We start from the raw sequence: 55,953 nt of genomic DNA, 5'->3' as shown, positions 1-55,953 counted from the left end.
CGGCGACGACGGCAAGGCGCTCGTCGTCTGTCACACGGTCGGGATTCTGGCGTTCACCAGAAACGCTGACGGCGAGTTCCTCGCCGACGGCCGCTCGGTCACCGGCTTCCCGAACGCCTGGGAGGAAGGCATCGTCGACGAGAACGACCTACTCCCCGACGGCCGGAAGCTCCCGTACTGGGTCGAAGACGAAGTGAAGGCTGTCGGCGCTGACTGGGACGCCGAACTCGACGCCGACACCAGCGTCACGGTCGACGGCGACCTCATCACGGCTCGTGGCCCGCCGTCGTCGGCTGCGGCCGCCCGGACGCTCCTCGACGAACTCGGTATCGAGACGTCCGCGTAACGGGGTCCGGAACGTCAGCTACTGACACACGTCAAAGAATCCGAATTTCTCCGAACAAAGGACATCTCGCCCGGTCGAGTTATCCCGTCCGGTCGTCGTCCCCGAGAATACGTTGTCATACGGTATCGCACGATATAGTCAAATAACGACTGTGTACTAGCTAACCTTCTTGAAGGCCCCGTGCAACGTAGACATACGTATGACTAACAACTCCACGCGCAGGCGGTTCCTCAAGACAGCAGGCGTTGCAGGTGTCGCGGCACTCGCCGGTTGTGGCGGCGACGGTGGCGACGGCGGGTCGACCGAAGGCGATGGCGAGATGACTGACGGCGACGGTGGGACGACTGAGGGCGACGACATGACCGAAGGCGACGGCGGTGACACGGAGACACGCCTCTCGTGGCACGCCGGTGGGACCGGTGGGACCTACTTCCCGCTCTCGAACGAGTTCAAGACGGTCGTCGAGGACAACACGGACTTCACGCTGAACGTCCAGTCGACCGGTGCAAGCGTCGAAAACGTCGGCAGCCTCGCCAACGGCGACGCCGACTTCGCGCTCATCCAGAACGACATCGCCTCGTTCGCGAAGAACGGCACCGGCATCGATGCGTTCCAGGACAACGCCATCGAGAACCTCCGCGGCGTTGCGACCCTGTACCCCGAAACGATCACAGTCGTCACCCTCGCGGACACGGGCATCACGCAGCTCTCCGACCTCGAAGGCACGACCATCAACACCGGCGACCTCGGGAGCGGGACCCAGGTCAACGCGCTCCAGATTCTGGAGTCGGTCGGCATCTCAGACTTCACCGAGCAGAACGCCTCGTTCTCCCAGGCCGCTGACCAGCTCCGGAACGGCGACATCGACGCCGCGTTCGTCGTCGGCGGCTGGCCGGTCGGTGCTATCGAGGACCTTGCGAACACGAACGACCTCGTCATCGTCCCTATCTCTGGCGACAACCGCGACGCAGCGAAAGAGGACGCGTCCTGGTTCGCCGACGACACCATCCCCGGCGGCACCTACACCGGTGTCGACGAGGACGTCGAAACAATCGCTGTGCAGGCGATGATCGCGACGAACGCCGAACAGCCCGAATCGACGGTTGAATCCGTCACCGCGGCTATCTTCGACAACGTCGACGACCTCTCGATCAAGACGGACTTCATCAGCAAGGACTCCGCACAGGACGGGATGTCCATCGAACTCCACCCCGGTGCGGCGACCTACTTCGACGCGTAACGCCGACTGACGCCATCCGTATCGTTCACTATCCGTCTTCTATTACCCAGCAACCGGAATGAGACGACGATACGTCGCCACCGCGGTGCTCGTTTCCCTCCTCCTCATCGGGACTGTAGCGGCGCTACCCGGCGGCCGTGCACTGGTCGTTGCGGACGCCGAGACCGGCGAACAGTATCTTACGGTCCCAGTCGAGGACGGAACGACTGTCGCGCTGGAATACATGCATAGCGTCGAAAAAACGCGTGTCTACGACGAGTACACGGTCCGTGGCGACCATCTCGAAATGACCCGCATGGAGTTCGAATCGTTCGGCTGGGGGCTCCCGAGCGGGGCCAACGTCACCCGCGAAGACGGGGTGTACGTCTTCGACCCACCGGGCAACTACACGCGTGTGACAGTCTCTCCCGGTGATGTTGCAGGGCATAAACTTCACGTCGGAGCCGAAACCTACGATTTGGTAGCCCGCACCAACGGCCGCTCGGTCCATCTCTACGTGACTCAGCGTTCGGCGTTCGGTGCTGCGAAAGACCAGCTCAACACATGACTGACGACACACGACCTGACGACGGCGGGGAGGCCGTATCGGACGAGGAAGTCGACGAAGTACTGCAGGAGATTGAGCGAAAACGCTCCCTCAGGGGCTGGGCGCTCGTCCTCGTCGCGCTCATCGGTATCTCCTTTTCGGTGTTTCAGATGTGGCTCGCGGCGAAAGGGTTCGTCCTCTCGCTCTCGCTTCCGGGTGTTGTCAGCGACCCGGACCAAGCCACCGAGGTCGTGTTCGCGTCGCTGCAACTGCTCCAGATAAACGCCGTCCACGTCTCCTTCGGCCTGATCCTGACGTTCCTCCTCTATCCCGGCAGCACCGGCGACGGTCCGCTCTCCCGGCGCTGTATCGCGCTCGGGTCGCTGGTCGACGAGAAACTCGGCGCGGAGCATCCGGTATCTCGCGTCGTTCACGCTATCGGCGACGCGCTCGCCTGGGCGTTTCTGGACGCCGAAATGGACCGCGTGACGCCCTCTGATTTCGTCTTCATCGCGCTGTCGGTGCTGTCGGCCGCGTACTTCGTTACTGACTTCGACGAGATTCAGCGGATGCGTGCGCTGGGACTTGAACGCGGCCGACCGATTCAGGAAGTGTTCACCTTTCTAGAGCCGATGGCGGGGCTTCTCGGGCCGCTCGCCGATACCTCCTACGCGTTCGTGCTCGGCGCGGTCGGCGTCCTGCTCGTCCTCGAAGCGACCCGCCGGGCCATCAGCCTCTGGCTGATGGTCATCGTCGCGGCGTTCATAGTCTACGCCCGCTTTGGCGTCCTCATTCCACAGGACGCCGCCTACGTCGGCGTGCTCTCCATCCCGGAACTGTCCTGGCCGTCTATCATCCAGAACCTCTGGTACAACACGGAAAACGGGGTGTTCGGGATTCCGGTCACCGTCTCCGTGCAGTTCATCTACATCTTCATCCTCTTTGGCGCGTTCCTCGAGATGTCCGGCGCGGGGAAGTGGTTCATCGACCTCGCGTACGGCGCAACGGGGACACGAAAGGGCGGCCCGGCGAAGGCATCCATTCTCGCCAGCGGATTTATGGGAACCATCTCCGGGTCTTCGATTGCGAACACGGTGACGACCGGTGCGTTCACGATTCCGCTGATGAAGCGGTCGGGCTACTCGCCGGAGTTCTCCGGCGGCGTGGAGGCCTCTGCCTCCTCGGGCGGCCAGATTCTCCCTCCGGTGATGGGGGCCGCCGCGTTCCTCATCGTCCAGTACACGGCGACGCCGTTCGCCGACGTCATCGTCGTCGCGACGATTCCCGCCATCGTCTTCTTCTTCGGGGTCTGGGTGATGGTCCACTTCGAGGCGGTCAAGGAGGACATCGGTGGCCTCGACTCTTCGGAACTGGTGAACATCCGTAGCCACCTCCGGAGCGGATGGTTCTACCTCGTCCCGCTCGTTCTTTTGCTGTACTACCTCATCATCGAGCGGCTGTCTGTCGCCCGCTCGGCGTGGTTTACGCTCATCGCAATCGGAGCCCTCATCGCACTTGTAGCGGCCTACAGCGACGAGACGCGGGCCCGGCTCGGCATTACACTTGCGTCCCTCTTCGGGCTGACGACGCTCACGCAGTACTTCACTGGACAAGGCATTTTCGGATACCTGTTCAATCGGTTCGTACAGGCCACTACGGCATTCCCGCCGCTGTTCAACCGCATCGATGGCCTCGTCGCGGCAGACCTGGCAGCGGAAGGGGCGCTTGCACTGCCCGGCCCACAACCGCTTGGTGCCGCGTTTTCCGCGGCGCTCGGCAATGTCGGCACGTTGATCATCCTCGCCGGCGTCCTGACGCTGATTACCCGGCCCAGACTCGACTCGCCGCTGCTGTCGTTCGACAATGCCGTCGACGACGCCGCCGAAACGACGTCCGATGCTATCGGCCGTCCAGAGTTGGCTTCGAACGGACTGTACAAGCTCGGTGTTTTCCTCGGGAAATCTATGGAAAGCGGGGCCAGAACCGCCGTTCCAGTCGTTATCGCCGTCGCCGCTGCCGGCATCATCCCGGGTGTCATCAGCGTCTCCGGCCTCGGCCCGAACCTCGTCTCGCTCATCACGGCCGTCGCGGGCGGGTCGCTCGTCTTGCTGCTAGTCGTCACCGCGTTCTCGTCGATTATCCTCGGGATGGGGATGCCGACGACGGTGACCTACATCATCCTCGTCTCTCTGCTCGCGCCGGCGCTGACCGAGTTCGGCGTTCCGCTGCTCGCGGCGCATCTGTTTATCCTCTACTTCGGCGTCATCGCCGACATCACGCCGCCGGTCGCGGTGGCCGCCTACGCTGCCTCGGGCGTCGCGAAGTCCGATGCCTTCGAGACCGGTATCGAGGCGTTCTCGCTGTCGCTCAACAAGGCCATCGTCCCGTTCGCGTTCATCGTCACGCCGGGCATCATCCTGTTGCGGCGCAACCCTGACGCTGCCACCCTCGACATCGGGGACAAATACCGGGTCGTCGGGACCGCGGACCTCCTCGATGTCGGCTACGCGATCCCCGAGATTCTCATCCCCGTGATCGGCGTCTTCCTCGGCGTCGTCGCACTGGCCGCGACAGTCATCGGGTTCGCGTACGCGCCGGTCTCCCGTGGCGAGCGGGCAGCGTTCGCGTTCAGTTCGCTCCTGTTGATGGCTCCTGCGCTCGCTGTGTCCGGGGTGTACGACCTCCTCGGACTCGTCGGCATCGTCGGCGGCGAGATGACGGTCCTGCTCGACGTTGTACTCCGCGGCGTCGGCCTCGCCCTGTTCCTCTTCCTCATGGCGAAGAACCGCCAGCGCGGCGGTGACCCTGCGGTACGGTCCGGCACGGCTGAGCCGGCGTGAGTGAGAACCGTTTAACCCATCGGGGGTCAACGGGCACGATATGCCAATCGAACAGCGCGGCGACGCCTCCGTCGTCACGCACGCGCTGGCGCGAGATGAACTGACACGGATACGAAACGTCGAGACCGAACAGGTCGCGTTCCGGAAGGGACTGGTCCGTCTCGGCCGCATCTGTGGCTACGAGATCATCGACGGTCGGATGGAGACCGAGTACACGGAGGTCCAGACGCCGCTGACTACGATGATGGGCGAACGCGTCAAGGGACTCGATGACGTGGTCATCGTCAACGTCCTTCGTGCGGCGACGCCGTTCGTCGAGGGACTGCTCAAGGCGTTCCCCCGCGCCAGGCAGGGCGTCATTTCTGCCAGCCGCGACGAGGAAGCCGGGATGAACGACGACGGCGAGTTCCCCATCTCGGTCGACTACGTCAAACTGCCCGAAATCACCGAGGATGACACCGTCATCATCGCGGACCCGATGCTTGCGACCGGGTCGACGATGACGACGGTGCTCGACTACATCACCTCAGAGAAGACCGAACCGGAGAACCTGCTCGTTCTGGCTGCGGTTTCCGCGCCGGAGGGTATCGTCCGCGTCTCGGAGTCCCAGTCGGACGCAGACATCATCAGCGTCGCTATCGACGACGAACTCGACGAGGACGGGTTCATCGTTCCGGGACTCGGCGACGCCGGTGACCGGGCTTTCCGGACGACGTAAGCGGTCGCGGCCCGCTCGACCTATCGGTTGAGGGACGAAACGTTTTTATCTGTGGCCCGAATCAGCCGATGATGTCGCGATTTTCCGTCTGTACCCAGCTGCTGTACCCCCTTCCTTCACATGGAAACCGACAGACGGCAGCGTAATTTTGGTCCAGTTGAAACGAGAGTGACGGCCGTGAACCGCCCCGCGGTGACCGGGCGTGGCTCCTGTCGGACGGTACTGGACCGGGAGGCTTTCGTACTGACGGCACGGCAACCCCGTATGGTTCGACGACGATACCGCGTTGCGGACACTGCCCAGCAGCTCGTCGGGGGGTTCCTGCTCGCGGGGCCGTTCGTCGTGACTGAGGAGGTGTGGGTGCTGGCCGAGAATATGTCCTGGTATCACGCGGTAGTCGTCGTCGGTATCGTGTTCGCTATCGGCTACGGGGCGCTGTACAAGGCCGACGCCGGCCGAGACATCGACACCGAGGCGGAGGTGGCCGGTATTCCAGTCCGGTTCGTCTCGCTGATGATTGTAGCGTTCGGTTCGGTCGCCATCCTCGCGACAGCTTTGACCGCCCCGGACACGTTTCTCGTCGACGGCGGGATTCTGGCGGACCCGACGCCGATGGCCGTCACTCTGACGACCCTGAAGGCGATCATCGTCGGTGCGATTTTCAGCGTCGTCGGGGCTGCGACGGCGGACAGCGTGTTCTGACCGCGACCCGCACACTTAATTGGGTGCCACTCTCCTTGATGTGCATATGGAGTATACGCTGGCTATCGACAACGCACCGGAGACCGTTCCGGGTGGCACAGGGGTACTGCTCCTGCATCCGAGTACCGGCGAGACGGACCGACTCGACACGGATTTCCTCGCAACCGACACGGATTCGATGCTCGTCATCTCGACCCGGACCACCGCCCGAGAGGTCAAGCAGAAACTGGAGTACTACGAGGTTGACGAGTCGAAGGCGACCATCCTCGACACGCTGTCGGTCGAACGCGGCTATACCCGTCGCCGCTCCGAGGGGGTTCGGTACGTTTCTGCCCCGGACGACCTGTCCGGCATCGTCTCGGAGACCGAGACGTTCTTGCAGGAACACGACGGGAAACTCCGCGTAACGTTCGACTCCCTGACGGAACTCATCTACTACGCCGACGAGGACGGCGCGCTCTCGGCCGTCGAAGACATCCTCGACCTGCTTGCGGAGTACGACGCCGTCGGGATGTTCCACCTTGCCGACGAGGTCCACGACGAGGAGACGGTCGCGGCGTTCCGGGAACTCTTCGACGGTGTCATCGAACTGTCCGAGGACGGAACCATCACCAGTTCCTTCGAGGAGTAACCGGACACGCGCTCCTGAATCCGCCGCTCCTCCGATGAAATTGTGGCAGCCGGCCGACACTACTTCGCCCATCGAACACCCCGATGGCGTCCCTCCCTCTCGAATGAAACGGTGTTTTCACCCGGCAGCGACGCCAACACCCCGTATGTCAACTCTTACCAGACCAACAACAATTAAGAGGGTATGACCCACATACAGGGTTGTATGCCGGAATGCCAGAACTGCGGTAATTTTGTAACGGCTGACTACGCGCGTGTGTTCACGCCGAACGGGGTCGAAAAGCCCAGGGTCTGTCCGCAGTGCGAGGACAAGATTCGCGACGGGGCAGACGTCCGTGAGGCCCGGTCCACACGTCGCGGATAGAACCGATCAGGAACTGCCGCCCTGTGACCTGACGGTTGCGGGGACGTTTTCCTCGCCGGCTGCACTCGCTACCAACCGTTGTTTTGCCGGGACTCCTGTTTCAGGCTCTAGACTACTGCGTCTGTCAGGCGCGCCCGTGCCTCCTCGAACACCGCGTCAGCACGGTCTGGGTCGCGGGCCTCGGCGGTGATCCGAACGAGCGGCTGGGTCCCGCTGGCCCGCAGGAGGAACCACGCGTCGCCGAGGTCGACCCGGACCCCGTCGAGCGTCGTCACGTCGTCGTAGGCGTCAGTCACCGTCTCTCGAACGCGGTCCATCACAGTCTCCTTCTGGTCGGTTTCGACGCTATCCCGGCGAATGGGGTACTCCGGCACATCGGCGGCGCGGTCGCCCAGCGGGCGCTCGCTGTCCAGCGTTGCGGCGGTACAGGCCGCCAGCGGCCCGTCCGGACACAGCGTTCGCTCGGGCCAGATCCACGCGCCGCTCGGCTCGCCGCCGAAAGCGACCCCGTCCTCGCTCGCGGCCTCGGCGACATACACGTCCCCGACCGGGGTGTACTCGACGGCCACGTCGATATCGCTGAGGTGGTCCTCGACGGCGAGGCTTGTATCAACCGGGACGGCGACCCGCTCGCCCGGTGACGCCGCAGTACGGGCGAACACGGCCAGCAACACGTCGCCCGAGAGGAAGGTCCCGTCGGCCGAAACCGCCCGCATCCGGTCGGCGTCGCCGTCGTGTGCGATCCCGAGGTCGGCGTCTGATTCGGCCACTAGCGTCGCCAGTGACTCGCAGTTCTCGGCTTTCGGCTCCGAGGGCCGACCCGGGAACGCGCCGTCGGGCTGACCGTTGAGCGTCTCGACGGAGCAGCCCAGCGCCGAAAGCGCGTCGACGCTGACTCGACCCGCGCCGTTGCCCAGATCGACGACGACGTGGCTGTCGAGGTCCAGTTCGCCGATTTCCGCGACCAGCGCCTCGACGTGGCGCTGGCTGGCATCCCGGGACTCGATGTCGCCGCTCTCGTCCCACGCCGCTGGCTGGAACGCATCCTCGTCCAGTCGCTGTTCAATCGTCTCCCGCAGGTCCGCGTCGAAGGCTTGCCCGCTGGGCTGCCAGAGCTTGATACCGTTGTCCTGGGGCGGGTTGTGGCTCGCCGTCACTGCAACCCCGGCGTCGGCGTCCTGCCATGCCACCGCCCGTCCGATAGTCGGCGTCGCCGCACCGCCGAGGTCGACCACGTCGACGCCGCTCTCTCGGAGCCCGGCCACCAGCGCCGCCTGCAGGTACTCGCCGCTCGCTCGCGGGTCCCGGCCCACGACCACCCGCTCGCAGTCGATGCCAAGCGCCCGCCCCACCGAAAGCGCCACCTCGGCCGTGACTGTCTCGCCGACGGGACCCCGAATCCCGCTCGTTCCGAACTGTGTCATTACTGCTCTCTGGGGCGGGCCGCCCCTAAAATCCATCCGGCATCGGACAGGTACTTCGGGACGGTAGTGCCGATGCCGTTCCGCTACTGTGTCGGCGCCCACTCGCAGGCCGTCCCGGTCGTCAGCCCCGCTTCGTCGATGTGAGCCGAGAGGCAGCCGTAGTTGCAGAACTGCGTTGTCGGCTTCCCGTCGGGTGTCTCGCTGATGTAGACGGGGTCGTGGGCCTCGACGGAACAGCCGCAGTACGTGCAGTCGGCCATACTGACGCTTGCGGCCGGGAGAACAAACGTTTTGTCCGCGTCTGTCGACCCACCGCACATGAAACAGGGCGGCTCTGACGCGGCGAAACAGGCAGCGGGGGAATCGGCGGCCGAGGCAGTCGAGGACGGCATGGCCGTCGGCCTTGGCACGGGGTCGACAGCGGCCCACGCTATCCGCGCTATCGGGCGAGCGGTCGACGCAGGACTCGATGTCGTCGGCGTCCCGACGTCATTTCAGTCCCGTCAGCTGGCCCGGGACTGTGGCATCCCGCTGGCGGACCTCGACGACGTGTCGGTCGACCTCGCTATCGACGGGGCCGACGAGGTGGCCGGCGGCAACCTCGTCAAAGGTGGCGGAGCAGCCCACGCCCGGGAGAAGATCGTCGACGCGAGCGCTGACCGCTTCCTCGTCGTCGCCGACCCGACCAAAGAGGCCGAGTCGCTCTCGGTGCCGGTGCCGGTCGAGGTACTTCCGATGGCCCGCTCGACGGTCGCCGAAGCAGTCGATGATCTAGGTGGCGACCCGACACTTCGCCGTGCAGAGCGCAAGGACGGCCCCGTCGTCACCGACAACGGGAACCTCGTGCTCGACTGTGACTTCGGCCCCATCGACGACCCCGCCGCGCTCGCCAGCGACCTCGCCGCACTCCCCGGCGTCGTCGAGCACGGGCTGTTCGTCGACATGGCCGACGAAATCCACGTCGGCACTACTGACGGCGTCACCGTCCGAGCGCTATCGGAATAGCTGTCGCTGATCGGCGTGCGTCAAAAAATGCGCTGCTTGAAACGACCTTACAGGTCGCGCGGCTGGACCGTCTTCCGGTCGTTCTCGTCGGCTCGGCGGGCTGCGTCCTGGAGCAGCTCTTCGACTTCCTCGTCGAGTGCGTCGTAGAAGTCGGACGCTACGTTCATGTCGTTGAGCTCTTCCTTAACGGCGGCTTTGACGATTAGGTCTGCCATACAGACGAGGTATCGACGGGGGTTACTTATATACTTTCTCCAATTAGTTCGCTCTCGACCCTATTACCGGCAGTTTGAGGCATTATACGACACATAACCCCTTATAAATCCGCAATCGTGTCCTCTGTAACCCATCAGAATCCGTGCTTTCGGCTGTGCTAGACGGCTATTGTTGCGTTACTCCGGCCGAGCGTCGCTCACGCGCGCTCGCACAGGTCGGCCCTGAAACGGGCGATACGTTCGCCTCGGACCGACGGATAGGAGTGGCCGTATCACTGAATGGGTCCTATGCGCGACATACTCGATTCGGTTGCGGCGGGTGACCTCTCCCCGGTAGAGGCCGAGGCGGCGCTTGCGGGCTACGCGACCAGCGGGGCCGGTCGGTTCGACGCCGCTCGGGAGGACCGTGCCGGTGTTCCCGAGGCTGTCCTTGCAGATGGGAAGACGCCGGCGGAAGTAGCGGAGCTTGCGGTGACAGCTATCGAAACGACGGGGCGGGCTATCGTGACGCGGCTCGACACGGCAACTGCGACGACCGTTCGGGAACGGTTGGACGAAACCGCCCCAGATGCGACAGTTCGCTGGGACGACCGCTCGAACTGGCTGGTGGCGACGACGCCCGCCTTTGAGCGCCCGTCGCTGGACGCGTCAGTCGGCATCGTCACGGCCGGGACCTCCGACGCCGTTCCGGCCGGTGAGGCCGCGCTCATCGCCGAGGAGATGGGCGCGACCGTGGCCCGTATCGACGACGTCGGCGTCGCGAGCCTCGCCCGGACGATAGACGCGGTCGATAGGTTCCGGGACCATGACGTGCTCATCGTCGCGGCGGGTCGCGAAGGCGCGCTCCCGACGGTCATCGCCGGGCTCGTGGACGTGCCGGTCATCGGATTGCCCGTCTCGACCGGCTACGGCCACGGCGGTGAGGGCGAGGCGGCCCTCTCGGGGTTGCTCCAGTCCTGCACTGCCCTCTCCGTCGTGAACATCGACGCCGGCTTCACCGCCGGGACGCAGGCCGGCCTAATCGCCAGACAGCTCGACGATGCACGGACGTAGATATCTACGCCAACTGCAGACATACCCAAGTATTTGGGTAAAGAGCTATGGGAACAACGCGCGTACGCGTATACGTCGGCGGTGGTGTCGCCGACGAACACGATGCCTGAATGTGATCATTGCGGCGCGCACGTCTCAGACCAGTTCGCCCGAGTGTTCGCGGATGAACGCGGACACATCCGGGCGTGTCCCAACTGCTCGGCAAACGCTGGCATTGCCGAGGTATCGAGAGAGCGCGCCCAAAAAGTGTGAGGCCCACTGGGCCACCAGCATCGTGCGATGACTACCGCGCGGAGCCCTTACCACGTGTACGTCCTCCGTTGTAGCGACAACACGTTTTACACCGGTTACACGACCGATGTGGAACGCCGCGTCCGCGAACACGACGCCGGCGACGGCGCGAAGTACACGCGCGGCCGAACCCCGGTTGAGCTGATTCACGTCGAACCGTTTGACTCACAGTCCGCGGCGATGAGCCGTGAGTACGAGATTAAGCAGTACTCTAGAGCGGAGAAGGAACGGCTCGTCGAATCCAGCGACGCCGAAGCTGACTTCGATATCTGAACCGCTATCGATACAACTGAAGAATTAGCAGCGCTACCGCCTCAGATGCCGAGGCTCACCTCTTCCCGTCGGTAGCCGTGAAGTGACAGTTTTGCGATGGGGCGTGATTTTTTGTCGAGGGGCTGAGAACCGCGAGATATGGACAACGACGCGGATGTCGACGCAGGTGCGATCGCCTTCGGGACGGACGGCTGGCGGGCGACGCTGGACGTGTTCACGAAGCCGCGGGTCCGGATGGTGGGACAGGCCGTCGCCACCACCCTGCAGGAACGCGGGGCGACCGGGACCGTCGCCATCGGATACGACGCCCGCGAGACCTCGCCCGGGTTCGCTGACGAACTCGCACACGTCCTGCGCGCGAACGGCTTCGACGTGCTCTTGCCGGACCGGGACACGCCGACGCCGATTGTCGCCTGGACGGTGAAAGACCGCGACCTCGCAGGGGCGCTCCAGATTACGGCCAGCCACAATCCCCCGGAGTACAACGGCGTGAAGTTCATTCCCGGCGACGGGTCGCCGGCGCTGCCGGACTGGACGGCCGCCTTCGAGGAGAACCTCGCCGTGCTCGACCCGCTGCCCGAGGACGAGTGGGGCGAGCGAACGGAGGAGGACCTGATCGGGCCGTACCACGAGCACGCGCTGTCGTTCGTCGACGCCGACCTCGACGGCCTCCCGGTCGCCTACGACGCGCTGTACGGGAGCGGCCGCGGCGTCACCGACGCCCTCCTCGCCGACGCCGGCGCTGACGTGACCCGACTCAACTGCGAACAGGACCCCGACTTTGGCGGCGGGTCGCCCGAACCGTCGGCGGAGAACGCCGAGGGACTGGTGGCGGAAGTCAGCGACGGCGACGCTGCGCTGGGAATCATCAACGACGGCGACGCCGACCGCATCGGCGTCGTCACGCCCGAGCGGGGCTATCTGGACCCCAACCTGTTTTTCGCCGCGATGTACGACTTCCTGCTCGAAGACGGGACAGGCGACGTGGTTCGGACGGTCTCGACGTCCAGCATCGTCGACCGCGTCGCCGAGGCCCACGGTCAGTCCGTCCACGAGGTCGCCGTCGGCTTCAAGTGGGTCGCCGAGGCGATGGCCGAGCACGACGCGCTGTTCGGCGGCGAGGAGTCCGGCGGCTTCGGCCTGCCGGACCACCTGCGGAACAAGGACGGCGTGCTGGTGGCGCTGGTCGCCGCCGCAGCCGAACGCGAGGAACCGCTTGACGCTCGTGTCGACCGATTGCTGGACGAACACGGCGAAATCCACCAGGACCGTATCAGCGTCGACTGTCCGGACGACCGCAAGGAGTCCGTCCTCGCCGACCTCGAAGTCGCGCTGCCCGAGACGCTGGCGGGAGTCGCTGTTGACGGCATCAACACCGTCGACGGGTTCAAAATCCGGCTCGAAGACGGGACGTGGGTGCTGGTCCGCCCGTCCGGAACGGAGCCGAAGCTCCGCGTCTACGCCGAGGCGTCGAGTGCGGAGCGCGTCGAGGACCTGTTAGAGGCGGGCCGGGACCTGGTCGAACCGCTGGTCTGACCTCACTTGCTTGCGCTGACGACGTACGTGCCGGCCACGCGGTCGCCGAGGCGCTGGGCGTCGTCGCTGACGAACATGACGGCCGCCTCAACGAGGAGCCAGCCGCCCATGAGAACGAGCGCGAAGAGGAACCCGAATCCGCCGAAAATGCCGCCCAAAAGGAGCATGATCGGGAACGGAGCCAGCAGCACGGCCGTTCGGACCAGTCGGTCACGCTGGGTCGGCGGCGCGCCGTTTTCGTCGACGACCGCGACGTTCTGGGACCGCTTCCCGACCGTCTCATTGGACTCGGCGTAGTAGCCGAAGTAATAGACGAGCACCGCACCGATGGCGAGCCACAGGGCGAAGTTGATAACGATGCCCAGCAGTCCCGCAGCCAGCACCGAGCCGCCGCCCATCGCGCCCGGACTCTCGGGCGAGGCGGCGGCCATCGCCCCGACAGAGAGGACCGTATTGAGAACGAACGTTACGAGCCACAGTCCGAACGCGACAGCGCTCAGAATGGCGAAGTCGATGAGGTACGCGACGACGCGGTCGTCCCGCGCTTCGACCGCGTTTTCAGGGACAGTTGCTGACATCGTTTTAAAATCATTCTCGAAACCATATGAAAAATGTTACGACGCTGTGCCAACGGTTGTGATCTCGCGCCGAACGATTGCCGCGCCTACGCACGCTCGCCCCGGAAACGGTCGGGTTCGCCCAGCGGCTCGATGGTGAACCCCAGCGCCTCGTAGAACGGCCGAACGTCAGCGTCGAACTCGGCGGTGACACAATCTCGCCGGTCGAGCGCGGCCTCGACGAGCGCCGTCCCGATACCCTGCCCACGACGACGCCGACGGACAGCGACGGCCTCGATGTGAGTGTCGTCGAGTACGAGTGCGCCGAGAACGCGCTCAGCCGCCGGGTCATCGTCGGACACTGCGACGAGCGTACCGTCGTCTTCAGCACCCGCCCGAACGGTTTCCACGGCTATCGAGAGGACCGCTCCGTCGAGGACGTTCATCACCGCCGGCACTTCGTCGGCGGTCGCTGTGCGGACGTGCATATCTGTTAGAGGCCGCTGCTTGGCGGTTCAGCCGCCTTTGATGAGCCTGACGACCCGAACGTGGTCGTGCTCGACGGGCTGATCCGTCGGAACGTGCTCGCCGTCGACGAGGACCGACACCTCGTGGGGGCTCAGGTCGACCGGCGAAAGCAGGTCGGCGTAGGTCGCATCCGCGTCCACCTCCAGTTCGTGGGTGTCCTCGCCGGCGATCTCGACGGTGACGTACATACACCGACTACTCCGCCGACGCACCTGAGACTGTCGACTCTCGCGGGGTTTAAGACCGGCCCACGCTTCCCATCGTCCATGAGTGAGGCCGAGTCCGAGTCGCGGGCGGGACGCGAGGAGGTCTGGATCGAGAAGTACCGCCCGCAGACGCTCGACGACGTGATGGGCCACGAGAACATCGTCGGGCGACTCAAAAGCTACGTCTCGCGCAACGACCTGAGCCACATGCTGTTTTCCGGCCCCGCGGGGACGGGGAAGACGACGTGTGCGACGGCTATCGCCCGTGAACTGTACGGCGAGGACTGGCGCGAGCACTTCCTCGAACTGAACGCCTCCGACGAGCGCGGTATCGACGTGGTCCGGGACCGAATCAAGAACTTCGCCCGAACGAGCTTCGGCGGCGTCGAGTACCGCATCATCTTCCTCGACGAGGCCGACGCGCTGACCAGCGACGCCCAGTCGGCGCTGCGCCGGACGATGGAGCAGTTCTCGAACAACGTCCGCTTTATCCTCTCGTGTAACTACTCCAGCCAGATCATCGATCCGATCCAGTCCCGTTGTGCCGTCTTCCGCTTCTCGCCGCTGGCCGACGACGCCGTCGCCGAGGAAATCCGAAACATCGCCGCCGAAGAGGACATCGAACTGACCGAGGACGGACTGGACGCGCTCGTCTACGCCGCCGACGGGGATATGCGGAAAGCCATCAACGGCCTGCAGGCCGCGTCGGTCAGCGGCGACACGGTCGACGAGTCGGCGGTGTACGCGATCACCTCGACGGCCCGCCCGGAAGAGATCCGGACGATGGTCCAGTCGGCGCTGGACGGCGACTTCACCGCCTCGCGGGCGACCCTCGATAGACTGCTGACCGAGGAAGGCATCGCTGGCGGTGACATCATCGACCAACTCCACCGCTCAATCTGGGAGTTCGATATCGACGACGAAGCGGCAGTCCGAGTGCTCGAACGCATCGGCGAAACCGACTACCGGATCACCCGCGGTGCGAACGAGCGCGTGCAACTCGAAGCGATGCTGGCCTCGCTCGCCCAGGGCGAGTAAGGCCGTACTACCGCTACGATCCGGTTTTTCACACCTGATAACTGGCGGGTGAGCTTTATGATGAAAGGAAAGTAAGAGTATCAACAACTGAAATGCAACGTTTACGACCATCTACGGAGGGGACGGGTGAGGACCGCGGTCAGGTCGGGATCGGGACGCTCATCGTGTTTATCGCGATGGTGCTGGTCGCGGCAATCGCGGCGGGCGTGCTTATCAATACTGCGGGGTTCCTGCAGAGTTCCGCCCAGGCGACGGGCCAGCAATCCAGTGATTCGACGACCAACCGCATTCAGGTTGTGGGGATTACCGGGGACCACTTCACCGACAACAGCGAGATCGGCGTGGTTGACATCGTCGTCAGGCGGGCACCGGGGGCAGGCAACGTCGACCTTGACAAGACGACCGTCCAGTGGATCGGTCCGAGCGGGTCGTACTACCAGCTCGCGGCTGGCGGCGCAGACGGCAACCCCGATGGGCGGTTCGCTATCTCTACCGTGCAGGACAATGACGGCTCCCAGCCGGTGCTGAACGACGTTGAAGACCGGTTCAGAATCACGCTCGACCTGGGGACCGATAATTCCGTTGGCGCTGAGCCATTCGGTGAGGAACTGCCCGAAGGAGAGACTGCGACGCTCCGCATTACCTCGCCAGCCGGCGGGATGACGACCGAGGAAGTCGTCGCGCCGAAGACGCTCTCCGGGGAATCCTCTGTCACGCTCTGACGGCCAGGGATACCGCCGGCCCCTTCGGAACAGTTTTAGGCGAACGTGGGCCAACTGAACACCAATGAGCGACCTCGACGAGGCCTACCAACTCGACTACTTCGAAGAGGAAGGCTTCCACCGCCAGGAGTGTGCCTCCTGTGGCGACATGTTCTGGTCCCGTGTCGAGCGCGAGACCTGCGGCGAGCCGCCGTGTGCGGAGTACGACTTCATCGACAACCCCGGGTTCGACGAGTCCCACTCGCTGACGGAGATGCGCGAGGCGTTCCTCTCTTTCTTCGAGGACCGTGACCACGAGCGCATCGACCCGTACCCGGTGGCGGCCAACCGCTGGCGCGACGACGTGTTGTTGACCCAGGCGTCGATTTACGACTTCCAGCCGCTGGTCACCTCGGGGACGACGCCGCCGCCGGCGAACCCGCTGTGCATCAGCCAGCCCTGCATCCGGATGCAGGACATCGACAACGTCGGGAAGACGGGCCGGCACACGATGGCCTTCGAGATGATGGCCCACCACGCGTTCAACGCGCGCGAGGACATCGAAGACCCCGAGCAGTACGCCTACGAGGGCGAGGTGTACTGGAAAGACGAGACGGTCCGGTACTGCGACGAACTGTTCGAGGAGATGGGGGCGAACCTCGACGAGATCGTCTACATCGAGGACCCGTGGGTCGGCGGCGGCAACGCCGGCCCGGCCATCGAGGTCATCTACCGCGGGGCCGAACTCGCCACGCTCGTCTTCATGTCCATGGAGCAGGACCCAGAGGGCGAGTACGAGATGAAAGACGGCAACCGGTACTCGCCGATGGACACCTACATCGTCGACACCGGCTACGGGCTCGAACGCTGGACCTGGATGAGCCAGGGGACACCGACGGTGTACGAGGCCGTCTATCCCGACATGATCGCCTTCCTCAAGGACAACGCCGGCATCGAACTCACCGACGAGGAGGAGCGCATCGTCCACGAGGCCGCGAAGCTCGCGGGCCGGATGGACATCGACGAGGCCGAAGACATCGAGGCCGAACGCGACACCATCGCCGCCGAGGTCGGCGTCGAGGTCGCGGAGATGCGGGACCTGATGGCACCGCTCGAGGACATCTACGCCATCGCCGACCACTGCCGAACGCTCGCGTACATGCTCGGCGACGGCATCGTCCCCTCGAACGTCGGCACGGGCTATCTGGCACGGATGGTGCTGCGCCGGACGAAGCGACTGGTCGACGGCGTCGGCGTCGACGCGCCGCTGGACGAACTCGTCGACATGCAGGCCGAGCGGCTGGGCTACGAGAACCGCGACACCATCCGCGACATCGTCCGCACCGAGGTCGAGAAGTACCGCGAGACGCTGGACCGCGGTGGCCGGCGCGTCCGCCAGCTGGCCGACGAGTACGCCGAAAAGGGCGAGCCGATCCCGACCGAGGAACTGGTCGAACTGTACGACTCCCACGGGATTCAGCCGGACATGGTCGAGGAAATCGCCGCCGAGAAAGGCGTCGCGGTCGACGTGCCCGACGACTTCTACGCGGTCGTCGCCCAGCGACACGGCGGCGACGACACCGCCACCGAGGAGTCACGGACGCCCTACGAGGACCGGCTCGAAGAACTGCCTGAGACCGACCGGCTCTACTACGAGGACCAGCAGCGGACCGAGTTCGAGGCCGTCGTCCTTGAGGTGTTCGACCGCGACGACGACAACTACGACGTGGTGCTCGACCAGACCATGTTCTACCCCGAAGGCGGCGGCCAGCCGCCGGACGAGGGGACGCTGTCGACCGACGACGTCTCCGCCGAGGTGACCGACGTCCAGCAGTACGGCGACGTCATCGTCCACACCTGCGACGACGACCCCGGCAAGGGCGAGTTCGTCCGCGGACAGGTCAATGCGAGCCGCCGCCAGCGCCTGATGCAACACCACACCGCGACCCACATCGTCATCCACAGCGCCCGGCAGGTACTCGGCGAGCACGTCAGACAGGCCGGTGCCCAGAAGGGCACTGACTCCGCCCGCATCGACATCCGCCACTACGAGTCGGTGAGCCGCGAGGAGGTCAAGGAGATCGAACGCCTCGCCAACGACATCATACAGGACAACATCGCCGTCTCTCAGGAGTGGCCCGACCGCAACGAGGCCGAGGAGCGCCACGGCTTCGACCTCTACCAGGGCGGCATCCCGGCCGGCGAGCAGATCCGGCTCATCACCGTCGGCGACGACGTGCAGGCCTGCGGTGGCACCCACGTCGCCCGAACCGGTGACATCGGGGCTGTCAAGCTCCTGAACACCGAGCGAATTCAGGACGGCGTCATCCGCCTGACCTTCGCCGCGGGCAACGCGGCCATCGAGGCCACCCAGCGCACCGAAGACGCGCTCACCGAAGCCGCGGATATCCTTGACGTTGCGCCCGATGCCGTCCCGGAGACTGCCGAGCGGTTCTTCGACGAGTGGAAGGCCCGTGGCAAAGAAATCGAACAGCTCAAAGAGCAACTCGCTGAGGCCCGCGCGAGCGGCGGTGGCGACAATGAAGAAGTCGAGGTCGGCGATGCGACCGCCGTTGTCGGGCGCATCGACGCCGACATGGACGAACTCCGCGCGCAGGCGAACGCTATCGTCGAGCAAGGCAACATCGCGGTGCTCGGGTCGGGCCTCGACGGCGCGCAGTTCGTCGTCTCCGTGCCCGACGGCGTCGATGTCGACGCCGGTGAGGTTGTCGGCGAACTCGCCGGTCGCGTCGGCGGCGGCGGCGGCGGCCCACCGGACTTCGCACAGGGCGGCGGCCCAGACGCGGACGCGCTGGACGAGGCGCTTGAGGACGCACCTGAGATACTGCGAACTGTGGCGAACGTCTGAGACGGGCTGCTGCATCATTTCCGCATCGACCACCTGCGGACGGCGACTATCACGGGAACCAGGGACGGCGTCCGCCTGAACCGTCCCCGTTCTTTCTCGCCGCTGGTTCCGTTCTACGCTCGGTTACCTCGGACAGTTGTCCGATTAAGACTCGATATTCTGCCCGAACGGTCCGAATACGCTCAAGAGATACAATTACATTTAGTTGTATTAGGTGTATCTGGATGAGTTTCCAAAAGTATTTTTAGCAACTGCCCATCTATAGCAGATATGAGCGGAGAACGTGACATCGCACACATTCGGACTCACACCGAGTACGTTCGGTCACAACGGACGTGTCGGCGCTGTGGGACCAGTGTCCCCGCTGCTAGCGGCCGTACTACCGATGAACTGTGTGAAAACTGCAGTGCCACCCGTGCTACCTGACCCATGAGTACGACCACGACGCCCCCGTCGGACACTGACCTCGACGAAGCGCCGGAGTTCGAACTGGACTGCCTGTACGACGACCCCGAGAACCCCTCGGAGCTGACGATTTTCCCCTCGGACCTCCAGCAATCCGTGACCGAGTGGGTCACTGCGGATCGGTCAGCGGCCGTCTCTCTCGACGAACTGCGCTGAGCGGTACGTGCTGCCCGCTATTCGCCCTGACACAGCCGTCTGGCGTCCCGCATCGCCTCGTTGGTCTCGCAGACGAGCGTCAGGTGATCGCCGCTTGCAAGGCGGAAATCGCTGTCGGGGACTCTGTCTGTTCCGTTACGGCTTACCATTGCGACCAGACAGCCGTTCGGAAGCTTCTCCGCGGTTTCCTCTATGGTCCGGTCGACCAGTGAGTCGTTGCTGAGTTCGACTTCCAGTACGTCCCCTGTTCGGCCGGAGTCCGACAGCCAGTGGGCCAGCGCTGGTCGCTCGACCGCGTCGTCGATTGCGTCGGCGACGGCGAAGCCGGCGGATATCGTCTCGACGTCAAGGTCCTCGAAGGCCTCGACGTTGTCCGGCTGGTTCGCTCTGGCGACCACGGTGTCGACGTCGAACCGGGTCGTCGCCAGCTGTGCCACGAGCAAATTCACGTCGTCGTCTGCGGTCGCAGCGACGACAACGGACGCCCGGTTCGCCCCTGCTTCTTCGAGGACGTGCGCGTTCGTCGCGTCCCCGTGGACGACGCGATGGCCGTCGGCCCGCGTCCGCTCGACCGTGTCCTCGTCGCTGTCGATGAGGACGACCTCCTCGCCGCGTGATTCGTATCGTACTGCCAGTTCCCGGCCGACGCGACCGCCACCGACGATGAGTGTTTGCATGGGAAGGATGTCGAGCGCTTGCGCGAAGTGACGGGCCAGCCCGCCTTGAAACATGACGGTCGCGAAGATGACGAGAAAGACAGTCCCGACGAGGACCGTCGCAGCATCCGGGTTCTCGGGACGCAGTTCGATGGCGAACAGCGTGGCGACGCTGGCCGGGACGATACCGCGCGGCCCCATCGCGCCGACGAACATCCGCTCTCGAACTGTCAGTCGGCCACCCAGCGTCGAGAGGAACACGCCGAGCGGGCGGACGAGCGTGACGACGACGATGACGACGACGAGTCCGCCGATCCCGAGTGCACGCAGGTCACCGAGCGATAGCTGGGCGGCCAACACGATGAAGACGAACGAGAGGACAAACAGCGTGATACCGCCCTTGAACTCGGCGATCTCCTCTTCGTGGGGGAGGTCGGCGTTCCCCAGTACGATACCGGCAACGGCGGCGGCCGCGATGCCGGCCTCCGAGAGCCATATGCTTCCCAGCGCGTACGCCAGCAGCGCTGCGGTCAGGACCACCGCCCGGGCGTTTTGCATGGCGTTGTCCGCCGAAAGGTGCCACCGCTGGAGCAGGAGTGCGATACCGCCGCCGACGGCGATACCGACGATGTGTCCCACGACCAGCCGGGCGACGAACGCCTCGACGACGACTACCGGCGAGGACTGGCTCGCGATGACGAACTCGAACGTCGCCACCGCGAGGATGGCTGCGGTCACGTCGTTGATGATGCCCTCTGTCTCCAGGGCGGCGGCGACCCGGTCCCTGACCGGGACCACTTGCATGATCGGCGTGATGACCGTCGGCCCGGTGGCGATCAGCAGGCTCCCGACGAGGACGGCGACTGGCCACGTCGTCCCGAACACGACCTTGACGGCGACGGCGGTTCCGACGAGCGAGACGAACGCGCCGATTGTCACCAGTCCAAGCGCCTCCCTGGACGCTTCACGGACTCGCTCGACGGTAAGGTGGAACGCCCCCTCGAAGACGATGATACCGACGCTGAGGCCGACGATAGCCTGCAGCCCGGCCTGTCCGAATATCGCGGGGTCGACGAGGTCGAGGGCCTGCGGGCCGACGAAGACGCCGGCGACCAGCAGGAACGCGACGCTCGGGATCTGGAGCCAGTCGGCGACCAGTTGCGCGGCGACACCCAGACTCACGACCAACACGACAGCGCCGATAAGTGATGCTGCTCCTGACACGGGACTGGCGGCCCTTCGACAGCCAGCGCTAAAGACCTACTCACCGAAAGAGACACACCACCGGCGAAGGAACCGACAGCCAATGCCGACCGCACGCAACCGCGACGTGTCCCTCTACTACGAAGCCGACGGCGACGGCCCCACCGTCGTGTTCATCAACGACGTGGGGTACGGGGCGTGGCTCTGGGGCTGGCACTACGACGCCGTCGCCGGTCCCTACGAGACGGTGGTGTGGGACCTCCGCGGAACCGGCCGGTCGGACGCGCCGGGGGGACCGTACGACGTGGGAACGCTGGCTGCTGACCTCGAAGCCGTGCTGGCCGACCACGGCGTCGGGAGCGCCCACCTCGTCGGGGCCGGCCTCGGCGGCATGGTCGCGCTCGAATACGCCCACCAGTACAACCGCGCCCGTTCGCTGACGCTGTACTGTACGGTGGGATCTGGCGATGCGGTGGATCGGGCGGAACTGGAGGCGCTCGCGCTGGACGCCCCATCGTCGCTTGCAGGAGCGTTTTCGCCGGCATTCCGCGAACACGACCCGGACCTCATGGAGCGGATCGCAGGCTGGCGCGCTGACGAGGACGCTACTGGCGCGGCCCGCGACGCGCAGGCCAACGCAATGACGGCTTTCGACCCGCCGCCGCTGTACGAGATTACCCAGCCCGCCGAGGTGTACTACGGGCTGGACGACCCCGTCGTGTCGCCGGACGCCGCGCAGTCGCTGGCGGCCGACCTGCCCCGCGGGACCGGCGAGGCCGTCGAGGGTCGCCACTGCTGTTTCGTCGAACACGCGCCGGCGGTGACCGACCGATTGCTGGCGCTACTGGACGAGCAGACAGAGTAACTATTGGACCGGGTGGCCGGACGCAATCCACAAATACGCGGCCTGATAGGTGATACGTATGACCGACCGGACGGCGGCCGTCACGCGGACCACGGCCGAGACGGACATCGAGGTCACGCTCGACGTCGACGGCGACGGCGACAGCACCATCGATACCGGCATCGGCTTCTTCGACCACATGCTCGACTCCTTTTCCACCCACGGGCTGTTCGACCTGACCGTGCAGTGCGACGGCGATCTAGACATCGACGACCATCACACCGTCGAGGACGTCGCCATCACGCTCGGCGAGGCGTTCACCGAGGCGCTGGACGACAAGCGCGGCATCCGCCGGTTCGCCGACCGCAAGGTCCCGCTGGACGAGGCCGTCGCGAGCGTCGTCGTCGACATCTCCGGCCGGCCGTACTTCGCGTTCGACGGTGACTTTTCGCAGGGTTCGGTCGGCGGGATGACCAGCCACATGGCGAAGCATTTCTGTCGCTCGCTGTCGATGAACGCCGGGCTGACGCTGCACTGCGGCGTCGAGGGCGAGAACGCCCACCACGAAATCGAGGCGCTGTTCAAGGGGCTGGCACGAGCACTCGACGACGCGACCCGCATCGACGAGCGCCGCTCCGACGTGGCGAGCACGAAAGGCGAGCTGTAGTCGACGGCGGTGCGAAGCCGTCGCCGTTTCGGCTGCTGGCGGCACCGATTAGTGGCCCCACGTCCACCACTCCGTATGTTCGACGAGATTATGCAGAAATTCGAGGACTCCCCGGGCCAGCAGGATGTCATCCGTTTGCTGCTGGAGCGAGGGTTCTCCGTCAACGAGGACGGCCGCGTCGTCTCGGGCGGCATCGAGATCCCGAACACGGGCATCGCCCGCGAGGCCGGCGTCGACCGGCGCGTGGTCAACGCCACGACGGACGCGATTCTCGACGACGACGACCTGCGGCGCATCTTCCGCAACATCTCCTCCGTGCCGAGCCTGCTCGATCTCGCCCCGGTGCTCGATCTGCACGCAGTGACTGTCACCGTCCGCGCCGCCGACGAGTCCGGCATCGTCTCGACGGTCACGTCGGCTATCGCCGACCACGGCATCTCTATCCGCCAGGTCCTGAGCGAAGACCCCGAGTTCACCGACGAACCGAAACTGTACGTCATCACTGACGAGGAACTGCCCGGCGACCTCATCAACGAAATCCGTCGCCTGGCGTTCGTCCGGACCATCGAACTGGCCTGATGCCGGCGACGCTCACCGTCGAGACGCCCGGAGGGGAAACCCACGAACTCACCGCCGAACGCGGGGCCGTCCTCCGGGACGTGCTTCTCGATGCCGACCTCTCGCCACACGGTCGCTACGCGAAACGGGTCAACTGCGGCGGCCGCGGCATCTGTGCCACCTGCGGCGTCCGTCTCGCTGAGCCGCCCGACCCCGACCACTGGCACGACGACCTCGCCGACCGGTTTAGCTATCCCCGGCTCTCCTGTCAGCTCCGGGTTCGGGACGGAATGAGAGTCGAACTGCTTGACAAGCGGGTCTGGGGGTCGCGGCAACCGGACGGCAGGACGGACTGACTCACTGCTGGGAGCGCGAACGACAAACGCTATTCCGCCGCCGGGCCTACGCCGGGCCGTGACGGACAGCTACCTGACCGTTCCGGGCCGCGGCGAGGCGCGCTTCGAAGTGCGCGGCTCGGAGTTCATCGGCCACGTCGCGCCGGCGGCGACCGTCGAAGCCGCCGAGGCGTTCGTCGACGCCGTCAGCGAGGAGTACGCTGACGCGACCCACAACGTCCCCGCCTACCGCGTGCGATCCGATCCCTTTCGGGAGTATTCGAGCGACGACGGCGAACCGAGCGGCAGCGCCGGCGACCCCGCGCTGAACGTTCTCCAGCAACGCGATATCGAGAACGCCGTCGCCGTCGTCACGCGCTACTACGGCGGGACGAACCTCGGCGTCGGCGGCCTCGCCAGTGCCTACTCCAGAGCGGTGAAAGAGGGCGTTGACGACGCAGGCGTGGTCGAGGAGGTGCCCCACGAGCAGTTCACCGTAACCGTCGCCTACGACGACTCCGGCAGCGTTCGGAGCCTGCTTGAATCAGCAGGCGTCGAGTTTGCAGCTGACTACGAGGCCGAAGTCGTCTTCGAGGTTCGGGTGCCTACGGCTGAGGGGAGCGACCTGCGGGACCGAATCCGGAGCGCGACCAGCGGGCGGGCGGCTATCGAACTGGCGTGACCCCCGCTACTCGTAGGTCGGCAACCGCGCCGACTGCGCCGAGCCGTCGATAAAGGGCAGGTCGACCTGCTGTGCGCTGACCGGTTCACCGTCGATGCGGATGGTCAGCGCGTCTTCGGGCCGTTCCCAACTGAGATTCGCCAGCGCAATCGGGGCTTCCCGCATCGGGCTCTGGCCGGCACGGGTCACGTCGCCGACGTGCTCGTCGCCGGCGAACACTGCGGCACCGGACTCGGGGCATTCCTCGACGGCGAGGCCGACCAGCCGTTGCGTGGGGTGGCCCCGGTTCTCGATTCGCGAGACGACCTCCTGACCGACGTAACAGCCCTTCTCGAAGTCCAGGGCGTTCCGCAGGCCAAGATCGTTCGGGAGCGCGCCCTCGATTTCGGTGTCGAACAGCGGCGTCCCGGCCTCTAACGTCAGCGTCTCCCAGGTCCGGTAGCCGAAGGGGACGGCGTTGAGCCCCCGGTTGACCAGCGTGTCGAAGACAGCCTCGGCGTCGTCAGCGCTACAGACCACGTCGTAGCTCTCCTCGCCGGCGAGGTTGTCCGTCCGGATGACGGAGACGCCGGCGTCGCCGAGTTCGCCCCGCTCGAAGGTCAGCGGCGCGGGCGGGGTCCCGGTCTGGTGGAGAACGCTGGCGATTTTCTCTGTCGCTTTCGGCCCGTGGACGCCGAAGACGGCGAAGTCGTCGGTCGCCTCCTCGAACTCGACGTCCTGAATGAACGTCTTGTCCGCCCACTCTGCGGCAAGGTCCTCGGCTTTCTGGGGCGGTGTGAACACGAGCAGGCGCTCGCCGGCGTTGTACACATACATGTCCGTGTCGACGCGGCCGTCGGGGTCGAGCAGGAGCGCGTAACAGCCCGCGCCGTCATCGTCTGGCACGCGGTTCGAGACGGCGTTGTCGACGTAGTCGACGCGGTCCTCGCCGGTGACGACGATGACGCCGTAGCCGTACTCCATCGCGCCGACGACGTTCCGAACCGCGCGGTGGGTCCGCTCCGGTCGCCCGTAGTTGTCGACGACCTGCCGACCACCGACCTCCCTGAACGTCGCTCCGTGGGCCTCGTGGACGGACTCGAGAACAGTCATTGTACGGGTATGCGGCCCTCGTGGGGAAAAACGTCCCGTTAGCGCCGTCGGCGTGCGAGGACAGTCACCGCAAGCAGCGCAGCCACCGTCAGAGCGACGGTGAATCCCGGACCGCTGCTGTCGGTCGTTTCGGTCGCCGTTCGCTCCGGTGACATGGCCGCCCCGTTTGCCGTCTCCCCACTCGGCCTGAACACCGTGACCGTCATTGTCGTAGTGAGGTCACCGGCTGTCGCGGTAAACGTGACGTTCCCGGCTGTCGGGACCGTCGCGGTTACCTCGCCGTCCGCGTCAGTCTGTCCGACCTCGGTCCCGTTCCGGGTCACGGTCGCGTTCGCCACCGGTTCGTCGTACTCGTCGGTGACCGTGAGGCCGACGTTCGCGCCGACGACGACCTGTCTGTTGTCCGGTGTGAGCGTAATCTCAGGGGTGCGTTCAATCTCTACGTCGAGTGACGTGTCGTCTTCAGCCACGCTGACGCGTCTCTCGACCGTTTCGTAGCCGTCCTTCGTCACTGTGACATCGTAGCGGTCGTTGACCGGGACGCTGACCGATGCCGTCCCGTCGGAGAGTGTCGGTACAGTTCCGTCGAACCCGCTGTCCGACTGGACCCGAATCGTCGCGTCACGAATCGGCCTCGAATCGTTGAAATGCTCGTCAACGACCGAGGCCCGCAGCAGGGCTGACCCCTCGCTAATCCGGACCGTCGTCGTTGTCTCACCGGAGACGGACGCGGTGGTCAGATTTCGGTAGAACCCCGGCTTGGTAACGATGACGCTGTACTCACCTTCTTCCACGGGCTGTGTCGTGATGGTCCCGTTGCTGCCCGCGTTCCTGTCGACCACGTAGTTCCCGTTCCGATACAGCCGGATGCGAGCGTTCTCGGCCGGCTGGCCGTCCGCCGTCACCGCGTTGACTGTGGCCGTCGCTGACTCCGAGACCGCCACTTCGATGGACTCCGCCTCGGCGTCCGAAACGACGTACGGAACGTTTCGGACGTACTCGTCGTCATGTATCCGGAGCGCGACGGTCGCCCCCTCGGGAACATCGATGAGCGCCTGTCCGTTTGCCCGCGTCGTCTCGTTTGACGGCCCGCCTGCGCCGTCGTCCCACGTCGCCGAGATATCGATACCACTGAGCGGGTCGCCGTCCTGATCGACCACGGTGACGGTGAGTGTCACCTGCGACTGTGCAACAGCCGTTCCCGACACCCCTCCCAGCAGTGTCAGCAACACAATTGTTAACACAGCACGATGACTGATCATACCTGATTGATAAACGAGCGGACATAAATCAGTACTGCCGGTAGGGACTCCCTACGGCCGTCTGGACTGCTGTGAATCGACGAGACGCTCAACCTCGGACGGTTCGAGCGGCGTCAGCGGCCCGGACAGTGTTCGAGACAGCGCTGCTGCCGCGACACCATGGAGCAGCGCTTCGTCCGTGTCAGCACCGGCGGCAAGTTGCTGGAGCGTTGCGCCGATGAAAGCCTCGTGTTGTCCTGCTTCGTCTACTGCAGACGTTTCGATGGCATCTTGCTCGTGAATGACGCCGTCGTGGTAGGCAACCGCACCGTACTCGCTCCGTGTGAGAATCACGCGGGTGAGGTCGTACTCCGTTGCGAGCGTGTGCACGACCTCGCGCGGACTCCCTGTCGTATCAAACACCGCGGAAACCTGCTCTTCGGCGGCAAAGAGGGTATCGACGGCTGGTAGCAGGTCTGCAAGGGCGTCGAGAGCATCTTCGGCGTCCCATAGCCCCGGATGGAAATCGAGATCGAATGCTCGCATTCCTGCGGCCGCTCTGAGTAACGCCCCCGTCGTGTCGGCGGCTGTGTCAGAAAGTGAGAGAGTTGCGCCCGAAGTAAACACCACGTCCGCGTTCTGTATCTCGCCCATCGGCAACTCGCCGGGCGTCAGCGTCGCCATCGCGGTGTCGCCGCGGTCCTGCAGTAGCCGTTCGGCACGGGGTGGGTCGGCGTCTTCGTGGAACGTGAGTCCCTGGCGGCCGGTGTCTGGGTCGGCCCAGACAACCTCTGTCTCCAGACCGAACTCATGGAGCTCCGCGACGACACGCCGCCCGAGCGGCGTGTCCGGGACCTTCGAGAGCCACTGTGCGTCAGCCCCGAGTCGACCGGCTGTCGCCGCAACGCTGCTCGCAGTCCCGTCGACGCGAATTGACGCTTCGCGGGCCGTCTCGAATCGCTGTCCGTCTGGGGGTGAAAATCTGAGAGCGGTCTCGCCGAACGTTACAAGTGACATACCGCGTGCATCGGGAGACGAAGGTTTAGTTTAATCGGCTGTATCGACTGCTGTGCCGGGGGACGGGCCGTCCTCCCTCGCTATCGCCGGCGACCGCCGTGCCCGGGGTAATCACGCTCGAACCTGTCTTCGAGTTCCTGCCGGTCGATGTGAATGACCGTCGGTCGCCCATGGGGACACGCGTAGGGGTTCTCACAGTCGTCCAGTGCGGCGAGTAGCTCCCGGACGGAGCCCTCGGTCAGCGACGTGTTCCCGGTCACCGAGGGGTAACACGCCAGGTCGCCGAGCAGTTCGTCGGCCGCCGCTTCGACCGTCGCTGCCGCTTCGTCGTCGCCGGCGACGAACGCGCCCAGTACGTCCCTGACGATGTCCGGGCCGGCCGCATCGGCGATGACGCCCGGAAGGGTCCGGACCTCGATGCTTCGCTCACCCGTGCGCGCCGTGTGGAACCCCAGACTCGCCAGCGCGTCGCTACGCCGGTCGAACACCTCGGCCTCGCGCGCGGTTAGTTCCAGTTCGACAGGGTTAGCAAGTGCCTGCGTCGTCGTTTCGCCCTCGAACTTGGCCTTCAGCCGTTCGTAGTTGACCCGCTCGTCCGCCGCGTGCTGGTCGACCAGCACGAGGCCGTCGTCCGTCTCCGCGACGACGTAGGTGTCGGCTAACTGTCCGAGAATCCGCATCGAGGGCAGCGACTCGTGGGTTGCTTCCGGGTCGTCGCCGAGGCGCGCCTGCTCCTGCCCGCCGGTGAACTTCCGCCCCTCGCTCTCCGTGGCTGTCCGTCCCGCTGCGGACGCGTCACGGCGCTCACCATTGCTATTTCCACTCGAAACACTACCCTCTGGATCGCGCACCCCGGATTCGCCCGACGCATCGTCCGTTGGGTCGGTCGCGGAGGGCCGTTTCGTGTCGGCTGATTGAATGGATTGGGCTGTGCCGGAGGACTGGCTACCCGCTGTCTCGGTCTGCGTGCTGTCCGGTCGGTCTGTGGGCTCGGTATCCGGCTCCTGTGCTGTTGCATCAGCGCTGCCCGTTGCGGTGGTATCCGTCCGTCCCGGCGTTGCTGCTTCGTCTCCGGTGTCCCGGCCGTCCGGACTCGACCGCTCGCGCTCGCTGTCGCTCGTCCCGTTCGATTCCGGCGTTATCTCTGTCTGCTCGGGTGCCGACCGGCCACGCGGTGCTGTCGAGCGCAGTAGCCCTTCCCGCAACAACGCGTCCTCGACGGCAGTCCGGACCTGCTCGCGAACACCCTCGTCGTCGGCGAAGCGGACCTCCATTTTGCGGGGATGGACGTTCACGTCCACGTCGCCCGCGGGCACGTCCAGAAAGAGGACGGCGAAGGGGTAGCGGTCCGGCGCGATCTGGGTCCCGTAGGCGTCGACGACGGCGTCGCGAACGGTACCGGCCCGGACATAGCGGCCGTTGACGTACGTCGAGAGGTACTCGCGGCCGGCGCGGTTCGTCTCGGGGTGCGAGACGAGGCCGTGGACGCCGTCGAGCGGCCCGTCAGGGAAACTATCACTCTCGTCGCCATCCGCGTTCGCTTCCGAACCTGCTCCGACCGAGATCATCGACTCGGCGACTTCCCGGCCGTAGACGGACATCACCGTCTCGCGCAGGTCGCCTTGGCCGGTCGTCGAAAACGTTTCGCGGTCGCCGTGGGTCAGCGAGACGGCCACGTCCGGGTTAGCCAGCGCGTAGCTGGCGACGACGGTGTTGACGTGTGCGAACTCCGTCGACTCTTGTTTGAGGTACTTCCGGCGGGCTGGGACGTTATAGAAGAGGTCTTCTACCGCCATCGTTGTCCCCTCCGGACAGCCGGCGGGGCTGACTGACGTGACGTCACCGCCTTCGAGCACCAGTTCGGTTCCCACGTCGCCGCCGCGGGGTCTGGTCCGGATCGTCAGCCGTGAGACCGCCCCGATCGCGTGCAGCGCCTCGCCGCGGAACCCGAGCGTTCCCACGCCGCCCTCCAGGTCTGCGATATCGCGAATCTTCGAGGTGGTGTGTTTCTCGACGGCCGTCTCGACGGCCTCGCGGTCCATCCCGACGCCGTCGTCCGTGACGCGAATCCCGTCGGTTCCGCCGGCTTCGACGACGACCTCGACCCGGGTCGCGTCGGCGTCGATGGCATTCTCGACCAGTTCCTTGACGACGGAGGCCGGTCGCTCGACCACCTCGCCGGCCGCGATGCGTTCGACGGTCCGGTCGTCGAGTCGCTGGATATCGGTCATACGTGCCTCCGCATGTGATTGCCACCGGCTAACGGGCGAAGCGACTTGATACTGTCTGCCTTCGCCGTGCCTATCAGCATTGTCATGAAAATAGTTAACACAAAACAGTCCTGAACCTCCCATGGTGACGACCTATGTGCCACCACAGAGAACGCTCCTGGACCGAAGCGACGGCGGACGACGAGGCAACTGACGAGGACGAGGAGGAACTCCCATCCTTCCTCAACGAGGAGGCGACCGAAACCGAGGTGCTGACCGACGGCGGCGACGAGGCGTAGCAGCGGCACACCTTCGATGCGGTGTTGGCAAACCAGCCATTTTTTGTCGTGTGTGAGTATCGCAAACCCGATAGCTAAAGTACGCTCGCCGTTAGTCGCCACTATCCTGTGGATATCGACATGGAACAATACGACCAACTCTACCGTCTGTATAAGAGCGTAGACACGACGACGCTGCGTGGCTATCAGGAGTTCGTCGACCTGTTTCCTCCGCTCAGCTCGACTGTCGCCCTGGAACAGTGGGAAACCGCCAGTGACCGCCTTGACGCTCTCAAATCCGACATCACTGACGAGTTTCCCGGGACCGGCGAGACCTATGCGGAAATCGCGGCTCGGCTGACCCGCGACGAGGCCTTTACCGCGCTCGACCTCTACTCGAAGTACGACCGGTCGGTGAACGTGCTCGTGCTGGACGTCGACGAGACGCTCCGGTCGGCCGGTGACACCGACAACGAAATCCCCCGTGACACGCTGTATCTCCTGACGCAGTTCCACGAAGCGGGCGTCCCTATCGTCGTCTGTACCGGCCAGACGTTGGAGAACGTCAAGGGGTTCATGATACAGGGGCTTGGCAACGATCTCGTCTCCTCCGGCCAGATGAGCATCGTCTACGAGTCCGGTAACGGCGTGTTCACGCCCAAACACGGCGAGGACACCAAGCGACTGCTCTACGAACGCCTCGACGGAGCGGTCGTGGACGTGTTCGAGACCGTCCGGCGGCGAGTCCTCTCGGAGGCCCCCGACGCCGTCGGCAAGCGCTGTCACCTCCAGGGCAACGAGTTCAACGTCACGCTGAAACCCAACGCCGAGGTCGGCAGCGACAACGCCGTCGAAATCATCGACGAGTCGCTGCGGTACCTCTGTGGCCTCGTTGGCGACGCTATCGCCACACAGGTCGACGCCGAAGTCGACGACCCCGCAGGCTACGCGCGGGCCTACTTCAGCCGCGACCCGGAGATTCTGGACGTGCTGGCGGCGAGCGACCTGTCGACCGACGCCGACATCGACGACGCGCCCGAGGCGTTCCGCGACATCCTCGAACGCGTCGACCTGGGCTACTACGAGGGCGACGCGGCCGAACTCGTGAGCCTCGAACTGGACAAGTCCGCCGGCGTCGAGGAGGCCTTCGACGTGCTCGGCATCGACGACCCGTTCGCGCTCGTGATGGGCGACAGCAAGAGCGACCTGCGAGTGATGCGCTGGGTCGACGAGAACGACGCCGGCATCGCCGCCGCGCCCGCGCATTCCTCGCCCGACGTGCTCGACCACGTCAGTTCGAGGGACGACCTGGTGTACGAGGCCGGCGACGCTAGCACGGTGTTGCGGACTATCTACGGTATTAGCCTCGTTGAGCAACTGGACGAGCAGGGCGAGTGAGCCGACGCCCCATCTGTTGCTGTGGTTCGTTCCCGATTCGGACGTGCGTCCCACCCAACAGTTAGGCGTCGGCCGACCGAACTGCTACCATGAGTCTCGATACCGTGTTCGGGCAGGTGCCGGACCCGCAGTCGTACTCCTTCCCGGACTACTCGCTCCCGCAGGGCGACCCCGTCAAACCCATCGCGCTGACCGACGACGAACTGACGGCGCTGCTCGACCTGTACGACGCGTTCAGTGGGGTGGACCCGACGGGGATGGACTCGAACCCGTTCCTGCGGGCGACGAGCGAGTTCCTCCAGCAGACGCTCGGTGCGCCGCTCACTCGGCCCGACGAGCAACTGAACGACGATATTGCCGGTCTGCTCAACGACTTTTCGGACGATCTGGGCGGGCAGTCGATGGGTGTCGTCGACGCGACGCCGGCCCACCACCGGACGCTGTACTTCTTCCTGACCAGTTGCAAGGCGTACCACACCGCGCCGCACCTGCAGTTCGACCCCGACCTGGCCGCCGTCGAGACGCTGTATGCCGTCTACGAGCGCGTCACCGAGCAGGCGTTCTACCTCAAGCGGCCCAAGAGCGTCCTGGAGTGACTGCCAGGTGCGCCCGGCTGACGCTCCGGTCCGTTTATCGGGGAGCGAGCTAAACTGCCGCTAATGACAGCTGACCAGCCCGAGATTCCGGTCGTATGCGAGGAGTGCGGGACGCGGACATCGGTCGCCTTCGAGGACGTCGAGGACGCCGTCGCGCGCCACAACGAGCAGCTCCACGACGGTGAGCCGGTCGCCGAGGTCGACCCCGATGTGCTGGAAGAACTCGCCGACCGCCTGGCGAAGGACATCGGCCTGCTGGAGTAGTCAGTCGTCCGGCGTCACTCGTCCAGCGGCAGCCGCTCGTAGGCCTCACGGTCAGCGCCGGCGGCGAGCGCCCGCGGCCGCAGCCGGCAGACGTTCTTGACGGTTCGTGGGCCGAGCACGCGGGGCGAGACGAACCGCGGTCGCCCCGGCTCGGTTCCGGGACCGTCGCCCAGCGCGAGCACCGCGTCGTTGAGGTCCGCAAGTGGAATACACGCCAGGTCGCCGTTCGCCGATTCGAACTGGACGTGGGTCGTGTCGCCGGGCATCGCCGCCGCCTCTAACAGGTCGAACACAGCGATGCCGGTGTACTCCCGTTCGATCCGGTCGCCGGAGGCACACTCGAACGCGACTGGGCCGCGGACGACATCGAAGGGGAGCGTTTCGGGTGCAACGTCCCAGGGGAGCAATACCGGGTCAGCCCCGTCGATGCGGACCGTCGGCCGTCCCCCCGCAGTTTGCGCCATACGTATCCTTTCCCCCTGAGACCCTTCAGCGGTTCGGGACGGCCGTGATTCGCCACACACATTCCGACTCTCACTCCCGGGAGTGGAGCGAGTACGCGATAAAGAGGACGCCGACGAACTGGAAGGCGCGAGTGACGAGTGTCAGCGGTTGCTGGAACTGGCTGTCGAGCAGGCCCTGGCGAAGGAGGACTGAGCCGGCGAACGCGACGACGAAGGCCACCGCCGTGAGGCAGAACATCCCGACTGAGAGGTACTGCATCGCGCGGCTGTTGTGCCGGCGATACCCCCGGTAGGCCTGGTAGCCGACGTATCCACCCAGTACTGTCGAGCCGAACGCCAGGGCGGTGATGAGCCAGTCCATCAGCGTCTCGATGGCGACCATATCAGAGATTCTCCCACATTTTTGTGAATCGGTCCGCGGTGTCCTGTTCATCCTGTCCCGGGAACGCCGGCGGTTCGGTCCGCTCGATCTCGGTTTCGAAGTCACCGTCAGCAAGCGCCAGCGAGAACTCCGAGAGCGTGGCAGCGAACACGCTGTAGTCGTTGCCGCCCGTTTCTATCTGGGTCTGTTCCTCTATGAGGCCGTACTCCTGAAGCCACTCGACCCGTCTGTACACGGTCGGTTGTGACATCTCACACTGGTCGGCGAGCTGTTTCGCGGACATGGGTTTGACACTCGTTGCTGCGAGGATGTCCCGGGCGTACTCGTCACTGAGCAGGTCGAGGATGTCGCCCACGGCCGGGTCCTCACTCACGTACTGGACCAACGTCCCGTCCCCGAATAAAAGGTCCCGTCAGTTTCCGAGTCAGAAGTCAGCCGCGTCGGAGAAGGGCGCAGTGTCAGCGGAGACCGGTGGGGTCAGGGCACCGCCCTTGGGCGAAGGTGGGGCGAGGTAGGGGGACCAGTTCGCGGGCGGCCTGGCCCACATTCCCCCCAGGGTGGCGGCCCTGGGGAACCATAGGGCAGTATGGTGGACAGACAGCGGCTATTGCCGGAGGGCGCTGGTGGCACGGTGTTGTCAGGGCCGCTGCACTCGAATTGAGGAGCGGTTCCATAATATAACGTGCAGTCGAACTTCTGGCCCAGAAAACGGCGGCTTGATATGCCAGCGAGGGTGCTCACTCGCCGCCGGGACAGCCGATTGACTGGCCGACCGTGACGAGTCGGTCCGCGGACACGCCCTCACCGCGAACGGTGTATCGGTAGCGCTCACAGCTCCACGAAACTGAGGTTGTCAGTCCGTAGCTGACCTGTGCCGGTTGCCCGTCGATTGTCACCGCTCCGCTGGCGCTGTCCCTGTTAGCGGGCCGGTCGTATTTGCCGACAGTGATGAGACTGGTCCGGTTCATGTAGCGGAGGCCGACGCTGTGGATCCGCCCCCGCGTCTGCGTCGCGTAGGTCAGTTCGTACCCCGGCGGGATGTCGGGCTCCGGAACCTGGATCTCGGTGTCGGCTTCGAGCGCACCGACCGACTCGTAGGTCTGTCTTTCGGGCGTCTCTGGGACAGTGACAGTCGTGTTGTCGGGGAAGTTGGGGGTAAACACGTCCTCGGACACACCGGTGTCGTAGGTGACGCTCGTGTGCGTCGTCGTCACGACTGTTCGCTCACCGTCGGCTGTCCACGCAGTGCGCTTTTTCACCGGGAAGAACTGCTCTGTGTCCACCCAGACCGTCTGCTCGTAGGCCGCTGTGTCGTCTTTCGGTGCCACATGAATGACGTAGGCGTCACGCCCGTCGATTGATTCAGTACCGCGATAACTGACGCTCATCGAGCCAGCAGAGACGGTCGGCCGCTGCTCGCTGCGGGGAACGACGGGCAACGGCTCAACCGACGGTGAGTCGGTCGTCGTGTCGGTTGTCGTCTCCATGTTGAGATTCGCAAACAGACGCTGCAGCCGCTCACCCTGGTCTGAATCGGTTTTGCTGAGAGAGATGCGTGTCGCCTTCGCGCGGCGCTGGTCGTACAGCCACAGCATCGACCCGTTCGACACTCGGCGGTCGTATCGCTCGACGGTGCTGTTGACGACCACCAGCCGTTTCTTCTGGGTCCCCGGCCGGAGCGCGGCGTCGTAGGTCGTCCGGCTCGCAACTGTCCCGTTCCGGGTGATCGTCGTCGTCTGTGTCGCGTTCACACCGTCTATCGACTGGTAGCGTTGTTGTACGTCCGCGTCGATCTGGGGCTGATCAGCGGTTCCGGTACTCGCGAACGCAAGCGACCAGATCGCAACAGCCAGTACACCAACGACGACGACCGTCGCGACGGTGAGGACCAGTCGTTCCGATGTGAGGTGTCGAGTGGCCATATATCAGGTTACCGGGTGTGGGGAACTGCCCGACTGCGTTCGGTCTGTCTGAACGACAATATTATGTAGCACATAACTGGCAGCGCAGGTAAAACCTCCTATCTGATGGTTCCGGAACGCTGACTGCTGTGTCGTCCGGGAAGTCGGGGGCAAACTCGTCATGGGGAACTCCGGTGTCGTACGTGACGTTCGCATACCTCGTCGTCACGACTGTGTGCTTCTCGTCTGCCGTCCAGGCAGTCCGCTGCTTGGCCGGGAAAAACCGCTGTGTGTCGACCCAGACGGTTTGCTCGTATGCTTTTGTCCCGTTTCTCGGCGTCACATGGACGACGTACGCTTCGCGGCCGTCAACCGGCTCTGTGCCCCGGTAGCTGACGGTCATCCCCTCGGTTGAGTTGACCGGCCATCGCTCGCCTCGAGGGACAACGGGGAGTGGTTCAACTGACCGGGGGTCCGCTGTCGACTCGTCGAGTTTTGTGAAGAGGCGCTGTAGCCGCTCACCTCTGTCGGACTCAGTCTCGGAGAGGGGTATTCGTGTTGCCCTTCCACGACTGTCGTTGTACAGCCACAGCGTCGACCCGTCCGAGAGACGCACGTCATTCGCCTGTGACGTACTGTTGACGAGTACGAGCCGTTTCTTCTGGGTCCCCGGTTGGAGCGTCGCGTCGTAGGTTGTTCTGCTCGTAACTGTCCCGTTCTGTGAGACTATCGTCGTCTGGGTCGCGCTGACACCGTCTATCGACTCGTAGCGTTGCTGTACGTCCCTGTCGATCTGGGGTTGGTCGGCGGCGCCGTCACTCGCGAACACGAGCGACCACGTCGCAACAGCCAGCACACCAACGACGACCACTGTCGCAATGGTGGGCACCAGCCGTTCCGATGAGAGATATCGAGTGACCATTTGTGGGGTGCAGGGCAGAGGACCGCCCGACGCTGTGTGCGTAGCCCGAGCGAGAGTGTTACCTATCACATAACCGGCACCTCAAGTAAAACCTCCTGTCTACCGAAGTCAGTAGTCGCCGAGTACGCCGAGTCGTCTGGCCCGACGGGTCGTGTACTGGAACACGACGTACCCCAGCAGGACGTAGCCGACCGGGACGCCGACGAGGAGCCCCAAGTCGATGGCCGAGAACTGCCAGAGTCGGGTCCCGTCGACCATCGCCCGCTGGAGGAGCGCGCTCCCGTGGGCCAGCGGCAGCACCCGCGTCCAGCCGAGTTCGAACACGGGCGCGGAGATGAGGATAATGAACCCGAACTGGAGCAGATTGAGCCAGTTCCCGATGCGCTTGTACAGCACCGCGACGCCGCCGGCAGCGAATCCCAGACCAAGCACCGAGGCGATGGTCAACGACGCGACGACGACGACGGTAAGGACGTTCAACTGGAGCGTCGTCCCGGTAATCGCAAGCATCACCGCCAGCACCACTGTCGAGGTGATGAACGTCCGGACGACTTTCGCGACACCCTTGCAGAACGCGACCGGCGCGAAGCCAAACGGCGTCATGACGTGCCGTTCGAGCGTGCCCCACTGGGCCTCGCTCCCGATGTCGTTCGAGATGGACTGGTACGCGCCGACGGAAAGCGACCACAGGAAGTAGCCGACGATGATGCCCTCGATGGAGTCGGTTATCGCCTGTCCCGCGAGCATCCGGCCGCCGTAGAACAGTAGGCCGAAGAAAAACACCGAGATGACGATACCGCCGACGGCGTTGGCCGGATAGCGGACGAAGATGAGGTACTCGCGGTACAGCACCGCCCGCGCGAGGTCGAGATAGCCCGCCTGCATGGCGGCTCTGACAGCCTGGGCACTGGTCCCATCACTGTCCTCTGTGCGCGTGTCGGCGCTCGCGGTCATCGTCTCGTCTCCGCCACTCTCATCGTTTCTGCCCCGTGATTTCGACGAACACGTCCTCCAGACCCGGTTCGACCGTGCCGACGGTGGCAAGCGTCACATCGTGGTCGCGACACAGCGCAAGCAGGCGGTAGAACCCGTCGCTATCGGTCGCTACCTCGACGCGCCGGCCCCGTTCGACGCTCGTCACGTCGACCACCTCGAAGCGCTCCCGGACGGTCGCAAGCAGGTCGTCGGTGATGTCCGGACTGGTGACGGCGAACGCGTTCGCGGTGAACTGGTCGAGGACGGCCGCCACGCTGTCGTCTGCGATGATCTCTCCCTCGTTCATGATGATGACCCGGTCGCAGACGTCCTCGATGACATCCATGTCGTGGCTGCTGACGACAGCCGTGAGGTCGCGCTCGTCGACGATGCGGCGCAGTTCCCGACGCAGCGTCAGCGAGCTTTCGACGTCGAGTCCCAGCGTCGGTTCGTCGAGAAACACCAGATCGGACTCGCTGGCCAGCACACTCGCCAGCGACACCTTCTGTTTCATCCCGCGGGAGAGGTCCCGGACCGACTCGTCGGCCTTCTCCAGGAGGTCGAGTTTCTCCAGTAGCCGCTCGTGACGGTCGGCGACGGCATCCGGCTTGACGCCCTTGATGGTCGAGAAATAGCGCAGGTTCTCCCGGACAGTCAGCCGCCAGTAGTCGTTTCGCGCCCCTTCGAGCATCCCGTCGACGTGGCGGTAGGCTGCCCGCGGTTTCTCGCTCATGTCGATACCCTGTATCCGAACACTTCCGGAATCAGGCAACACCAGCCCGAGAATCGATTTTATCGTCGTTGTCTTGCCCGCCCCGTTGGGTCCCAGCAGGCCGACAACGGTGCCTTGCTCGATGCGAAACGACACGTCGTCGACGGCCGTCACCGCGTCCGTACCGCTGCCGAACTGCTTTGACAACCCCTCGACAGCGAGTGCGGGCGTCGCTCCGTCCCGCGGCGCAGCCGACTGCTCGGCGGTCTGCGAGTCCCGCTGGGAAGGGCGCTGGGATGACATTACCCATACTGAGGGCTTCAGAACCAAAAGGTCAGTCACGTCCCGCAGTGGGCCTGCCGCAGATGTCGCTGGCCCCGCACTCGGCGACTGGCCTGCCTGCTCAGGCAGGTTCGAGCCCTGTCACCTCGAACCGCGCGCCGCCGGCCTCGCTCTCGGTGGCTGTGACCGTCCACCCGTGAACCTCGGCGATCCGCTGGACGATTTTGAGCCCGAACCCGGTCCCGTTCTCGCCGGTCGAGTAGCCCCCCTCGAACACCTGTTCGCGGTCCTCCGATGGAATGCCCGGCCCGTCGTCGGCGACGTAGAAACCGTGCCGATCCGTGTCTTCGACTGTCCCGACCCGCACAGTTAGGTTCTCCTCGTCGTGTTCCGCGGTGCGGTCGGACGGTGCCTGAGCGCTCGTGGATCCGTGTTCCACGCTGTTCCGGAGGAGGTTCGACACCAGCCGGCGGAGTTTCGCCGTATCAGCCCGGATCTGACGGTCGGCCTCGACGACGAGCGTCGCCCGGTCCCCCTCGACGGTCTGCCAGCACTCCTCGGCGATGTTTGCGAGCGTGACGGATTCGAGGTCGGTCGCCGTTTCGCCGGCGCGTGCGAAGGTGAGGAGGTCGTCTATCAGCGCTCGCATTCGCTCGTGGGAACGCGAGACCTCGTCAAGATAGTCACTGTCACATTCTGTTTTGGCCAGTTCCAGATTCCCCTCCGCGACTGTCAATGGGTTTCGGAGGTCGTGGCTGACGATACTGGTGAACTCGTCGAGGCGCTCGTTCTTTCGCTCCAGTTGCCGTTCGTACGCCCTGCGCTGGGAGATGTCCCGCCCGATACCCACGGTCCCGGCGACCGCTCCATCAGCGTCTGTCAACCGGGTGCCGGCAAACTCGTACGGAATCCGCTCTCCATCGGCAGTCAGAATCTCGGCTTCGAGAGTTACTCGGCCGGTGGTTCGCGTCTCGTCTATCGCTGCTTCGACTGCCCCGTGCTCGTCATCGGGGAAGAAGTCAGCGACAGCCATATCGCCGATTTCGTCGTCGCTGTATCCCGTGACTTCGGGGATGCGCTCGTTCCACCGCCGAAGGCTGCCGTCCGTGCCGATGACGTAGAACAGGTCGTCGAGCGTATCCAGCGCCTGGTCGATGAACTCGCGTTCCTCGCGGAGCTGGCGATCACGGTCGAGACGGTTAAGCGCCGCCGTCGCGTGGACCGAGAGCGTCCGTGCGAGTGTGACGTCCGTGTCGTCGAACGCACTGACCTCGCTCGACCCGATGAGGAGGACGCCGTGGTCCCCGAGCGGAAGGATGAGCTCGCTGCGGATATCCGTCTCCGGGTTGTACCGGTCCGGGCTCGACGTGATATCGTCGTGGACCCGGGCCTCGCCGGTTTCGAAAGCCTGCCACGCGAGCGCTTCTCCGGCCTCGAACACCGGGGGCGTGCCGATGAGTTCCTCGACCTGTTCGGTCCAGGCGACCGGATACAGGCTGTCGCCGTCGGCGAAGTGGACGCCGTTGGCCGGCATATTGAGGATGGTTCTGGCGGTGTCCACTGTGACTTGGGCAACCGCATCCTCAGTCGTGGCTCGCATGAACGCCCTGGCGGTGGAGTGTAGCTCCTCGATAGCGCGCTCGCGTCGCGTGCTCTGTGCGTGTTCGATGTTGTCGGCTGTCCGTTCGACGGCGTCGACGACGGTGTGTGCGAGCCGTGCGTACGGCTCGGCGCCGCCGTCGACCCGGAGATACTCGGTGACACCGGCGGAAATCGCGTCGCTGGCGGCTGCTTCGCTCCCCTCGCTGGTGAACAGGACGAACGGCAGGTCCGGCGCTCGCTTGCGGACCGCGTCGAGGAACTCGACGCCGGTCTGCTCCGGCAGGTCGTAGCCGGCGACGACACAGTCGAACGCGTCGCTGTCGAGCCGTTCGATGCCGTCGGCAACGCTCGTCGCTGTCTCGACCGTGATGCCACAGTGCTCCTGTTCCAGAGCGCTCGTGGCCGCTTCGACGACAGCCGGGTCGTCGTCGACGTGGAGAACGCGGATCCGGTCGGTCATTGCCTTCTAGCAGTGACAACTCCCCTATACCCTTTCGGGCGTGAGTATCTCCGTTGAAAATCGGGTGGCGTCTGCTACTCGTCGTCCAGTTCAGCCTGCCACTCCTGTACCTTCGCCATCAGCTCGACCGGCGGCGTCTCGTTGACGTCCAGTTCCGTCAGTTCCGACAGGACGGCCTCGGTTTCCGGGTCGAGCGACGCTGCAGCCGCGTCGCCTGCAGGACCCTCGGCTGCGGACTCGCCGGGCGCGTGTTCGGGATCGCCGTCGGCCGCAACCGGCTCAGTCCCCGAATCGGCTGACGTGCCCGCCGACCCGGCCGCGCCGTCCCTGAACTGCCCCGAATCCAGGTCGAACACGGCCTGTGTCGTCCCGCCGTCGTCCCGCTCGCTCCCCCGAATCTCGATGGCCTTGTCGTCGCGCAGGCGGTCGAGCACCTCCTGTGAGCGACCGACGACCGGCTCGGGGACGCCGGCGAGGTCGGCGACGTGGACGCCGTAGGAGCGGTCGGTCGGCCCGTCCCGGACCGTTCGGAGGAACGTCACGTCGCCGTCGCCCTCCGCGGACCGCGGCTCGCCGTCGACCGCGACGTGGACGTTCTCGACGGCCGGTAGCTCCTCGCCCAGCGCCGTCAGTTCGTGGTAGTGGGTGGCAAACAGCGTCTTGGACTGAATGGAATTGACGATGTACTCCGTCGCCGCCCAGGCGATAGAGATGCCGTCGAAGGTAGCGGTTCCGCGACCCACCTCGTCCAGAATCACCAGCGACTCGTCGGTGGCCGAGTGGAGAATATTGGATAGCTCCTGCATCTCGACCATGAACGTCGAGCGGCCCTGTGCGAGTTCGTCCAGCGCGCCGACGCGGGTGAAGATGCCGTCCACCAGACCGACTGTCGCCGACCGCGCTGGCACGAAACTGCCCACCTGGGCAAGCAGCGTGATGAGCGCCGCCTGGCGCATGTACGTCGATTTCCCGCTCATGTTCGGCCCGGTGACGATGAGGAACTGTCGGTCGTCGTCCATGTAGAGATCGTTCGGGACGAACTCGGTGGTCTGTTCGACGACCGGATGACGGCCGGCCTCGATGGACAGTTCGTTGCCGTCGACGACCGCCGGCCGGGTCCAGTCGTTCTCGACGGCATGGACCGCCAGTGACGCGAATGCGTCCAGTTCCGCCAGCGTCCGGCCCACGTCCTGCAGTAGCGTCGCGTGCTCAGCCACGCGCGCCCGGAGCCGCTGGAAGTGCTCGTACTCCATGTCGTGGCGGCGCTCCTCCAAGCGCAGCACGTCCCGCTCTTTCTCGTCGAGTTCGGGTGTCGTGTACCGCTTCGAGTTTTTCAGCGTCTTGATGTGCTGGTACTCCTCGGGGACGGCGTCGGTCTCGCTCTTGCCGACCTGGATGTAGTAGCCGTCGGTCTTGTTCCGGTCGACAGAGAGGTGGGTGATGCCGGTCCGCTCCTTCTCGCGGTCCGGCAGCGTCTCCAGCCACTCCAGAGCGGCCTCGTGCTCGTCGATAATCTCGTCGAGGTCGTCGTCGTACCCCCGTTTGAACAGTCCGCCCTGCCGGATCGTTCCCGGCGGGTCAGCGACCAGTGCGCTGTCGAGGTCCGCGGCCAGCGCGTCGGCCGCCTCGCGGTCGGCCCCGTCGAGCGCGTCGGCGAGCGGCGACTCGGCCAGCCGCTCGGTCTCGGTGACGGCGTCGGCGACCTGCCCCAGCAGCGCCAGGGTTTCCTGAACTGCTCGCAGGTCCCGCGCGTCGGCGCTCCCCGACGTGGCCCGCGCCGCCAGCCGTTCGAGGTCGTAGGCGTCCGACAGCGTCTCTCGAATCCGCTCGCGGGCCATCGCCGCCTCCGACAGCGCCGCCACGCAGGACTGCCGGCGCTGGAGTTCGGTCCGGTTTCGCCGGGGCCGCTGGAGCCACTGCTGGAGCAGTCGCCCGCCGGCGGCCGTGACCGTGTGGTCGATAGTGTCGAACAGCGACCCCGAACTGTCGCCCTGCATGGTCTCTGTGAGTTCGAGGTTCCGCTGGGTCGTCGCGTCGAGGTCGACGTGGTCGCGCTCGCCGTAGGCCTGCAGCCGCGTGACGGCCGCCAGCGTGCCGACCCCGGTGTCCTCGACGTAGGACAGCACCGCGCCGGCGGCCTGGACCGCCACGCTCTGCTCGCCGATACCGACGCTATCGACCGTCTCGCTCCCGAACTGCTCGCGGACGGTGTGGCGCGCCCGGCCCGGCTCGAACGACGCCGAGTCGTGCAGCGTCAGCGCCGCGTCCGTCCGCTCGCGCAGGCGGTCCAGAAACGCGTCGTCGTTCCGGAGCTCCGGGCCGGGAAGAATCTCGGCCGGCCCGAACGTGTACAGCTCTGTCAGCGCCTCGCCCGCGTCGGCGTCGTCGAGCTGTGTGACCTGAAACTGGCCCGTGGTCACGTCCGTCGCCGCGATACCGTAGGTGTCACCGCCGTCCCGGCTGGCCTCCCGAACCACCGCGGCGAGGTACTGCGCCGACTCGTCGCCGGTCTCTAGATGCGTTCCGGGCGTAACGACCCGCGTTATTTCGCGAGCGTGGCCGTTCTCGGTCTCGTGCTGGTCGGCGATGGCGACCCGGTAGCCCCGCTCGACCAGCGCGGAGACGTACGGCGTCAGGTCGTCGACCGGAACCCCTGCCATCGGATACGACGAGCCATGCGAGGACTTCTGGCTCACCTTCAGGTCGAGTTCGTCGGCGACGATTTCGGCGTCCTCGTCGAAAAACTCGTAGAAGTCGCCACACTGCATCGCCAGCAGGTCCGCGTCGGTCCCCTCCTTGAGCGTGAGGAACTCCCCGACGATTCCCGTCGCCTCTGTCATACACGTCCGTGTGGCCGTCCCGGGCGTAAGGATTGCGGGTCGGGAGAGCGTGTTCGCGGCCGCCGGGCGTGGCCAGTGAAGGGGCCACAGGCCGTAGGGCCGAGTATGAACGCAGCAGAGACTATCGCGGCCTACTACGCCGCGCTCCGGGCCGGCGAGCCGCTCGGCCCCTTTTTCGCCGATGACGCAGACCGCTCGGTGGTCAAGTTCGGCATCTCTGAACAACTGGTCGGAACCGGCGCTATCGGAACAGGACTACGGGAACAGACCGAGACGACGGCCGACTGGACTGTCGAGAGCCATGCGCTCCGGGTGACAGAACGCGAGGGCTACGCGTGGTTCAGCGACGCCGTCGACCTGTGCTGGACCGACACCGAGGGCACGGTCCGCCACGAGTACGACACGCGCTGGAGCGGGACCCTCGAAGCTACCGGCGAGGCGCGCGAGTGGCAGTTCGTCGGCATGCACGTCAGCACGGCCGACGACCTAGGGGAGTAGGCGGTCGCTAATCGCCGTCAAGCGTGGCGAAGACGAACTCGCTATCGCTCCCGAGGGGGTCCGTCGCAGTGACGGTCTCCGTGTCGGTGAAGCCGGCGTCGGCCAACTGGTCGAGCGTCGCCCGCCGACCCGGTGCCGAGAAGAACATCGACCCGCCCATCCAGCCGCGCCGGACGGTTTCGAACTGGCCGCTCGGCAGTGTCATCAACACGGTACCGCCCGGTCGGAGCACGCGAGCGAACTCACGGTAGACCGTCGGGTGCTGGTCCTGCGGGACGTGGAAGACGGCGTGGTAGGCCGTGACTGCGTCAACGCCGTCGGTCGCAACCGGGAGCGCCGTCATGTCACCCTGCACGAGCCGGCTGTCCGGTACTGTCTCGGCGGCGAGGTTCAGACCCGCACGCGAGAAGTCCAGACCGACGCTGTTCGGCGGGAGGTTCGCAAGCGTCCGCGCGCCGTCACCACAGCCTACGTCGAGAACTGTCGGCGCTCCGGGGAGCCGTTCGAGCAGGTCGTCGAGCAGGGCTGCGTCCGACCCGGTCGGGTCGCGCCGCTCGGCGTAGGTCTCGGAGACACTGTCCCACGCGTGGCGCACCTCGTTGCGGTCCATGTCTACACTATGTGTGCAAGCCGGATAGGCGTTCAGCTACCTCTCCACAGTCACCTCCCTATTTCGACTCCAACACGATATTCCGATGGTGTTCACTGATTCATTGACCAACTGGTATGCAATCTAGGTGAACTTTTATTACTTATCCGCGGGAGGAACGACTCGATGTTTGAAGAAGAATCACAGCCCAAATCTAACCCGAGCCGAAGACAGTTCCTCGGTGGGGTCGGTTCGCTGCTGGCCGCGTCGGCGTTCTCGGTCTCCGTCTCCGACGACGCTGCCGCACAGGTGACAGACGGCGACGACTCGGCCACACAGACTATCTCGTCACCTAACGGGGCAGTAACACTCACTGTCGATGTCAGCGACGGTGTGGCAACATACGAGGTCGCACACGACGGGACGACGCTCATTGGGGAGTCCGAACTGGGCTTCGAGTTCCGGAATCAGGACCCGTTCCGTTCGGGTCTGGCCGTCACCGGGAGCGAGCGAACCGAGGTCGATACGTCCTGGACGCCAGTCTGGGACCGTTACGACGAAATCACCGAGCGGTACACGGAACTCCGGCTGGGGGTCGCGGAGTCGACCGGGGCGGAGCGGTTCGGGACGCTCGTCTTCCGGGTGTTCGACGACGGCGTCGGCTTCCGATTCATCTTCGGGGAGCCCTTCGGCGACCAGTTCGTCGTCACATCCGAGCGGACCGAGTACAATTTCGCCGGGGACTACACCTCCTGGTGGATTCCCAACGACTACAACAACTTCGAGGTGGAGTACGAGGAGACGCCGCTGAGCGAGGTGGCCGGCGAACTCGACGGCACTGGCTTCGACGGCGTCCACACGCCGATGACGATGCGGACCGACGACGGCCGCCACCTCGCCGTCCACGAGGCCGACCTCACCGACTACGCTTCGCTCGCACTCGCACCGTCTGATGCCGGTGACACGACTTTCGAATCGACGCTCGCGCCGCTGCCCGACGGAACGAAGGTCTCGTCGTCGGCCCCGCACGTCACCCCATGGCGAACAGTTCAGGTCGGGACCAGTGCCGGTGACCTCGTCGAGTCGAATCTGGTGGTGAACCTCAACGAAGACTACGACGAGGAGGTGTTCACGCAGGGCGTCGACTGGATAGAGCCCCAGAAGTTCATCGGCGTCTGGTGGCTGATGATAACCGGCCGCGCCGACTGGGAGTACACCGGGGAGACCTCCGGCAACCACGGCGCACAGACCGGCCGCGCCACGCAGTACATGGACTTCGCCAGCGAGCACGACATCCCCGGTGTCCTCGTCGAGGGCTGGAACGAGGGGTGGTCGAGCTATCCGGGCGATGGCAGTGGATTCGATTTCTCGACACCGTATCCGGACTTCGATCTGGCGGAAGTGACCGACTACGGCGCGAGCCTCGACCCGCCGACCCAGATGACGATGCACAACGAGACGGCCGGGGACTTCCGGAACTACGAATCACAGCTCGAAGAGGCATTTTCGTTGTACGATGACCTCGGAATCCGGACCATCAAGAACGGCTACGTCTCCGACAGCGGTGACCTTGCGGGCGAGAGTTACAGCCACCACAACCAGATACTGGTCAACCACCACACGCTGGTCGCCGAGACGGCGGCGGCCAATCGACAGATGCTCGATATACACGAGCCGATTCACCCGACCGGCCGCCGGCGGACCTACCCGAACCTGATGACCCGCGAGGGGGTCAAAGGCCAGGAGTACGACTCCTTCGGCGACGTGAGCCCCGAACACCACGTCACCTTCCCGTTCACGCGGATGCTGGGCGGGCCGGTCGAGTACACGCCGGGCATCTTCGACATGGACTCGGGGTCGGGCGGCATCGAGACCACGCGCGCCAAGCAACTGGCGATGTACCCGACGTACTTCAGCGGCCTCCAGATGGCCGCCGACCTACCCAGTTCCTATCTGGCCGACCAGCCGCCGACGGCCGCCGTCGGCGAAGTCGCCCAGGCCGAGTGGGGCGACATCGAGGGCTTCTCGACGGCCGCCCGCTGGGCCAACGCTCAGGGCGAGCAGTACGTCGCCATCGACCCCAACAGCGCCGCGCCCGGTGCGACCGTCTCCTGGACCGTCGAGGACGCCGACGAGGGCGAGTACGACGTTCACTTCCGGTACGCCAGCGACGCCGAGGAGAACGCCATCGGCGCGGACACCGACCGGACTGCGTCGGTGCTTGTCAACGGCTCCGCGGCCGGCCAGGTCACGTTCCCGCCCACGGAGTACTGGGACGTCTGGGAGAGCGTCTCGACGACCGTCTCGCTGTCCGGCGACGAGGACGAAATCGCCCTCTCGCTGACCGCCGAGGACACCGGGGGCCTCAACCTCGACGCCGTCGCCGTCACCGACACCGGCGCGCCGATGCCCGACCCCGAGACAGCTCCCATCCGCGGCGAGACCGTCGAGGCGTTCCAGTTTATCGAGGACGTGCCCGCCGCGGGCTGGGACGACACGCGCGTCATCGACGCCGAGATCGGCGATTACATGGTCACGGCACGGCAGAAAGGCGAGGAATGGTATCTCGGCGCGATGACTGACGGGGGCGGCCGCGCCATCGACGTACCCCTGTCGTTCCTCTCGCCCGCTTCGGATAGCAACGGACAGGGGCCGGGGAACGACAACGGCGAGAAGAACGGGACGAACGAAGCCAGCGGCAACGGTACCGGCCCTAACGGCCCGAAGTACGTCGCCGAAATCTATTCCGACGGCATCGACGCGGCCTACGACGAGAACCTGACCGACGTTCGCGTCGACGAGGCCGTCGTCACACCGGGGACGACCCTGCTCGCGTCGATGGTCGGCAGCGGCGGGACGGCTGTCCGCTTCCGGCGCGCAACAGGTCAGGATATCAACGACCTGCCGGCGTACGAGCGGCCAGCACAGGACTTCGACGTCACCATCGGCGACGAGGTGTTCATCCAAGAACCGTTCATCCGGGCCACTGGGCGCAACGACGGGGCGTTCATCGGCGGGACCACGGTGACGCTCCGCGTCGACGGCGAGACTGTCAGGACAGCGAACGTCCGCTTCCCGCCCAACACAAGCGACGCCACCTACGAGTTCGGCTACAGCATCGACACGGCCGGCGACTACGACGTGTCAGTCGCGCTCCCGGACGGCACGACGCTCGCCAGCGGAACGGTGACGGTCAAGCCGCCGGCGACGGTGGCCGAACTCGCCGACCCGTCCGGCGACGACACCGGCCCAGGTGCGTACACGTATCCGACCAGCGGTGACTTCGAGGACGGCGCGTTCGACCTGGAGTCGCTGACGGTCGAACAGACACCGAGCCTCCATCGCTTCACCTTCAAGGTGGCGACTCTCTACAACGCTTTCGGCAGTAGCCGCGGCTTCTCGCCGCAGTGGTTCGTCCTCTGGCTGCGCGACCCGAGCGCTGACAGCGGGTCGACGACCAGCCTCGACGACCTCGGCGCGACCGTCGACTTCGAGGCCCCGTGGCAGTACCGCATCGAAATCAGCGGCTTCTCAAAGAGCGCGGTCGACGCCAGCGGTGCGACGCTGACCGACGCCGACGGGGACGCGGTCTCCCTCGGCGAGACCGTCGACGTGGACGCGGGGACAGTCACGCTCAGCCTCGACCGCGAGGCCGTCGGCGGCGCGGACGCGGCGGACCTCGAAGTCGTCGCGATGGTGCAGTCGGAGGACCGCGGGTCGCTCCGGCCAGTCGCCGAAGAAGCCGGGGGCTACGTCTTCGGCGGTGCCAAGCCCGGTGCAGTCGAGAACGCACCGCGAATTATGGACCTGACGACACCGGAGAGCGTCAGTCAGGCCGACGCGCTGGCCTACAGTGCCGACTCGCGGGCGACGCTGCCGTTCGTCCCGCTCGATTAATCCTCGGCGAGCGCGTCAATCGCCGCGTCGAGCGTGAACTGCCCCTCGTAGAGCGCGCTCCCGACGACGACGGCGGCGGCCCCGGCCGACCGAAGCGCGAGCACGTCGTCGATGGTTGCCACGCCGCCGCTGGCGACGACGGGGATGTCGACGCTGTCGACCAGTCGGCGAACCGGGTCGGTCCGAACCCCCTCGAGCTGCCCCTCGACATCCACGTCGGTGAAGAGGATGCCGCCGGCCCCGAGGTCGGCGTACCGCTCGGCGGCGTCGGCGGGGTCCAGACCAGTGCCTTCGGTCCATCCGGAGACGACCACCTCGCCGTCCTTCGCGTCGAGGCTCACGAGCACACTACCGGGGTGTTCGTCGCTGATTTCGCGGACGATCTCCGGCGTTTCGACGGCCGCCGTGCCGAGGATGACGCGGTCAAGCCCGCGGTCGAGCAGCGAGACGGCGTCCTCGGCGGTTCGGATGCCGCCGCCGAGTTGCACGTCCACGTCGGCTCCCACCGCGTCGAGGACGGCGTCGATGGCCGCCGCGTTCCGTCGCTCGCCCTCGAACGCGCCGTCGAGGTCGACGAGATGGAGCGTCCGCGCGCCGGCGTCGACCCACCGCTGTGCGGCCTCGACCGGATCGCCGTAGGTTTTTTCGGTGCCGCGTTCGCCGCCGACCAGCTGGACCACCTGTCCGTCCTGCATGTCGACCGCGGGGACGACCTCGAATTCGGGGTACATGGCCGGTGGTCCGGCGGCGGCCGTCGAAAGCGTGTCGGTCCACCGTGTACGGACGGCTGTCTGCACAAATCCACCCCCATCCTTTTACGCCGTGATGGGAAAGGTCCGACATGGTTACTGCTACACTCGTCCTCACACCGCTCGCCCGTCGGCTCGAAGCGATCATGTTCGGGCCGTACGAGCGCGAGTACCAGCTCTTCGAACAGGCCGTGATGGTCGTCGCCGTCGGCCTGGCGCTGGCCTGGGGGCTGGCCGCGTTCGGTGTTCTCCCGCTCGGTGCCGGCACGGTGTCGGTGCTTGCGACCGCCGCCAGTGTCGCCATCTCGGCGTTCGTCGTCGTCGGCTTGCTACAGTTCCTCGTCCTCGCGAACGTCCTCGAACGGACGAACGAGGACGTCGCCACGAAGGCCGCTGAACTCGAAGAGGCCGCCGAGCAACTGGAAACGACAGCCGAGGAACTGGAGACGACCGCCGACGAGGTCGAAAACGCGGCCGAGACTGTCGACGAGGCCGCCGAAGATGTCGAACAGACCGCGGACGAAGTCGAGCAGACGGCCGGCGAGGTCGAGCAGACAGCGGACGAAGTGGAGGAGACCGTCGACGAGGTCGAGCAGACCGCGGACGAAGTCGAGCGGACGGCCGACGAAGTCGAACAGACTGCGACAGAGACCGGCGACGAGGACGCCGCCGAGAAGGTGACCGAGGTCAAGGACAAGACGACCCAAGTCAAGGACAAGACGACCGAAGTGAAAGACAAGACGACCCAAGTCAAGGACAAGGCGACGGAAGCGAAAGACAGGACGACCGAAGTGAAAGACAAGACCACGGAGGTCAAAGACAAGACCAGCGATGCGAAGCAGACCGCCGAATCGGTCACCGACGAGGTCGAAGCGGCCAAGGAAACGGCGAACGAAGTCGAGGAGACCGCGGCGGAGGTCGAGGAGACGATGCCGGCCGACGACGAGCACCTCGCTGACGAGGGTGGCAAGTCTGACACCGACGACGGTGGCTCGGACGAGCGGTCGTCGTAGCGGCGGTCGCCGTCGCTTGGCACATTACCCGTTCGGTACGTTTTAACCCAGTGAGGGACTGGCACCTGTATGGTCGAAGTTCTCTTTGCCCTCGGTGTTCTGGTGGCTATCTTCGTCGGGTTCAATATCGGGGGCTCTTCGACGGGTGTCGCGTTCGGGCCTGCAGTCGGGTCAGATACGCTTTCGAAACTGTCCGCGGCGGCCCTGATGACCATCTTCGCGCTGGCTGGGGGACTCATCGTCGGCCCGGAAGTCGTCGAAAGCCTCGGGAGTGACCTCGTCGAGACCGCCTTCTCCCCGCTCATCAGCATCGTCGTGCTGTTTTTCATCGGTGTCGCGCTGTTTCTCTCGAACGTGGTCGGCGTCCCGGCGTCGACCTCGATGACGGCTGTCGGCGCTATCGCCGGTCTCGGCCTCGCTCGCGGGACGCTAAACGCCGCCCTGATGCTCGAAATCGTCTCGTGGTGGCTCGTCTCCCCGATCATCGCCTTCTGGGTCAGCGGGGTCATCGGCCGGTACTTCTACCCGCGCCTCGTCGAGTGGTTCGCTGTCTCCCAGAGCGAGGGGTCGCTACTGGATTTCGACCGGTCCGGTTCGATTCCACGGCCGTCACTTGGGGAGAACACGACACCGCGTGAGTTCGTCGGGACCGTCGTCGTCATCGGTATCGGCTGTTACATGGCCTTCTCGGCGGGCGCGTCGAACGTTGCCAACGCCGTCGCCCCCCTCGTGGGGAACGGCTCGCTAGATATGTACCCGGCTATCCTGCTCGGCGGTGGCGCTATCGGCCTCGGTGCCTTTACCATCGCCCGTCGAACGATGGACACGGTCGGCAACGACCTGACCGACCTCCCGCTGGTCGCCGCCATCGTGGTTGCGGCAGTTGCCTCCACCATCGTCACCTTCCTCTCCGCGCTGGGTATCCCGGCGAGTTTCGTCATCATCGCCACGATGAGCATCGTCGGGCTCGGCTGGGGCCGTGCAACGCGAACGACGAGCCTCTCCGACACTGTGCAGGGCGAGACGCCCGTCGCGTCTGTCGGTGCGCTGACCACCGACGCGGAAGCCGCGGATGCGCCGACTGTCGGCGGGAAAAAGGGGACGCCGAAGCCGGCCGAGACCGAACCCATCGGCGAGGAATCGCGGGAGGACATCCCGTCGGCGTCGGACCTGTTCGAACCCGGGACCACCGCCAGAGTGATTTTCCTTCAGAACATCGTCCCCTCGATCGCGACGCTCGCGGCGTATCTGGTATTCAAGTTTTTGCCGATTGCCTGAGCGGTGATCGGTCCCGAACAGCTGTCGTCGGTTTCCGACGAATCCCCGCGTTGTCCCTCATTATTTTGCACGGCCTAAAACCGAAGGGCAAAGTCTAACAGGGCGGGGTTCGAACCAATCAGGTGATGCCCACGGTAGAGTACCTTAACTACGAAGTAGTGGACGATAACGGCTGGGACATGTACGACGACGACGTCTTCGCAGAGGCGTCAGATATGGACCTCGACGGTGAGGACTACGGGTCCCTCGAGGTGAACGAAGGCGAGTACATCCTGGAAGCCGCCGAGGCGCAGGGCTACGACTGGCCCTTCTCGTGTCGCGCCGGTGCCTGTGCGAACTGTGCCGCCATCGTTCTCGAAGGCGACATCGACATGGACATGCAGCAGATCCTCAGCGACGAGGAAGTCGAAGACAAAAACGTTCGCCTGACCTGTATCGGCAGCCCGGACGCCGACGAGGTCAAGATCGTCTACAACGCCAAGCACCTCGACTACCTGCAGAACCGCGTCATCTAACGCGGCTCCTGCAGCGCACTACACTTTCTTCTTCCAGCAGCGACTGCCTTCGACAGCCGTCGTACCGGAACCATTAGGGGCACCCCTGTATTGCGTATAGCCGTGCTCGGGTCGATACCGGACCTGCTTCGGCTGGTCGCCGTCCCGGTGTTCGGGTGGGCGGCCTACCGCGACGTGAAAACCCGCCGGGTGCCCAACCGGACCTGGACCCCGCTTGCCGTGCTGGCGGTCGTGCTCCTGCTGTGGGACGCCTACACCGTCTGGGCCGGCCCGACAGCGGTCGGCCAGCGGCTGTTCTTCATCAGAGTCGCGATCAGTCTCGGCTTCGTCGTTCCGCTGTCGTACGGTTTCTGGCTCATCGGCGGGTTCGGCGGGGCCGACGCGAAGGCGTTCATGCTCGTCGCCGTCCTCTTTCCCGTCTATCCGGTGTACTACCTGCCAATGCCAAGCGTCGCGCTCCCGCTCCAGCAGAGCGCTATCGGCGTGTTCTCGCTGACGATCCTCTCGAACACTGTGCTTGCTGGCATCGTCTACCCGCTTGCCGTCGCTGCCGGGAACCTCGCCCGTGGTCGTTTTTCGCTGGCGATGTTCATCGGGCGGCCCGTCGCCGCCGCCAACGTCACCGAGGAGTACGGCCGCCTGCTCGAATCCCCCGACGGCTTCGACCGCGGCGGCCTCGACCTCGACGCCCTCCGGATGTACCTCCAGTGGCGCGGCTGCTCGCTTGCTGACATCCGTGCCGATCCCGAGCAGCATCGGCTGCCGACCTCCATCCCAGCGGTCCCGAACGACCCCGGCGACGGCTCGCTGGCGACCGACGGCGGCGACTCGGTGTCCGGCGATGTGGCCGAACCGTCAGCGAACGACATCGGGGCCGATGGGATGGACCACCCCGACCACATCGACGACCCCTGGGGTGCCGAGCGGTTCCTGAACGACATCGACCACTCCGCCTACGGCACGTCGCCGGACCAGCTCCGCGACGGGCTGGACGTGCTCGTCGAAGAAGACGAGGTGTGGATTTCGCCCGGGATTCCGTTCCTCGTCCCGATGTTCGCCGGGCTTGTCGTCTCGCTCACCTACGGCGACGTGCTGTTCTCGCTGTTGCAGGCTGTTGGGCTCGCGTGACCCCCGGTAGCAGAAGACCTATTTTTCGGACACGCCTCCGCCCGAGTATGACCGAGGTCGACCTCGCGTTCGACGAGCAGGAGTACATCCCCGCTGTCGCACAGGACGCCGACACCGGCGAGGTACTCATGCTCGCCTACGTCACCGAAGAAGCGCTGCGGAAGACCCGAGAGACGGGGGAGGCCCACTACTACTCGCGGAGCCGGGACGAACTCTGGCACAAGGGCGGGACGAGTGGCCACACGCAGGCCGTCGAAGAGGTGCGGGTCGACTGCGACGGGGACGCGCTGCTGTACGTCGTCGACCAGACCGGCGGGGCGTGCCACACCGGCTACGAGTCCTGTTTCCACCGGACTGTCGACGGCGAGACGGTCGGTGAGCAAGTGTTTGACCCGGACGACGTCTACTGATGGCGCGATCCGATACTGAGATCGAAAGCAGTGCAGGAACCCCCGACGCCGTCGAGAACCTCGAACAGGCCGCCGAGGCGCACGACCGAGCGCAGACGCGTGTCGAGGAGGTCGGTGCCGACGCGTTGCGTGACTGCCGTGACATCTACAGCGAGCTGTGGAACCTGCTAGACAGCTACGACGGCCGGGCGACCGGCGGCGGCGACTTCGAGGCGTTCATGGAGTTTCAGGGCCGGGTCGGGACGCTGACCGACGATCTCCCCGAGGATCTGCCCGAGCGCGATACCTTCGAAGAAATCGACGATTTCCTCCAGCAGCGGCGACTCACCGAGGGCGATTTCGAGCAGGCCCGCGAGATGCTGTCGCCCATCGGCGACCTCGTCGGGCGACTCGACGAACTCGACGACGCACGCGAGCAGTACAAGAAAGCCCGGACCGAGGCGAACCGTCGACGCGACGAACTGAGCGACCGCATCGACGACCTGGAACGCCTCCAGCGTCTCGGCGACGCCGATCTCGATGCCCCGGTCGAGCATCTCCGTGACCCCATCGAGCGCTACAACGACGCCGTCTCCGAGGCGTTCACCGAGTTTCGCCGCAATACGCCGGCTAAGGACGCGCTGGCAGTTATCGACCGGGCGGACGCGTACCCGCTGGTCGAGTTCCGGTCCCCACCTGCGGAACTGCTGACCTACGTTCGCGAGCACGACGCCGGCCGGGAGCCGATTCCGAAACTACTGGAGTACGCCGACTACTCCGCCTCGAAACTGGACCACTACGTCGACGACGCCGCAGCGCTCCGCAGTGCTGTCGCCACCCGGCAGACGTATCTCCGGCGGCTCGACGCCGAGCCGGTGCGGATCGACTGGCCGCCGCCGTCGGCCGACGCCCTGCCGTGGTATTGCCGAGAGTACCGCTCGGTCGTCGCCCGGTTCGCCGACGAGTCAGTCGTCGCGGCGCTACGGGAGGTGCGTGGACTCGCGGAGCGGGATGACTACGAGCGGCTTCGCGAGAGCGCTGTCGCTCGGGCAGACCTCACAGAATCCGAGCGTGAACGGCTGGCAAGCGGTGCTGTCGAGCAGGAACTATCGACCGCCCGCGAGGCCAGGGCAGCTATCGACGACGCGCTGGAGATTTATCGGCCGCTGTAAGTGTCAGCCTGCTGGGTTGCTCGCCTCACCATCGTTTCGGCCAGCTCTTCGGCGCGGTCGAGCGTGCGCGCTTCGGCGTAGACCCGGACGACGGGCTCCGTGCCGGACGGTCGGGCGAGCACCCAACCGTCGCCGTAGTCGAGGCGATAGCCGTCCGTCGTGTCGAGGTCGGCCGTCGCGTCGTTCGCGTGGGCCTCGATGCCTTCGAGCATCGCTTCGCGCTCGTCTTCGGTCTCGTATTCGAGGTTTCGCCGGACGTTGTAGTAGTCGTCGTAGTCCGCGGCCACCTCGCTCGCGGGCCGCTCGGCGACGAGTTCGAGGAACTTCGCGGCGGTGAACGCCCCGTCTCTGGCGATGCGGTAGTCGGGGAAGAGGATGCCGCCGTTGCCTTCGCCGGCAATCGCGACGTGGGTCCCCTCGTCCTGCAGTTTGCGGATGCGGCTGACGATGTACGTCGAGCCGATGGGGGTGAGCGAGAGGGTCGCGCCGGCGTCCTCGACGACGTCGACCAGCCGCTGGGAGGCGTTGACCGCCGAGACGACGCCGTCGCCCGACTCGATTTTCGCCGCCGCGAGCGCGGCCAGTGCGGCGTCACCTTCGATATGGGTTCCGGTCTCGTCGACGAACATCCCGCGGTCGGCGTCGCCGTCGTGGGCGAATCCGAGGTCGGCGTCGGTCGCGCGGACGAACGCCCGGAGGTCTCCGAGGTTCTCGGCGACGGGTTCGGGGTCGCGGCCGGGGAAGTGGCCGTCGGGCTGGGTGTTGACAGTGTGGACCTCACAGCCGAGTTCGCGGAACAGGTCGGGGCTCGTCAGCGAGCCAGCGCCGTGGCCGGGGTCGACGACGACAGTGAGGTCGGCGTCGGCGATGCGGTCGCGGTCGACGGCAGACAGCACCTGCTCGCGGTAGCGGCGGCGAGCGCTGGCGATGGCGGTGTCGGACCCGACTGTCTCCCAGTCCGCGTAGGTCGGGGTGTCGTCCCGGAGGGACTGCTCGACGTGGTCGAGCGTGTCCCGCGTCAGTTCGACGCCGTCCGCGCCGATGAGCTTCACGCCGTTGTACGCGGCCGGATTGTGACTCGCGGTAATCATCACGCCCGGGACCGACTCACGCTCGCAGTAGGCCTGCAACCCCGGTGTCGGCACGACGCCGAGGCGGTCGACGTCGAACCCGACGGCCGTCAGCCCGCTTGTCGCGGCGTTGATAAACGTCCGCCCGGTCGTCCGCGTATCCCGGGCGATCGCGACGCGGTCGTGGTCGTCACGCCAGACGTCCCCGGCGGCCTGTGCAACCCGGACGTACCGCGGTGTCAGCTCATCGCCCGCGACACCTCGGACGCCACTCGACCCGAACACTTGCATTCGAGCGAGTGTCTGATGCGGAGGGGCTTAGGAATGTCGCTGTCCGAATTCAACAGTCATTAGCCCCGTGACCGTGCAGTGAGCGTATGGCAAACGACGA

The 55,953-nt window shown here is 65.4% G+C and carries 58 protein-coding genes (2 of these 58 cut by a window edge); 35 read left to right on the top strand and 23 right to left on the bottom strand.

Annotated elements, in window-relative coordinates:
- The 8 genes from HAH_RS14620 to HAH_RS20560 form a co-directional block, all read left to right on the top strand.
- Positions 1-346, top strand: the 3' portion of a protein-coding gene (locus HAH_RS14620; protein ID WP_014041614.1) for a type 1 glutamine amidotransferase domain-containing protein. Its footprint begins 347 nt before the window's first position; 346 of the gene's 693 nt are visible here — the last part of the coding sequence; its start codon lies off the left edge, out of view; the stop codon is at positions 344-346.
- Positions 347-545: 199 nt separating this feature from the next.
- Positions 546-1,586 (top strand): TAXI family TRAP transporter solute-binding subunit, encoded by a 1,041-nt coding sequence (locus tag HAH_RS14615; protein WP_014041613.1) that lies wholly within the window; start codon positions 546-548, stop codon positions 1,584-1,586.
- Positions 1,587-1,644: 58 nt separating this feature from the next.
- Positions 1,645-2,133: a DUF1850 domain-containing protein gene (locus tag HAH_RS14610; protein WP_023843457.1), complete on the top strand. Its 489-nt coding sequence runs from the start codon at positions 1,645-1,647 to the stop codon at positions 2,131-2,133.
- Complete coding sequence (locus HAH_RS14605) at positions 2,130-4,952, top strand: TRAP transporter permease (RefSeq protein WP_014041611.1); 2,823 nt, start codon at positions 2,130-2,132, stop codon at positions 4,950-4,952. The genes HAH_RS14610 and HAH_RS14605 overlap by 4 nt, the downstream gene beginning before the upstream one ends.
- Positions 4,953-4,992: 40 nt before the next feature.
- Positions 4,993-5,670: a uracil phosphoribosyltransferase gene (gene upp, locus HAH_RS14600; protein WP_014041610.1), complete on the top strand. Its 678-nt coding sequence runs from the start codon at positions 4,993-4,995 to the stop codon at positions 5,668-5,670.
- Positions 5,671-5,934: 264 nt separating this feature from the next.
- A complete protein-coding gene (locus HAH_RS14595; protein ID WP_014041609.1) occupies positions 5,935-6,372 on the top strand; it encodes a DUF2391 family protein in 438 nt (145 codons plus the stop codon).
- A 46-nt stretch (positions 6,373-6,418) separates the two neighbouring features.
- A complete protein-coding gene (locus HAH_RS14590) occupies positions 6,419-7,003 on the top strand; it encodes a DUF7090 family protein (RefSeq protein ID WP_008307296.1) in 585 nt (194 codons plus the stop codon).
- A gap of 204 nt (positions 7,004-7,207) precedes the next feature.
- Positions 7,208-7,366, top strand: coding sequence for a DUF7563 family protein (locus HAH_RS20560; protein WP_044952319.1), 159 nt, complete (start codon positions 7,208-7,210; stop codon positions 7,364-7,366).
- Positions 7,367-7,473: 107 nt separating this feature from the next.
- Here the strand turns inward: HAH_RS20560 and glmM (HAH_RS14585) are convergent, their stop codons facing one another.
- Complete coding sequence (glmM, locus tag HAH_RS14585; protein ID WP_014041608.1) at positions 7,474-8,790, bottom strand: phosphoglucosamine mutase; 1,317 nt, start codon at positions 8,788-8,790, stop codon at positions 7,474-7,476.
- Between the two features lie 83 nt (positions 8,791-8,873).
- Positions 8,874-9,050: a hypothetical protein gene (locus HAH_RS14580; RefSeq protein ID WP_228841576.1), complete on the bottom strand. Its 177-nt coding sequence runs from the start codon at positions 9,048-9,050 to the stop codon at positions 8,874-8,876.
- A 58-nt stretch (positions 9,051-9,108) separates the two neighbouring features.
- Between HAH_RS14580 and rpiA the strand changes: the two genes are divergently transcribed.
- Positions 9,109-9,795: a ribose-5-phosphate isomerase RpiA gene (rpiA, locus tag HAH_RS14575; protein ID WP_014041607.1), complete on the top strand. Its 687-nt coding sequence runs from the start codon at positions 9,109-9,111 to the stop codon at positions 9,793-9,795.
- 47 nt (positions 9,796-9,842) lie between these two features.
- Here rpiA and HAH_RS14570 read toward each other — a convergent pair whose 3' ends face one another.
- Entirely contained in the window at positions 9,843-10,010 is a 168-nt protein-coding gene (locus tag HAH_RS14570; protein WP_004517708.1) for a hypothetical protein, read from the bottom strand.
- Positions 10,011-10,298: 288 nt separating this feature from the next.
- Here HAH_RS14570 and larB point away from each other — a divergent pair, with 288 nt between their 5' ends.
- The 4 genes from larB (at position 10,299) to HAH_RS14555 (ending at position 13,163) form a co-directional block, all read left to right on the top strand.
- Positions 10,299-11,063 carry a nickel pincer cofactor biosynthesis protein LarB gene (larB, locus tag HAH_RS14565; RefSeq protein ID WP_014041606.1) on the top strand — a complete coding sequence of 255 codons (765 nt, stop codon included), beginning with the start codon at positions 10,299-10,301 and terminating at the stop codon, positions 11,061-11,063.
- 102 nt (positions 11,064-11,165) lie between these two features.
- Positions 11,166-11,315: a DUF7563 family protein gene (locus HAH_RS20555; RefSeq protein ID WP_023843454.1), complete on the top strand. Its 150-nt coding sequence runs from the start codon at positions 11,166-11,168 to the stop codon at positions 11,313-11,315.
- A gap of 27 nt (positions 11,316-11,342) precedes the next feature.
- Positions 11,343-11,627: a GIY-YIG nuclease family protein gene (locus tag HAH_RS14560; RefSeq protein WP_023843453.1), complete on the top strand. Its 285-nt coding sequence runs from the start codon at positions 11,343-11,345 to the stop codon at positions 11,625-11,627.
- A 138-nt stretch (positions 11,628-11,765) separates the two neighbouring features.
- Complete coding sequence (locus HAH_RS14555) at positions 11,766-13,163, top strand: phosphoglucomutase/phosphomannomutase family protein (RefSeq protein ID WP_014041603.1); 1,398 nt, start codon at positions 11,766-11,768, stop codon at positions 13,161-13,163.
- Positions 13,164-13,165: 2 nt separating this feature from the next.
- Here HAH_RS14555 and HAH_RS14550 read toward each other — a convergent pair whose 3' ends face one another.
- The 3 genes from HAH_RS14550 to samp2 form a co-directional block, all read right to left on the bottom strand.
- Positions 13,166-13,741 (bottom strand): RDD family protein, encoded by a 576-nt coding sequence (locus HAH_RS14550; protein ID WP_014041602.1) that lies wholly within the window; start codon positions 13,739-13,741, stop codon positions 13,166-13,168.
- 86 nt (positions 13,742-13,827) lie between these two features.
- Positions 13,828-14,208 (bottom strand): GNAT family N-acetyltransferase, encoded by a 381-nt coding sequence (locus tag HAH_RS14545; protein ID WP_014041601.1) that lies wholly within the window; start codon positions 14,206-14,208, stop codon positions 13,828-13,830.
- A gap of 27 nt (positions 14,209-14,235) precedes the next feature.
- Positions 14,236-14,436, bottom strand: a complete 201-nt coding sequence (samp2, locus tag HAH_RS14540; protein ID WP_044952087.1) for a ubiquitin-like small modifier protein SAMP2 — start codon at positions 14,434-14,436, stop codon at positions 14,236-14,238.
- Positions 14,437-14,514: 78 nt separating this feature from the next.
- Here samp2 and HAH_RS14535 point away from each other — a divergent pair, with 78 nt between their 5' ends.
- The 4 genes from HAH_RS14535 (at position 14,515) to HAH_RS14520 (ending at position 19,683) form a co-directional block, all read left to right on the top strand.
- Complete coding sequence (locus HAH_RS14535) at positions 14,515-15,492, top strand: replication factor C small subunit (RefSeq protein WP_044952085.1); 978 nt, start codon at positions 14,515-14,517, stop codon at positions 15,490-15,492.
- Between the two features lie 92 nt (positions 15,493-15,584).
- Positions 15,585-16,214, top strand: a complete 630-nt coding sequence (locus HAH_RS14530) for an archaellin/type IV pilin N-terminal domain-containing protein (protein ID WP_008307313.1) — start codon at positions 15,585-15,587, stop codon at positions 16,212-16,214.
- 64 nt (positions 16,215-16,278) lie between these two features.
- On the top strand, positions 16,279-19,062 hold the full coding sequence (gene alaS, locus HAH_RS14525) for an alanine--tRNA ligase (RefSeq protein ID WP_014041599.1): 2,784 nt from the start codon (positions 16,279-16,281) through the stop codon (positions 19,060-19,062).
- A 429-nt stretch (positions 19,063-19,491) separates the two neighbouring features.
- Positions 19,492-19,683: a DUF7511 domain-containing protein gene (locus HAH_RS14520; RefSeq protein WP_014041598.1), complete on the top strand. Its 192-nt coding sequence runs from the start codon at positions 19,492-19,494 to the stop codon at positions 19,681-19,683.
- 17 nt (positions 19,684-19,700) lie between these two features.
- Here HAH_RS14520 and HAH_RS14515 read toward each other — a convergent pair whose 3' ends face one another.
- Complete coding sequence (locus HAH_RS14515) at positions 19,701-21,563, bottom strand: cation:proton antiporter domain-containing protein (RefSeq protein ID WP_014041597.1); 1,863 nt, start codon at positions 21,561-21,563, stop codon at positions 19,701-19,703.
- 82 nt (positions 21,564-21,645) lie between these two features.
- Here HAH_RS14515 and HAH_RS14510 point away from each other — a divergent pair, with 82 nt between their 5' ends.
- The 5 genes from HAH_RS14510 (at position 21,646) to HAH_RS14490 (ending at position 24,628) form a co-directional block, all read left to right on the top strand.
- Positions 21,646-22,407 carry an alpha/beta fold hydrolase gene (locus HAH_RS14510; protein WP_014041596.1) on the top strand — a complete coding sequence of 254 codons (762 nt, stop codon included), beginning with the start codon at positions 21,646-21,648 and terminating at the stop codon, positions 22,405-22,407.
- Positions 22,408-22,465: 58 nt separating this feature from the next.
- On the top strand, positions 22,466-23,053 hold the full coding sequence (gene hisB / locus HAH_RS14505; RefSeq protein ID WP_014041595.1) for an imidazoleglycerol-phosphate dehydratase HisB: 588 nt from the start codon (positions 22,466-22,468) through the stop codon (positions 23,051-23,053).
- A gap of 75 nt (positions 23,054-23,128) precedes the next feature.
- Positions 23,129-23,632: an ACT domain-containing protein gene (locus HAH_RS14500; protein WP_014041594.1), complete on the top strand. Its 504-nt coding sequence runs from the start codon at positions 23,129-23,131 to the stop codon at positions 23,630-23,632.
- Entirely contained in the window at positions 23,632-23,967 is a 336-nt protein-coding gene (locus HAH_RS14495) for a 2Fe-2S iron-sulfur cluster binding domain-containing protein (protein ID WP_014041593.1), read from the top strand. Before HAH_RS14500 ends, HAH_RS14495 begins: the two co-directional genes overlap by 1 nt.
- A gap of 58 nt (positions 23,968-24,025) precedes the next feature.
- Positions 24,026-24,628: an IMPACT family protein gene (locus HAH_RS14490; RefSeq protein WP_014041592.1), complete on the top strand. Its 603-nt coding sequence runs from the start codon at positions 24,026-24,028 to the stop codon at positions 24,626-24,628.
- Positions 24,629-24,634: 6 nt separating this feature from the next.
- Here the strand turns inward: HAH_RS14490 and ygfZ are convergent, their stop codons facing one another.
- From ygfZ to mutL, 4 genes are all read right to left on the bottom strand, one after another.
- Complete coding sequence (gene ygfZ, locus HAH_RS14485; RefSeq protein WP_014041591.1) at positions 24,635-25,720, bottom strand: CAF17-like 4Fe-4S cluster assembly/insertion protein YgfZ; 1,086 nt, start codon at positions 25,718-25,720, stop codon at positions 24,635-24,637.
- A 38-nt stretch (positions 25,721-25,758) separates the two neighbouring features.
- Positions 25,759-26,982: a carboxypeptidase regulatory-like domain-containing protein gene (locus tag HAH_RS14480; RefSeq protein WP_014041590.1), complete on the bottom strand. Its 1,224-nt coding sequence runs from the start codon at positions 26,980-26,982 to the stop codon at positions 25,759-25,761.
- A gap of 51 nt (positions 26,983-27,033) precedes the next feature.
- Complete coding sequence (locus HAH_RS14475) at positions 27,034-27,978, bottom strand: PfkB family carbohydrate kinase (RefSeq protein ID WP_014041589.1); 945 nt, start codon at positions 27,976-27,978, stop codon at positions 27,034-27,036.
- Between the two features lie 80 nt (positions 27,979-28,058).
- Complete coding sequence (mutL, locus tag HAH_RS14470; protein WP_014041588.1) at positions 28,059-30,209, bottom strand: DNA mismatch repair endonuclease MutL; 2,151 nt, start codon at positions 30,207-30,209, stop codon at positions 28,059-28,061.
- A 134-nt stretch (positions 30,210-30,343) separates the two neighbouring features.
- On the opposite strand from mutL, the gene HAH_RS20015 reads away from it, so the two are divergent.
- From HAH_RS20015 to HAH_RS14455, 4 genes are all read left to right on the top strand, one after another.
- A complete protein-coding gene (locus HAH_RS20015) occupies positions 30,344-30,487 on the top strand; it encodes a hypothetical protein (RefSeq protein WP_004590504.1) in 144 nt (47 codons plus the stop codon).
- 108 nt (positions 30,488-30,595) lie between these two features.
- Entirely contained in the window at positions 30,596-31,864 is a 1,269-nt protein-coding gene (locus tag HAH_RS14465; protein ID WP_014041587.1) for an HAD family hydrolase, read from the top strand.
- 89 nt (positions 31,865-31,953) lie between these two features.
- On the top strand, positions 31,954-32,460 hold the full coding sequence (locus HAH_RS14460; RefSeq protein WP_014041586.1) for a hypothetical protein: 507 nt from the start codon (positions 31,954-31,956) through the stop codon (positions 32,458-32,460).
- A gap of 63 nt (positions 32,461-32,523) precedes the next feature.
- Entirely contained in the window at positions 32,524-32,724 is a 201-nt protein-coding gene (locus HAH_RS14455; RefSeq protein ID WP_008307333.1) for a hypothetical protein, read from the top strand.
- 14 nt (positions 32,725-32,738) lie between these two features.
- Here the strand turns inward: HAH_RS14455 and HAH_RS14450 are convergent, their stop codons facing one another.
- The 9 genes from HAH_RS14450 to mutS form a co-directional block, all read right to left on the bottom strand.
- Positions 32,739-33,188 carry a molybdopterin-binding protein gene (locus tag HAH_RS14450; RefSeq protein WP_014041585.1) on the bottom strand — a complete coding sequence of 150 codons (450 nt, stop codon included), beginning with the start codon at positions 33,186-33,188 and terminating at the stop codon, positions 32,739-32,741.
- A 70-nt stretch (positions 33,189-33,258) separates the two neighbouring features.
- Positions 33,259-33,570, bottom strand: coding sequence for a DUF7521 family protein (locus HAH_RS14445; protein WP_014041584.1), 312 nt, complete (start codon positions 33,568-33,570; stop codon positions 33,259-33,261).
- Between the two features lies 1 nt (position 33,571).
- Positions 33,572-33,943 (bottom strand): ArsR/SmtB family transcription factor, encoded by a 372-nt coding sequence (locus tag HAH_RS14440; protein WP_044952077.1) that lies wholly within the window; start codon positions 33,941-33,943, stop codon positions 33,572-33,574.
- Between the two features lie 364 nt (positions 33,944-34,307).
- Entirely contained in the window at positions 34,308-35,492 is a 1,185-nt protein-coding gene (locus HAH_RS14435) for a LolA family protein (RefSeq protein WP_014041583.1), read from the bottom strand.
- A gap of 61 nt (positions 35,493-35,553) precedes the next feature.
- Positions 35,554-36,360 (bottom strand): LolA family protein, encoded by an 807-nt coding sequence (locus HAH_RS14430; RefSeq protein ID WP_225306729.1) that lies wholly within the window; start codon positions 36,358-36,360, stop codon positions 35,554-35,556.
- A 141-nt stretch (positions 36,361-36,501) separates the two neighbouring features.
- Positions 36,502-37,347 carry an ABC transporter permease gene (locus tag HAH_RS14425; RefSeq protein WP_014041581.1) on the bottom strand — a complete coding sequence of 282 codons (846 nt, stop codon included), beginning with the start codon at positions 37,345-37,347 and terminating at the stop codon, positions 36,502-36,504.
- Between the two features lie 19 nt (positions 37,348-37,366).
- A complete protein-coding gene (locus HAH_RS14420) occupies positions 37,367-38,383 on the bottom strand; it encodes an ABC transporter ATP-binding protein (RefSeq protein ID WP_014041580.1) in 1,017 nt (338 codons plus the stop codon).
- Between the two features lie 100 nt (positions 38,384-38,483).
- Positions 38,484-40,424, bottom strand: a complete 1,941-nt coding sequence (locus tag HAH_RS14415; RefSeq protein WP_014041579.1) for a hybrid sensor histidine kinase/response regulator — start codon at positions 40,422-40,424, stop codon at positions 38,484-38,486.
- A gap of 74 nt (positions 40,425-40,498) precedes the next feature.
- Positions 40,499-43,264 (bottom strand): DNA mismatch repair protein MutS, encoded by a 2,766-nt coding sequence (mutS, locus tag HAH_RS14410; protein WP_014041578.1) that lies wholly within the window; start codon positions 43,262-43,264, stop codon positions 40,499-40,501.
- A 105-nt stretch (positions 43,265-43,369) separates the two neighbouring features.
- Between mutS and HAH_RS14405 the strand changes: the two genes are divergently transcribed.
- Positions 43,370-43,762 carry a nuclear transport factor 2 family protein gene (locus HAH_RS14405; RefSeq protein ID WP_014041577.1) on the top strand — a complete coding sequence of 131 codons (393 nt, stop codon included), beginning with the start codon at positions 43,370-43,372 and terminating at the stop codon, positions 43,760-43,762.
- Between the two features lie 7 nt (positions 43,763-43,769).
- Here HAH_RS14405 and HAH_RS14400 read toward each other — a convergent pair whose 3' ends face one another.
- Positions 43,770-44,372, bottom strand: a complete 603-nt coding sequence (locus HAH_RS14400) for a class I SAM-dependent methyltransferase (RefSeq protein WP_014041576.1) — start codon at positions 44,370-44,372, stop codon at positions 43,770-43,772.
- 165 nt (positions 44,373-44,537) lie between these two features.
- On the opposite strand from HAH_RS14400, the gene HAH_RS14395 reads away from it, so the two are divergent.
- Entirely contained in the window at positions 44,538-48,248 is a 3,711-nt protein-coding gene (locus tag HAH_RS14395; RefSeq protein WP_014041575.1) for a glycoside hydrolase family 97 catalytic domain-containing protein, read from the top strand.
- Here HAH_RS14395 and hisA read toward each other — a convergent pair.
- Entirely contained in the window at positions 48,245-48,979 is a 735-nt protein-coding gene (gene hisA, locus HAH_RS14390) for a 1-(5-phosphoribosyl)-5-[(5-phosphoribosylamino)methylideneamino]imidazole-4-carboxamide isomerase (RefSeq protein WP_014041574.1), read from the bottom strand. The two genes, HAH_RS14395 and hisA, sit on opposite strands and share 4 nt — an antisense overlap.
- A 110-nt stretch (positions 48,980-49,089) precedes the next feature.
- Here hisA and HAH_RS14385 point away from each other — a divergent pair, with 110 nt between their 5' ends.
- The 6 genes from HAH_RS14385 to HAH_RS14360 all read left to right on the top strand — a co-directional run bounded on the left by HAH_RS14385 (position 49,090) and on the right by HAH_RS14360 (position 54,492).
- Entirely contained in the window at positions 49,090-50,010 is a 921-nt protein-coding gene (locus tag HAH_RS14385; protein WP_014041573.1) for a hypothetical protein, read from the top strand.
- Positions 50,011-50,079: 69 nt separating this feature from the next.
- Positions 50,080-51,288, top strand: coding sequence for an inorganic phosphate transporter (locus HAH_RS14380; protein WP_014041572.1), 1,209 nt, complete (start codon positions 50,080-50,082; stop codon positions 51,286-51,288).
- 125 nt (positions 51,289-51,413) lie between these two features.
- Positions 51,414-51,803, top strand: coding sequence for a ferredoxin Fer1 (gene fer1 / locus HAH_RS14375; protein WP_004590522.1), 390 nt, complete (start codon positions 51,414-51,416; stop codon positions 51,801-51,803).
- Between the two features lie 102 nt (positions 51,804-51,905).
- A complete protein-coding gene (locus HAH_RS14370; protein ID WP_014041570.1) occupies positions 51,906-52,931 on the top strand; it encodes an A24 family peptidase in 1,026 nt (341 codons plus the stop codon).
- Positions 52,932-52,978: 47 nt separating this feature from the next.
- Positions 52,979-53,341, top strand: coding sequence for a phosphoribosyl-AMP cyclohydrolase (gene hisI / locus HAH_RS14365; protein ID WP_008307361.1), 363 nt, complete (start codon positions 52,979-52,981; stop codon positions 53,339-53,341).
- Complete coding sequence (locus HAH_RS14360; RefSeq protein WP_014041569.1) at positions 53,341-54,492, top strand: DUF7118 family protein; 1,152 nt, start codon at positions 53,341-53,343, stop codon at positions 54,490-54,492. Before hisI ends, HAH_RS14360 begins: the two co-directional genes overlap by 1 nt.
- Here HAH_RS14360 and glmM (HAH_RS14355) read toward each other — a convergent pair.
- Positions 54,477-55,853, bottom strand: a complete 1,377-nt coding sequence (gene glmM, locus HAH_RS14355; protein WP_014041568.1) for a phosphoglucosamine mutase — start codon at positions 55,851-55,853, stop codon at positions 54,477-54,479. The two genes, HAH_RS14360 and glmM (HAH_RS14355), sit on opposite strands and share 16 nt — an antisense overlap.
- 86 nt (positions 55,854-55,939) lie before the next feature.
- On the opposite strand from glmM (HAH_RS14355), the gene pyrE reads away from it, so the two are divergent.
- Positions 55,940-55,953, top strand: partial view of an orotate phosphoribosyltransferase gene (gene pyrE, locus HAH_RS14350; RefSeq protein ID WP_014041567.1) — the start only. Its footprint extends 538 nt past the window's final position; the window shows 14 of its 552 coding nt (coding positions 1-14); its start codon is at positions 55,940-55,942; its stop codon lies off the right edge, out of view.

The organism is Haloarcula hispanica ATCC 33960, assembly GCF_000223905.1.
Lineage (GTDB): Archaea > Halobacteriota > Halobacteria > Halobacteriales > Haloarculaceae > Haloarcula > Haloarcula hispanica.
This window is presented reverse-complemented; position numbering and strand designations above follow the sequence as displayed.

Coding starts and splice junctions, on each gene's coding strand:
- HAH_RS14445 (WP_014041584.1), bottom strand. CDS start 33,570: ATGGTCGCCATCGAGACGCTGATGGACTGGCTCATCACCGCCCTGGCG.
- HAH_RS14380 (WP_014041572.1), top strand. CDS start 50,080: ATGGTCGAAGTTCTCTTTGCCCTCGGTGTTCTGGTGGCTATCTTCGTC.
- HAH_RS14535 (WP_044952085.1), top strand. CDS start 14,515: ATGAGTGAGGCCGAGTCCGAGTCGCGGGCGGGACGCGAGGAGGTCTGG.
- HAH_RS14560 (WP_023843453.1), top strand. CDS start 11,343: ATGACTACCGCGCGGAGCCCTTACCACGTGTACGTCCTCCGTTGTAGC.
- rpiA (WP_014041607.1), top strand. CDS start 9,109: ATGAAACAGGGCGGCTCTGACGCGGCGAAACAGGCAGCGGGGGAATCG.
- glmM (WP_014041608.1), bottom strand. CDS start 8,790: ATGACACAGTTCGGAACGAGCGGGATTCGGGGTCCCGTCGGCGAGACA.
- mutS (WP_014041578.1), bottom strand. CDS start 43,264: ATGACAGAGGCGACGGGAATCGTCGGGGAGTTCCTCACGCTCAAGGAG.
- HAH_RS14360 (WP_014041569.1), top strand. CDS start 53,341: ATGGCGCGATCCGATACTGAGATCGAAAGCAGTGCAGGAACCCCCGAC.
- hisI (WP_008307361.1), top strand. CDS start 52,979: ATGACCGAGGTCGACCTCGCGTTCGACGAGCAGGAGTACATCCCCGCT.
- hisA (WP_014041574.1), bottom strand. CDS start 48,979: ATGTACCCCGAATTCGAGGTCGTCCCCGCGGTCGACATGCAGGACGGA.
- HAH_RS14460 (WP_014041586.1), top strand. CDS start 31,954: ATGAGTCTCGATACCGTGTTCGGGCAGGTGCCGGACCCGCAGTCGTAC.
- glmM (WP_014041568.1), bottom strand. CDS start 55,853: ATGCAAGTGTTCGGGTCGAGTGGCGTCCGAGGTGTCGCGGGCGATGAG.
- hisB (WP_014041595.1), top strand. CDS start 22,466: ATGACCGACCGGACGGCGGCCGTCACGCGGACCACGGCCGAGACGGAC.
- HAH_RS14480 (WP_014041590.1), bottom strand. CDS start 26,982: ATGATCAGTCATCGTGCTGTGTTAACAATTGTGTTGCTGACACTGCTG.
- HAH_RS20015 (WP_004590504.1), top strand. CDS start 30,344: ATGTGCCACCACAGAGAACGCTCCTGGACCGAAGCGACGGCGGACGAC.
- HAH_RS14530 (WP_008307313.1), top strand. CDS start 15,585: ATGCAACGTTTACGACCATCTACGGAGGGGACGGGTGAGGACCGCGGT.
- HAH_RS14550 (WP_014041602.1), bottom strand. CDS start 13,741: ATGTCAGCAACTGTCCCTGAAAACGCGGTCGAAGCGCGGGACGACCGC.
- HAH_RS14545 (WP_014041601.1), bottom strand. CDS start 14,208: ATGCACGTCCGCACAGCGACCGCCGACGAAGTGCCGGCGGTGATGAAC.
- ygfZ (WP_014041591.1), bottom strand. CDS start 25,720: ATGACTGTTCTCGAGTCCGTCCACGAGGCCCACGGAGCGACGTTCAGG.
- HAH_RS14590 (WP_008307296.1), top strand. CDS start 6,419: ATGGAGTATACGCTGGCTATCGACAACGCACCGGAGACCGTTCCGGGT.
- HAH_RS14595 (WP_014041609.1), top strand. CDS start 5,935: ATGGTTCGACGACGATACCGCGTTGCGGACACTGCCCAGCAGCTCGTC.
- HAH_RS14455 (WP_008307333.1), top strand. CDS start 32,524: ATGACAGCTGACCAGCCCGAGATTCCGGTCGTATGCGAGGAGTGCGGG.
- HAH_RS14615 (WP_014041613.1), top strand. CDS start 546: ATGACTAACAACTCCACGCGCAGGCGGTTCCTCAAGACAGCAGGCGTT.
- HAH_RS14605 (WP_014041611.1), top strand. CDS start 2,130: ATGACTGACGACACACGACCTGACGACGGCGGGGAGGCCGTATCGGAC.
- upp (WP_014041610.1), top strand. CDS start 4,993: ATGCCAATCGAACAGCGCGGCGACGCCTCCGTCGTCACGCACGCGCTG.
- HAH_RS20555 (WP_023843454.1), top strand. CDS start 11,166: ATGCCTGAATGTGATCATTGCGGCGCGCACGTCTCAGACCAGTTCGCC.
- samp2 (WP_044952087.1), bottom strand. CDS start 14,436: ATGTACGTCACCGTCGAGATCGCCGGCGAGGACACCCACGAACTGGAG.
- HAH_RS14500 (WP_014041594.1), top strand. CDS start 23,129: ATGTTCGACGAGATTATGCAGAAATTCGAGGACTCCCCGGGCCAGCAG.
- HAH_RS14450 (WP_014041585.1), bottom strand. CDS start 33,188: ATGGCGCAAACTGCGGGGGGACGGCCGACGGTCCGCATCGACGGGGCT.
- HAH_RS14570 (WP_004517708.1), bottom strand. CDS start 10,010: ATGGCAGACCTAATCGTCAAAGCCGCCGTTAAGGAAGAGCTCAACGAC.
- fer1 (WP_004590522.1), top strand. CDS start 51,414: ATGCCCACGGTAGAGTACCTTAACTACGAAGTAGTGGACGATAACGGC.
- HAH_RS14425 (WP_014041581.1), bottom strand. CDS start 37,347: ATGACCGCGAGCGCCGACACGCGCACAGAGGACAGTGATGGGACCAGT.
- larB (WP_014041606.1), top strand. CDS start 10,299: ATGCGCGACATACTCGATTCGGTTGCGGCGGGTGACCTCTCCCCGGTA.
- HAH_RS14510 (WP_014041596.1), top strand. CDS start 21,646: ATGCCGACCGCACGCAACCGCGACGTGTCCCTCTACTACGAAGCCGAC.
- HAH_RS14555 (WP_014041603.1), top strand. CDS start 11,766: ATGGACAACGACGCGGATGTCGACGCAGGTGCGATCGCCTTCGGGACG.
- HAH_RS14475 (WP_014041589.1), bottom strand. CDS start 27,978: ATGTCACTTGTAACGTTCGGCGAGACCGCTCTCAGATTTTCACCCCCA.
- HAH_RS14435 (WP_014041583.1), bottom strand. CDS start 35,492: ATGGCCACTCGACACCTCACATCGGAACGACTGGTCCTCACCGTCGCG.
- HAH_RS20560 (WP_044952319.1), top strand. CDS start 7,208: ATGCCGGAATGCCAGAACTGCGGTAATTTTGTAACGGCTGACTACGCG.
- HAH_RS14405 (WP_014041577.1), top strand. CDS start 43,370: ATGAACGCAGCAGAGACTATCGCGGCCTACTACGCCGCGCTCCGGGCC.
- HAH_RS14385 (WP_014041573.1), top strand. CDS start 49,090: ATGGTTACTGCTACACTCGTCCTCACACCGCTCGCCCGTCGGCTCGAA.
- mutL (WP_014041588.1), bottom strand. CDS start 30,209: ATGACCGATATCCAGCGACTCGACGACCGGACCGTCGAACGCATCGCG.
- HAH_RS14420 (WP_014041580.1), bottom strand. CDS start 38,383: ATGTCATCCCAGCGCCCTTCCCAGCGGGACTCGCAGACCGCCGAGCAG.
- HAH_RS14495 (WP_014041593.1), top strand. CDS start 23,632: ATGCCGGCGACGCTCACCGTCGAGACGCCCGGAGGGGAAACCCACGAA.
- alaS (WP_014041599.1), top strand. CDS start 16,279: ATGAGCGACCTCGACGAGGCCTACCAACTCGACTACTTCGAAGAGGAA.
- HAH_RS14580 (WP_228841576.1), bottom strand. CDS start 9,050: ATGGCCGACTGCACGTACTGCGGCTGTTCCGTCGAGGCCCACGACCCC.
- HAH_RS14610 (WP_023843457.1), top strand. CDS start 1,645: ATGAGACGACGATACGTCGCCACCGCGGTGCTCGTTTCCCTCCTCCTC.
- HAH_RS14395 (WP_014041575.1), top strand. CDS start 44,538: ATGTTTGAAGAAGAATCACAGCCCAAATCTAACCCGAGCCGAAGACAG.
- HAH_RS14400 (WP_014041576.1), bottom strand. CDS start 44,372: ATGGACCGCAACGAGGTGCGCCACGCGTGGGACAGTGTCTCCGAGACC.
- HAH_RS14520 (WP_014041598.1), top strand. CDS start 19,492: ATGAGTACGACCACGACGCCCCCGTCGGACACTGACCTCGACGAAGCG.
- HAH_RS14415 (WP_014041579.1), bottom strand. CDS start 40,424: ATGACCGACCGGATCCGCGTTCTCCACGTCGACGACGACCCGGCTGTC.